Genomic DNA, 57,671 nt, shown 5'->3' with positions numbered 1-57,671 from the left:
CTAACAGTGAGATGGGTAAGCAGGGGAGGCAGGGGAAGAGAAAGAAAAAAGTGTAGAAGCAGTCTGTTTCGGTAGTAAAAAATACTAAAAATGCCTCTTTACTCCCCCTGCTCCCCCTGCTCCCCCTGCTCCCCCTGCCTCAAGAGCCTATTTCACGAGGATCTCACTTTTTCGCGTTGCTCCCTATAGGACTCATATTTGATTTTTGAACAAAACTCAGTATACCTTTATTCCTTCTTCCCAGTCCCCAATCCCCAGTCCCTTACCTCCAGAAATCAAATCGGATTGCTATAGTACCTTTTAGAAGGAGACAGAACAAGGGTGCGATCGCTCTCTGCTATCGATTATTTAGTAGCTCCCCAACTTTAAATCTGCTGTATCTCTTGTTTTTGAAAGCGTTGAGCTTCAGAACTCGGAACTTGAGCTTTAGAACTCGAAATGTCAAATTCTTCACTCAAACTCCGAGTTTTGAAGCTCTAACTTTCAACCTCTTAAGCAGATTTTCTGCACTATTGATGCTTATGGCTGTACTATTGCAAGATTTACAGACGAAATTGCACCTTTCTCAAGTTTTAGTTTCTACCTTTAAAAGAGTTTAGCCATTCTTGAACTTGCTCGCGGGCAATATCGCGTCCACCAAGACCAAAGGCTAAGGCAATAGCAACTGCGATCGCACCTAATAAAAGTCCAAAGGCTAAATTTACAATATCACTGGCAACTCCAATCTGTTGCAGTGCCATTGCAGAGACTAAAGCAATAATCGCAATTCGCGCTACTTGTCCCAAAATCTCTGCCTGACGTTCGCCGGAACTGGTAATGATATTAAAAGCCAGATTTGCCAAGAATAAGCCAATGGCAAAGATTACCAATCCCGCCAAAATCCGCCCAAATATAATTACAATCCCAGACACTAATGCTGTCAGGGCTGCGATATTCAAGATATTCACCGCCGCCACCGTTGCAAACAGCATGATACCCACTAAGGCAACAATACCTGCAATTTCAGATGGAGTCCGGCTTGGGGTGTGGGCAATTGTTGGTTCGGTTGAAATTTGGATGCGTCTAGCTGGTGTTGTTAGACCCAAAATAGTGAAAATGTTATTAAAGCCTAAATTGGTGAGGATACTTATAACCAAATCTGCGACAAACCGCCCCACGAAATAGGCAACAATTAAAATTGCCACGGCTGTAAAGATGGCAGGGAGAGCGTTAAGAATCTGTTGCAGCATAGCGATCGCCGGGACAGAGATCGCATCAATTCGCAAAGCATTAAGCGCTGCGATCGCCACAGGAATCAAAATCAAAACATAGACAATTGTGCCGAGAATATTTGATAGAGGTTGCACCCCCGCAGCCGCAGATAATCCCAAACGACTACCTAAATGATCGATCCCAGTTGTCGCCAACAAGTTCGTCACAATCCGCCGCACCACATTAGCTATAAACCAGCCAACTAAAGCAATTAGCGCGGCAGCTAAAATGTTTGGCAGAACTAGCAGAACTTGTGTAATCAGAGCTTGTACTGGTTGTAGAGCCTGTCTTAGTCCAAGAGTATCTAAAACTGGGGCGAGAAACAGTAAAAATATAAACCAATACAGAGCATTACCAATGGTGTCACTCAGAGACAACTGATTCAGGCTAGGTGTCCTGTCTTCTGGTTCTGGATTCAAACGCTCATCCAGATTAAATGCCTGTAACGATCGCACAGTGATAATCTTCACAATGGTCGCCAAAAACCAGGCGGTTGCTAAAAGGATTCCCGCACCAACCAAATTTGGCAAAAAGCCAATAAGTTGATTGAGAAAATTATTTAGGGGTCGAGAGGCTACCTCCAGATCCAACGTCTGTAAAACAGCTACCGCCGTCAATAGAATAATGCTCCAAAAGACTAAGCTGGAGATTAATTTCTCCACTTGAGGAACATCCTGACGACCTGTTACCCCTGCGGCAATGCGATTATCTATATTTGTGCGATTGAGGATTCCTCGCGTCACCGCAGCTGCGATCGCTGCAATTAGCCAACCTACTAACAAAATTGCTACTGCCCCCAGTAGACGGGGCGTAAACAGAATTATCTGTTGAACAATACCTTGTACATTAGCGATTCCTTGATTCACTACTGGTTGTATCGGTTGCAGACTGGGCGATTGTGCCAAAAATTGCTGCACTCTCATGGGCAAACCAACTCCTATCACCTGGGTTATTCCTTGCCAAGTTGTGTTCATTTCGGAAATTAAGCTTAAGTATTCGCCGCAAACACTGAGTAAGTGTTTTGCCTATCAATTTACCAGTAAAAACATACATCTATCGCATTGATATCAAGAGTAATTTTTGACTTTGTTACTAAAAATTTGATTTAATCTACTGACAATGGCAAATTTTGCGTTACTCTAATTGCAGCAACAGCATCGAAGATGTGGAATGCCCCAAGTTTTAGAACAATCAATTCAAATTAATGCTACAGCTACGGTGGTGGAGCGCTGTATTAGCGATTTAGCTCTTATGCAACGCTGGCTCAACCCCGTCCTGCGTTGCGAACCTGTGGGTGAAGCTTGGAGTACCGATGTCGGTAGTAAAAGTCGTTTTATTATTCAAATTCCTCTGCTGAAACCCACCTTGAATAGCGTAGTTGTAGAACGACAACCGGGTTTGGTAGTCTGGGAATTCCAGGGATTTTTTCAAGGGCGCGATCGCTGGGAATGTCAACCCACAGAAAAGGGAACGCTTCTACTAAACCGTTTTGAGTTCGATATTCCTAACCCTTTAGTAGGTTGGGGTTTCAACACCTTTGCTGCTTCTTGGACAAAAGAAGATATGCAAGCTCAACTCCGCCGCCTGAAACGAGTCGCAGAAAATTCGTAATTCGTAATTCGTAATTGGGCACAAAAGGCAGAGGGGCAGAGGGGCAGAGGGGCAGAGGGGAAAGAACTTGGTATTTGAACTCTCCCCTGCTCCCCTGCTCCCCTGCTCCCCTACTCCCCTGCTTCCCTGCTCAAGCACAGGCTTAATCGAGACATGGTGAGAAATCCGGGCCTAGTCCTTACCCAACTCGGTAAGTAGCCGCCGAATCATTGATGCATCCTGGGCATCAGGAACTGCTGCTAAATAATTTTGTAAGTCGTTTACTGCTTGGGGGTAGTGACCGAGTTGATAGGAGATTAAGCCGCGATCGCGCAATTCTAAAGTTAAATTAGGAAACAGTAACAAAATTCGTTCAATCGCTGCCAGCGTTTTTTCTAACTCTTGTTGTTTGAAGTAGATAAGTTTTATATTTGTCAGCATTCGGGCCAAAAATTGCCGATTACTGACTACAGCTAAAAATTCTGGTTGTAGCGTTACAGGTTGCTGATAAAGTTGAGACAGCAGTTCTTCGCAATCTTGGGCAAATATTATTTCACCGCCATTGAAGGCATCGACAAAAATCTCTATATCTGGAACATCTGGACGAATTAGAAAATGTCCTGGCATCCCTACACCCACCATCGGAAAATCAATCCGTCTGGCAACCTCCACGTAAACCAACGCCAAGGTTATGGGAATTCCCAATCGGCGGTCAATGACATCATTAAAAAAGCTATTGCGCGGATCGTAATAGTCAACTTTATTACCAGAAAAGCCTAAATCATCGTAGAGATACTGATTAATGCTTTGAACTATCCGCAGAGGATATCGTGAATCAGGCAGGCGTTCTTGAAGCTCCCATGCCATTGTATCAAGGGCATTAAGATATTCCTCTGGGTCTAACTTAGGATATTCTTCTTGGGCGATATACAAAGCTGCCTTTGCTAGGTCAATGTTTTCGTCAGCCTGCTGAATCTCCTGATAAAAATATTGTCGCGGTGACGAGAAATTCATAAGCTGTTGCTCGGTGAAAGTGTGATGAAACTACAGCCAAACCCAATCCTGGATTAGGTTTGGCTGAAAAAAATTTTATACCTAAATACTTTATAATTCTAATAAACTACTGAATTGCACTGGTGTAGGCGATCGCAATTCTGAGAAAGCCTGAAACACTAATTCTGCCTTCAATAATTTAAACCGTGAGATCGAAATAAGGGATTCTACCGTGTATAGTTTTGCGTAATTCCTAAGTCCTGTGTCTAAAATCATCATGACACGCCAGTTTTAATTTTGAGTCTTTCCTAGTCCCCATGCTAAAACTTACCTTAATTTTGATCCCCAAGCCCCAGTCTTAAAGATCAATTTAAGGCGAAGGTGGGGGCGTTCAGTGCTAATCTGAAAGGTGACATTGCTTAATTTTATGTCTTCTCCGACCTTATCTGAAATATAGCTTCACTCATTAGGCGCAGCATGGTCACAACCGCAGAAAAAACAAACATTGGCTACATTACCCAAATCATTGGCCCAGTTGTAGACGTTAAATTTCCCGGCGGGAAATTGCCACAAATCTACAACGCTTTGAAAATCAAAGGCACCAATGAAGCTGGACAGGAAATCAACATCACCATTGAAGTACAGCAACTGCTGGGCGACAATCAGGTGCGGACTGTTGCGATGAGTTCCACAGAAGGCTTAGTGCGCGGTTTTGAAGTTACCGATACAGGCGCTCCTATCAGCGTGCCAGTTGGTAAAGCCACCTTGGGTCGAATTTTCAACGTCCTTGGCGAACCTGTGGACAACAGAGGCCCAGTAAATGCTGAAGCAACTCTACCCATCCACCGCTCGGCTCCCAAATTCACTGACCTGGAAACCAAACCTTCGGTGTTTGAAACTGGGATTAAAGTTGTTGACCTTCTGACTCCCTATCGACGCGGCGGTAAGATTGGTCTATTCGGCGGCGCTGGTGTTGGTAAAACCGTGATCATGATGGAATTGATCAACAACATCGCTACCCAGCATGGTGGAGTATCCGTATTTGCTGGCGTGGGTGAACGCACCCGTGAAGGCAATGACCTCTACAACGAAATGATGGAATCTGGGGTTATCAACAAAGACAACCTCAACGAATCAAAAATTGCTCTAGTTTACGGTCAAATGAACGAACCACCCGGAGCGAGAATGCGGGTTGGTCTTTCGGGATTGACAGTAGCAGAATACTTCCGGGATGTGAACAAGCAGGATGTGCTGCTGTTTATTGATAATATCTTCCGGTTTGTACAAGCAGGTTCTGAAGTATCCGCGCTATTAGGTCGGATGCCTTCTGCGGTAGGATATCAGCCCACATTGGGAACCGACGTAGGTGAACTGCAAGAGCGGATTACCTCGACAACAGAGGGTTCCATTACCTCCATTCAGGCAGTATACGTACCTGCGGATGACTTAACCGACCCCGCACCTGCTACCACCTTCGCCCACTTGGACGGAACCACAGTACTGTCTCGCGGTTTGGCAGCTAAGGGAATTTATCCCGCAGTTGATCCCCTGGGTTCAACTTCCACCATGCTCCAACCAAATATTGTCGGTGAGGAACACTACAATACTGCTCGGGCGGTGCAATCAACTCTGCAACGTTACAAAGAACTCCAAGACATTATCGCCATTCTCGGTTTGGATGAATTGTCTGAAGAAGACCGTCTAATCGTGGCACGGGCGCGGAAAGTTGAGCGCTTCTTATCTCAGCCATTCTTTGTAGCAGAAGTATTTACCGGTTCTCCTGGTAAGTATGTGAAGTTAGAAGATACCATCAAAGGCTTCCAAAAGATTCTGTCTGGTGAGTTAGATGCTTTGCCAGAACAGGCTTTCTACTTGGTTGGCGATATCAACGAAGCGATCGCTAAAGCTGAAAAAATCAAAGGTTAGTCATTAGTCATTAGTCATTGGTCATTAGTCATTAGTCATTGGTCATTAGTTCAACTGCTAATGACTAATGGCAATTACGAAAGACATAAATGACAAAGGACAACAGACAAAGGACAAAGGACAAAAGACAAATGACATTAACCGTTCGGGTAATTTCTCCAGATAAAACAGTCTGGGATGCTCCAGCTGAAGAAGTAATTTTGCCTAGCACCACTGGTCAACTAGGTATCCTCACTGGACACGCACCACTTTTGACAGCCTTGGATACTGGTGTAATGCGAGTCCGTGCTGCGAAAAATCAGAATTGGGAAGCGATCGCTCTTTTGGGTGGCTTTGCCGAAGTCGAAGAAAATGAAGTGACAATTCTGGTTAACGGCGCTGAACGTGGCGACAAAATTAACCTAGAAGAAGCTCGTGCTGCTTACAACCAAGCAGAAGCGGGACTCACTCAAGTCTCAGTAGACGATCGCCAAGCCCAAATTAAGGCAAATCAAGCCTTCAAACGCGCCCGCGCTCGGTTTCAAGCGGCTGGCGGTTCGGTCTAATTTAACTTTTTATTTCAAATTTGTAGGTTGGGCAATGTCCAACCTACAAATTATTTATTAAATTTTTAAAAAATTACGTCAAGTTTAAGAAATCGAGGCAAGCTTTGTTGAAGTGTTAACTTAGCTAATTAGTTGCCCAAATGGGCACAAGTTATGAAAAGCTTTTCATCTTTGCTTGGTACTCGTAAAGAAAATAAGGTAGCTCGTTTTGCAGCATCTATCGTAGCAACGTTAGCGATCGCTGCACCAACGTCTTTGACGATCGCTAGCAGTATTCATTCTGCCAATGCTACTCCTGTAAAAACAACTACTGCAAAAGAAATAACTTCGGTATCAGTCCAGCTAAATCAGACTACACCAAATATTGCTCAGTTACAAATTAGTAGCACTAAATATCAAGCTGCTGGAATTAATCCTTTTGGACTGGTTCCCATCGTCCTTGTCGGTGGTTTAGTCATATTCGTCCCCCTATTCTTTGGCGGACTAGTGGTTATTGGCGAACGTGAAGTTGGCATTGTGGTCAGAAAATTTACCCTTTCCGGGCGCGGAATCCCAGCCGGAGGATTGATTGCTCTTAATGGTGAAGCAGGTTTACAGGCAGATACTTTGCCTCCTGGTTGGCACTGGGGCTATTGGCCTTGGCAGTATTCTGTAAAAAAAGAAGCGGTAATTGTCGTTCCCCAAGGGGAAATCGCTTTGATTGTGGCGGCAGATGGGGCATCCAACCCACCAGAGCGGATTTTGGGTAAAATTGTGACTTGTGACAACTTTCAAGATGCTCGAAAATTCCTTATCCAAGGTGGGGAAAAAGGGCGGCAGATGGGTTTTCTCACCGCAGGTACGTACCGGATTAACACCGCCCTGTTTAAAGTCATCATGGCATCAAATGCCGGCGCTCATGGCATGACTCCAGAACAGTTGCGAGTATACAGTCTTGCATCTGACAAAGTTGGCATTGTCACTACCTTAGATGGTGTACCAATTTCTGCTGGTGAACTCGCAGGCCCCGTAATTGACGGACACGACAACTTCCAAAATGGTTATAAATTTATTGATGGAGGTGGACGGCGAGGTTTACAAGAACAGATTTTGCTTTCTGGTTCTTGGAACTTGAATCCTTGGTTTGTTCAGGTTGAACAAGTACCTATGACGGAAATTCCCATTGGGTATGTGGGTGTGGTGATTTCTTTCGTAGGTAAGGCACATCAAGATGTTAGTGGTGCAGCTTTCACCCACGGTAACTTGGTGAATCAGGGACATAAGGGTGTGTGGGTTGAACCGCTATATCCTGGTAAGCATCCGATTAATTCCCGGATTATGAAGATTGAACTTGTGCCAACGACCAACATCGTTTTAAACTGGTCGGGTCGAACTGAACGCCACAGCTATGATGCTAAACTGGCTTCTTTAACAGTGCGATCGCGTGATGGATTTGCCTTTGATTTAGAAGTAGCGCAAATTATCCATGTGGGTGCATTAGATGCCCCGAAGGTAATTTCTCGCGTTGGTGTAATGCAAAATCTCGTAGACCATGTATTAGAACCAACTATCGGTAATTATTTCCGCAACTCAGCCCAAGACTATACTGTACTAGACTTTTTGACGGCTCGGAGTGAGCGACAAGCTGAAGCTGCTGAGTATATTAAAACAGCATTGCGGGCTTATGACGTGCAAGCGATCGACACCCTGATTGGTGATATTCTGCCACCAGCGTCGTTAATGCAGACACAGACAGACCGGAAAATTGCCGAAGAAGAACGCAAGACTTATGAAGTCCAGCAGATGGCGCAAACTCAACGCCAGCAGCTTGTCCGGGAAACGGCACTGGCTAATATCCAGCAAGAAATGGTGAAATCGGAGCAAAGTGTGCATATTGCTGACCTAAAAGCCCAAGCCCAAATTAAACAGGCGAACGGTGAAGCTGAGGGGACAAAACTCCGGGCAATTGCTGAGGCTGAAGGTATTCGGGCCACAGGTAACGCTAAAGCTGAAACCTACCGCGCTGGTGTGGAAGCTTTGGGCCCACAAGGTTATACAGCAATGCAACTAATGCAGATTATAGGCGATCGCAATGTCCGCTTGATTCCAGATGTCTTAGTTGGTAGTAACGGCAGCAATAATGGCTTAGTGGATGGGTTACTATCGATGATTTTATGGAATCAAACTGGTAAAGGTGAATTGATACCAACACCTTTGCATCCACAACCAGTAGTTACCAAAGGAGAACCAACCACAGAAAATGGTTATCCACCTATAGTTGTGAATTTTCCTGTAGATAAGTAACATCCAGTTGGACATCACATCTGTCCATAAGTGTCAACTTAGAGCCAGGGCGAATAGAATAGAGCCTCCGGCACGCTGACGCGAACGCGGCTATACAAACGAAGTCCACCTCCGCGCACTAAGGAGAAATGGAGGGTTTGAAACCCACGGAGGTGGCTTTTGCCTGTATAGACGCGGTTTCTAACCGCCGATTTAACTGAAAGGAAAGTTTTGTTTTTACAAGAGCGCTATCGTTTAATCAAGCAGATTCGTAAAGGGGGAATCTGTAAAACCTTCCTCGCTGTAGATGAAGGTCAGTTTCCTCCAATTCCTTGCGTTATTCAAGAATTATCGCTGCAATCCGAAACGTCTAAAACTTTTCAGCAAAAAGCGCAAAAGCTAGAGGAATTAGGAAAACATCCGCAAATTCCGGCTTTATTAGCTTATTTTGAGCAGAATGAGCATTTTTATTTAGTGCAAGAGTTTATTGCAGGCACTAATTTAGCTCAGGTGGTTGAAGAGGAGGGCGCTTTTAATGAAACTCAGATTTGGCAACTGTTAGAAGATGTGTTGCCAGTTTTGCAGTTTATTAGCGATCGCAATATCATTCACCGCGATATCAAACCCCAGAATATCATCCGTAGATCCCCAATTACCAAAAAAGGGGATTTCGTCATAGTCGATTTTACCACTGCGAAAATCGTCACAGAAATCGATCGGTTAACATTTGAAACCAGTATCGGCAGTCCAGAATATGCCGCACCAGAACAAGCTAGAGGAAAAGCAGTTTTTGCTAGTGATTTATATAGCTTGGGTGTAACTTGTATTTACTTACTTACCCAGATTCCACCCTTTGATTTATTTGATATTGCTAACGATTGTTGGGTCTGGCAACAATATCTTACGACCAAAGTTAGCGATTGGCGACAAGACTCAAAGAGTCTACGCTTGACCCAAATCCTCGACAAGCTGCTGCAAAATGCTATTAACCGCCGCTTTCAATCAGCTAATGAAGTTATGCAAGCAATGGGTATGGAATGTAAAACTCAAATTAAATTACCAAATCCTCCTTGGCGATGCTTGCATACCTTAACTGGGCATTCTGGGACATTAAGTGGTGTGAATGCCCTTGCCATCAGTCCTGACTATTACACTTTAGCCAGTGGAAGTGATGACAAAAACATCAAATTGTGGGATTTAAATACCCAAAAAGTTCTAGCTACCTTATCAGGACATTCTCAAGCTGTAAAATCAGTTGCTTTCAGTCCTGATGGGAAAATTCTGGCAACTGCTAGCGATGATAAAACTATCAAATTATGGCAGATTGAGACATTAAAGGAAATCTGCACCTTAGTGGGACACTCACACGCTGTAAAATCAATTGCTTTCAGTCCAGATGGGCAGATTCTCGCTAGTGGTAGCTGGGATAAGACAATCAAACTCTGGGATGTAAATACTGGCAGAGAAATTTACACCATCGCTGGACACCAATTACAGGTAAATTCAGTAGCGTTTAGTCCTCAAGGCCAGATTTTAGCCAGCGCTAGCTATGACAGAACGATTCGCCTGTGGCAATTGAGAGCATTTGGAGAGTTTGAGGAAAAATTTGAAAACCGCCCATGCTATAGCTTGTTAAGCACCCTTTCGGGTCATGCATGGGCGGTTTTGACAGTCGCTTTCAGTCCCGATGGGAAAATTTTGGCGACGGGTAGTGATGATAACACTATTAAATTGTGGGAGGTAAACACTGGTCAGCTAATTTGCACACTTGTTGGCCATTCTTGGTCTGTGGTGGCTGTGGCTTTTACTGCCGATGGCGAAACACTCCTAAGTGCAAGTTGCGACAAAACAGTTAAACTTTGGAGGGTAAGCACAGCAGAAGAGATTGTTACTCTCTCTGGTCATGTAGACTCAGTATCTGCTGTTGCTGTGAGCAAAGTTAGACAATTAATTGCAAGTGGCAGCAGAGACAAGACTATCAAACTGTGGCAGCTTGTAGAACAGCGCGTAGGCGTAGCCCATCGTAGACATAGTTAATATTGTAAGATCAGGCGCTACCTGTGAAGGCAACTTCTGGAAATTTCAACTGAGCTTCTGCCATTGGACGGTTTCTGCCTTCCTCTTGCCAGTAGTTAATCACTTCTGTTGCTTTGTTAAGCAACTCGACACGATCTAAATCGGTAATCCAATGTTTGGATTCTAATTCCTTTTTTAATTCTTCCCAGGCATCATTTCTGGGCCAAAAAAAGTACTTAGTCAAAGGACTGGTGCCTTTGCCTACAACTTGATCCACTGCAAGAGCAACGTTTTCGTCTAACCACAGAATTTTCAAAATAAACTTGGTCAATCACACCTCCGGGAATTTCCGGGCATTACTGAACTAGGATAGCGATCGCTTATTTTAACGCAATACCCTATCAAATGACCAAACTGTGATTGGATTGGGTTAGCATAAGGTGTAGTTGGCCCTAGCTACAGAGGCTTATGACCGTCAAAGACTGGAGATTATTAATTTTGAATTTTGAATTCGGAGCGAAGCGACGTGACTGCCCAACTGCCCCAATCTCAAATAACATCTAATTCAGATTTGTATGAGCAAGACTTTTACCTGTGGATTCAAACCACAGTAGAACTGCTCAAACAAGGTCGGCTCACAGAACTGGACTTAGACAACCTGATTGAAGAAATTGAAACGATGGGCAGAAGTGAAAAACGTGCATTAGAGAGCAATCTGGAAGTATTGCTGATGCATCTGCTCAAATACCAAATTCAAACTGAAAGGCGCTCAAAAAGTTGGCAGTACACTATTTTGGAACACCGCAGGCGAGTCCAAAAGGCACTCAAGGAAAGTCCGAGTTTAAAGCCTCACTTCGATCGGGTTTTCGACGAAAGCTATGAAACCTCTAGACGACTGGCTGTAATTGAAACTGGATTAGCCATTGCTATCTTCCCCGAACAATCTCCCTTCACGCCAGAGCAAACCCTCGACCCCGATTTTCTACCTGAGTCATGAGCGTATTATGATGATGTAAAACTCTTTTGCTTCCTACTCCATGACTCAACAAACTTCTGCAAAAGCGATCGTTGTTTTCGATATTGATGGCGTTGTACGCGATGTTAGCGGTTCCTATCGCCGAGCGATCGCAGATACGGTAGAATATTTTACTACCCAAGCATATCGCCCAACCCCACTAGATATTGACCAACTGAAGTCTGAAGGCGTTTGGAATAACGACTGGGAAGCATCGCAGGAATTAATTTACCGTTACTTTGAAACCCAAAAACAGAGCCGCGAACAACTGCAACTAGATTACAGTGCGATCGTTGCTTTTTTTCAATCCCGTTACCGCGGCCCAGATCCAAGTAATTTTACTGGGTATATCTGTAATGAACCATTATTATTACAACCTAGCTATTTAGAGCAACTTACCCAAGCTGGGATTGCTTGGGGATTTTTTAGCGGCGCAACTCGTGCTTCCGCGAACTATGTCTTAGAAAAACGCCTTGGCTTACAATCTCCTGTATTGATTGCGATGGAAGATGCACCAGGTAAACCTGACCCCACTGGACTTTTTGCTACAGTTCGTGAGTTAGAAAATGGAATTGAGCAAAAATCAGCGATTGTGTATGTCGGAGATACAGTCGCAGATATGTATACCGTCGAGAAGGCACGAGATATAGATTCTTCTCGCCCTTGGCTTGGAGTAGGAGTTTTACCGCCCCATGTGCAGGAAACAGCAGCCCGTAGTGATGCATACAGTGAGACACTGCTAGCAGCAGGAGCAGCAGTAGTTTTGCGTAATGTGCAAGAATTGACCCCAAGACAGATTCAAGAATTGGTAAGTTCATCTGCCCAATCTGTGTTCTAAGATCAATCAAGCTAGGGGTGCATGAATGACTAGCTGATAACAATCTTGCTTTAATCATTGGGAGATTAATAAAAATGTCTGCACTTCAACTTCCTAACGGCCCTCAAACTCACCCTTGGGTACAGACGTATCAATGGCTTACTAACCCCGTGGAATATATGGAAGCCTGTGCTAAACGCTATGGTGATATTTTCACTCTGCGGATTGGCCCAGTTTTTACGCCTCAAGTATTCATTAGCAATCCCCAGGCGATTCAGCAGATTTTTACCACCGATCCCAAACAGTTAGATTCTGGTGCAGCAGCAGGTTCAGGAACGCCTTTATTAGGGCCAAATTCTCTACTATCCTTAGAAGGAAAACCTCACCAGCGCCAGCGTAAACTGCTGACACCTCCTCTACATGGGGAAAGAATGCAGGCTTATGGTGATTTAATCTGTGAAATCGCCAAGCAAGTAACTAATGAGTGGCCAGTCGGGGAAAGCTTTACAGTCTTGCCATCCATGCAAGAAATCTCCTTTCAGGTGATTTTGAAGGCTGTATTTGGTTTAAAGGACGGACTTCGTTATGAAAAACTCAAAGAAATCCTAATTGCTATCCTGAATCCAAAAAAGCCTATCTTGCGGGCAATATTCCTCCTGTTCCCATTATTACGGCAGGATTTAGGGCCTCGCAGTCCTTGGGGAAGTTATCTACGTTTGCGGCAGGAAATGGACGATCTCATCTATGCTGAAATTCAAGAGAGGCGATCGCTTGGCGACCAGTCTCGAAGTGATATTCTGTCTTTAATGATGGCGGCTCGTGATGAAGCAGGTGAGCCGATGACAGATTTGGAATTACGTGATGAGTTGATGACTTTGTTGGTTGCAGGCCATGAAACTACAGCCAGTTCTTTGGCATGGGCGCTGTACTGGATTCATCATCAGCCTGAAGTCCGGGAAAAACTGATGCAAGAACTTGATAGCCTGGGTGAGAACAAAGACCCAAACGCCATTTTCCGATTACCTTATTTGAATGCAGTTTGTTCGGAAACAATGCGCCTGTATCCAGTGGCAATGTTGGGATTAAATCGATTGGTTAAATCACCTTTAGAAATTGCAGGCTACAAATTTGACTCTGGGACTATATTAGTTCCTTGTATTTATTTGAGCCATCATCGAGAAGATTTATATCCTAATTCCAAGCAGTTTAGGCCAGATCGTTTTCTAGAAAGACAATTTACTCCAACAGAATTTTTGCCCTTTGGTGGTGGTAATCGTCGCTGCATTGGCATGGCATTTGCCCTATTTGAGATGAAACTGGTATTGGCAACTGTACTATCTGATTGGCAAATGAAATTAGCTGATACACAGCCAGTACTGCCAGTTAGGAAAAGCGTCCTGTTAGCACCAAGCAGTGGTGTACCAATGGTAGTAATTGGAAAGCGTCAGCAAAATCAGCGAGTTCTTGAGACTAACTTAGTGTAAAAAGTCTCAGAATCAGGTGGGAGCGATCGCTTCGCTTTCCCTTTAATGTACCTGCTAATTACTGGAGTTTCAAAAATTTATCTAAAGCTGATACCATGCTGGGAGGCCAACGGCGGATATTTTTTACCCAATCAATATCCTTATAGCGGCTATCCAGCCCATAAGCTGCCACCCAATTACTCTCGGCTTCACCTTGTTCTCCATTTACCCAATATGCAGCTGTGAGGGCGGCACGCATATCAGCAAATTTGGAGTATTTACGGGCGATATTTCGCATTTCCCGGATTGCTTGCTCTTTTTGACCAGTTTCATAGAGGGCGAGGGCATAGTTAGCACGGGCAAAGGCAAAATTTGGGGCTATCTCATTAGATTTTTTGTAGTCCGCGATCGCATCTTCCCATTTTCCTAAACCTGTTTTGGCATTTCCCCGATTGTTATATGCCATCGCATCTTTAGGATCTAGTTCTAAGACATGATTATAATCTGCGATCGCATCATCCCATTTTCCCAACCCTTCCAACGCCGCCCCCCGATTCAAATATGGATCGGTGACATTCGGTGCTAGTTCTATAGCTTTGTTATAATCTGCCAGCGCTTCTTGTAACTTATTCTGACTTACCCGCGAATTTCCCCGGTTACTCCACCCCCCTGCATTAGTGGGAAATTGCTCAATAATCTTTGTCCAGTAAGTTTCAGCCGTCGCAAAATCACCTTGATTCGTCGCCATAAACGCCTGGTTTGCCCACTGATCACCTTGTTTTAATTGTTCTTCTGTAATCTTGTTGGACGTTTGAGATTGTGCCATAACTGGTGTAACCCAGCCAAACACGAGTAATAGACTGAGAAAAATACCAATCAACTTAATCATTTTGGTTTACCTGTGTCTTGAAGGTGGGGAATGAGGAATCGGGACTGGGGAACAGAGGGGAGCAACGCGAAAAAGTGAGATCCTCGTGAAAAGAGCTCTTGAGGCAGGGGAGGCAGGGGGAGCAGGGGGAGTGAAGAGAAAACTTTAGTATTTTTTACGACCTTTATAGCTATAAATACACTTATTTCTTTCTCTTCCCCTGCCTCCCCTGCTCCCCCTGCTCCCCCTGCTCCCCCTACTCACAAAATCGCATTGCTCCCGGAACAGACGGGAAAGAGGTAATTCTTAATTCTCCCCCTTGGCCCCAAGCGCCCCTCTGCCTTTTGTGCCAAATGCCCAATTTTCCATAATTACAATAATGACAACTGTTCATTAGGCGGCGTGAATCCCAAATGCTTATACGCTGCTTTTGTCGCCATCCTCCCACGATGAGTCCGAGTTAAATACCCAATCTGCATGAGGTAAGGTTCATACACTTCTTCAATTGTTTGAGTATCTTCACCTGTCGCTGCTGCCATTGTTTCCAACCCCACTGGCCCGCCGTTAAATTGTTCAATTATCACACTCAGCATCTGGCGGTCTGTCCAATCCAAACCGCATGGATCTACTTGGAATAGTTGCAGAGCTTCAGATGCAATGATTTCATTAATTTCACCAGATACTTTTACTTCCGCATAATCACGGACTCTTTTTAGTAGTCTATTAGCAATCCGTGGTGTTCCGCGCGAACGACGGGCAATTTCTGTTGCACCATCTTCTGTAACAGGGGTTTTGAGTAATTGAGCGGTTCGCAGTACAATTTTAGTCAGTTCGTCAACTTCGTAAAATCGGAGTTTTTGAATTAAACCGAAGCGATCGCGCAGTGGTGAAGTTAAAGCACCAACACGGGTTGTAGCTCCCACTAAGGTAAACTTTGACAGTGGCAAACTTCTAATCCTAGCGCTAGAACCCTTACCAATCGTAATATCTAAGCGATAATCTTCCATCGCCGGATAGAGAATTTCCTCCGTCATCCTTGAGAGGCGATGAATTTCATCCACAAATAAAATATCCCCTGGTTTCATGTTCACCAGTAGCCCGACAATATCCCGTGGACGTTCTAGGGCTGGTGCACTAGTAATTTTGTAATTTACCCCCATTTCCGATGCTAAAATCATTGCCATTGTGGTTTTACCCAATCCCGGCGGCCCGTACAACAGCAAATGATCCAAAACCTCACCACGAGACTTAGCTGCTTTAATGGCAATATCTAGCACATCCTTTAAATCTTTTTGCCCAATGTAATCGGCAAATCGGTGCGGCCGAATCCCTTCTTCCTGCTGTTCTTGTTCATCAACAGCAGCTTCAGGCTTCAAAATATTTTCTGTGGATGGTGCTTTCGCCGACTCCCGACGCTGCTTTGGTTCTCCGTTGGGTTCTGGAGGCTGTTTTTTCGAGGAGATTATCGCCATAATTTCAGCTATCTACTTTTAAGGGACTGGGGACTGGGGACTGGGGACTGGGGACTGGGGACTGGGGAGTAGAGAAGGGAATAGGTTACAGGTTATAGGGTACAGATTATTCATCTACGACCTGTCACCTGTCACCTCTGGCCTAATTCCAATGCCTCATTCCCCATGCCCGTGAAAATTTTCGTTTGGAAATACCCGCGCCAATTTAAAATTTAAATTCCGGTCAATTACCCAGAAGTACAAAAGTTATTATGTTATCTAAAAGAATCTTACCGTGCTTAGATGTGAAGGCGGGACGGGTTGTAAAAGGAGTTAACTTTGTTAATCTCCAAGATGCGGGCGATCCGGTAGAACTGGCCAAGGTTTACAACGAAGCCGGTGCTGATGAGTTAGTATTTCTGGATATTACAGCTACTCATGAAGACCGAGCTACTATTTTAGATGTCGTCTACCGAACTGCTGAACAGGTCTTTATTCCATTGACTGTGGGTGGTGGGATTCAATCCTTAGAAAATGTTAAAGCTTTGTTACGAGCAGGCGCAGATAAGGTTAGTATTAATTCTGCGGCGGTGCGCGATCCAGATTTGATTAATCGGGCCAGCGATCGCTTTGGTAATCAGTGCATAGTTGTTGCTATTGATGCCAGACGCAGAAATAACCCGGAAAATCCAGGTTGGGATGTGTATGTGCGGGGTGGAAGGGAAAATACAGGCTTAGATGCCCTATTGTGGGCACAGGAAGTTGAAAAACGCGGGGCTGGAGAACTTCTATTGACAAGTATGGATGCCGATGGAACCCAAGCTGGGTATGACATCGAAATCACACGGGCAATAGCCGAGGCTGTAGAAATTCCAGTTATTGCCTCTGGTGGCGCAGGTAATTGCGAACATATCTACACTGCCCTAACTGAAGGCAAAGCTGAAGCCGCACTACTAGCATCCCTATTACATTACGGTCAGCTAAGTGTAGCAGAAATCAAAAATTATTTGCGCGATCGCAACGTGCCAGTCCGAACATTATCTTGATCCACGAATTACTAGTTAATGACATCCATCTGAGGTTAGACACACTTCCTAAAAAGGGTGTTAATATTATTTTACAAGTATTAACAAATATTAAAAAATATGTTGCTTCCTATTTTACTTTTTGATGTGGCCCTAGTAGCATGGTCGCTGCACTTAATGGAAAAAGCCTACGAGAGTAAAGAATTTTCTCTAATGTTGGCTGGTACATTAGTTGCTCTGGCTGCTGCTGCTATGTTAGTAGTTTACTTTTTGATGGGGCACTGTATGACCTATTTATTGCAAGTGTCCTTGTGAGGGTTAAGTGGTAGAGGAGATATTTAAAATTTAGTTTCTACAAAAAGCTTGACAAAATACTAATAACTAAGCCATTATGTATAATGGATTTTAAGGGGTTATAGCGCAGTTGGTAGCGCACCTCAATGGCATTGAGGGGGTCAGCGGTTCGAATCCGCTTAGCTCCATCCTTAAACTTTAAGTCTCGTTATAGCTGTTTGTGACTGGAAGCATAATTTTTCTGCGACGAAAAGCTTATGCTTCCAATTTTTTAGACTTAACAAAAATGCGGACTAAATTTTTATCAAAATAGAATTCAGGAGTCAGAATGGGCTAAACCTTAGCTATCCGCTAACAGGATGAATTCTGTACGAGTGGCGGATAGCGACGCGAGAAGCGAGTCATCCAGCGTCTGAATAAACGGGTTTAAAACCCCTACCAAATTGAAAATTTTGTGGTGCAACAATTCAGTAGCGGGTCTGAATCCCCAACTGATCGCGAGTCTGCTCTGAATTCTTCTTGAATGTCACCTCGGTTTTGCAAATAAATTTATCTTTGGCTAATACTTCCTCTCTTTTGGCTCAAACATAGTAATCGCCACCGGTCGATATTGAATATCAATTCCTGCTGGTGAATAGTAAGCCATTGTGTGTTTGAGGAAATTAGCATCATCTCGCTGGGAATAATCTTCGCGGAAGTGTGCGCCACGACTTTCCTGACGATTTAGGGCTGATGCTAGAATTGTCTGTCCCACGATCATCAAACTTCGCAATTCTAAGGCTTCGACAAGTTCTGTATTCCAGCAAGTTCCCTTATCATCTAAATAAATTTCAGGGTATTGCTGTTGTATTTCTGCTAATTTGTGTAAGCCTTCACTCATTAATGCCTCAGTGCGGAAAACACCGCAGTACTCAGTCATACAATCTTGGAAAGCCTGACGGACTTGGTTAATCCGATATTGTCCTGATTGTTCTAGCAAAGCTTGGATTTCATGCTGAGCTTGCGTTACATAGCGTTGCTCATCTACAGAGGGTAACTTGCGTTTTTGGACAAATTTGGCGATCGCAGCCCCAGTTCTCTTGCCATAAACGACACATTCCAGTAGAGAATTACTCCCAAGGCGATTGGCACCATGTACGGAAACACAAGATGTTTCGCCAGCTGCAAAGAAAGCATCTACAAAACCATCACCACTGCTGCGGACTTGCCCATCAGTATTAACTGGGATACCACCCATACAATAGTGAATTGTCGGACGCACTGGCATCGGTTGAGTTACCGCATCAACACCCACCAAACGATGTGCTTCTTCCCAACAAAATGGGACGCGACTCATAATTTTTTCTTTGCCCAAATGCCGCAAATCCAAATAGACAAAAGGGCCACCAGCACTACCGTCGAGATGAATACCACGACCAGCGCGAATTTCATAAGCGATCGCTCGTGAGGTAATATCACGAGGAGCTAATTCCATGCGACTGGGCGCATAGTTTGCCATAAAGCGATCGCCTTCACTATTAATCAGATACGCCCCTTCGCCCCGAACCGCTTCCGAAATCAGCACCCCTACGGGATATAAACCAGTGGGGTGAAATTGGACAAATTCCATATCTTCAAGGGGTAAACCTGCGATCGCAGTCATTGCCAAACCATCACCCGAAGAAGCGTAATCATTAGAGGTGGTATTATAAACGCGACCATAGCCCCCAGTGGCAAACATCACTGCTTTGGCCCGCACTACCTCTATATGTCCATCCAAAAGATGGAACATCACCACACCCTTGGCCTCATTTTCTTCCAAAATGAGACGCATCACATACCATTCTTCATAAACTTGCACCCCATAACGCCGCAAATTGTTAACCAATTCGTGCAAAATCGCGTGACCGGTCTTATCGGCAGCGTAGCAAGTGCGGTTGTGGGAATGTCCGCCAAAAGCTCTTTGGGCAATCCGACCATCGGGTAAACGAGAGAACAAAACCCCTAGATGTTCCAAATCAATTACCACATCTGGCGCTTCTTGGGTGAGAATTGCCACAGCATCTTGGTCTGCCAAATAATCAGAACCCTTGACAGTATCAAAAGCATGTGCCTCCCAACTATCTTGTGAATCAACATTTTTCAGCGATGCAGCCATACCACCTTGAGCCGCTACTGAGTGGGAACGAATTGGATGGGTTTTGGCAACCACTGCAATATTTAAACTGGGGTCAGTGCGGGCAATTTCCACAGCAGCACGACATCCCGCCAATCCACCCCCAACAATAATTACATCGTGTTCTAGCATAATTAGCCCCCTGATTGCAAACCACTGCTGTTCTATTGTAGAGAGGTGATTAATCAGGTAGTGCGTTGCGATCGCGTCTCTACAAAAAAATTCCCTGCCTATAGACAGGGATATTATTACAAATTTTTAAATTAGGAGTGAAAAGTCAAAAATGGAAAGTTAGGTCTTCACTCCTAACTTTTGTACAAAAGCAATTAATCGCGTTTCCTAATTCTTTAGCTAGCTGCTTGTACAGGTTGTTGTTGAGACACATTACCTGGTATAGGTTCCATTTTGGTTCCCGGTCCTACAGGACTGACTTCAATATGATTTAACAAGGTAGTGACAAACGCAAACAACAAGAAAGGTAGCGATAGCAGAACGACCAAACCCGCAGTTGCTAAAGCGTACACAGGACGCTTGGCACCCATCAGCGCCAAGGCAGATGCCAAACTTAGGGTAATTGTAATTAACCAAACAATTATTTGACCGTAGATGTCACCAAAAGTCAGGGTACAGACAAACCGATACTTTTGAATATTATTTCCGCTCATTACATTTGCCTCAAGTCTCTCCTATATAGGTTCTACGTTAGAACCATGTTTGCTTTGTAGACAATTTCTAAATATTTTTGCAAGCTTCGTAATATAACTTCGCAATCATCTTTTTTTGTTACAAAGCGCAATTCCTAGTGCAGCACAGCGTAAATAAACTAACCAATACCCCACAGGAACCTCCTCTTTTATAGTAGTCGCCGCCTAGAATTTCCTATTTTCTTTATACTACGGTGGAATGGCACTAAGAAAAGGGAAAATCGTTGAGGCAGCAGAGGTGCAGGGGAGAAAGGAAAAATTTTAAGCAATTTTAAGTATACGAACAGAAGAGATAGAAATTCCCCTCTGCCCCCCTGCCCCTCTGCAATCCTTACGCCGCCTAGCCTTCAGCTTAACTTAGTGCCATTCGTACTACGGTGTACATACAACTTCTAAAAACCGTAATTTTGTAGCGTGTGTTATGCCGTAGACCAACGCACCATCCGAAATTTTCGGTGCGTTAAAACTATAGATAAATCCAGCAAAGTCAGGATGTGAAATCCGATTTTTTGGTGTTAAATTTTGAATGTTGCCCGAATTTGTTGACTTAAATCAACAAAAACCTTTATTTTTCGTGGCAATTTTGTTTTAGGAGTGAATGTGAATACTATTTTTCTTCGTAAAGGTGTTTTTTGGTTGCCAGGTATAGCTGCTCTTACAGTCCTGAGTAGCGGCTTATCTGCAAGTGCTCAGACGGTAGATAAGGTGAGCAGTCAGGCATTAACCGACCCTTCCGCAAGCGTAGCGTCTCCCAATGAGTTTAGTACAGAACTAGACACTGTAAGCCAAAAGCTTTCTACAGAAACAACTGAAACATTTACAGCAACAAATTTAGCTGAGGTACAGCAGCCCTCAAACGCTGCAAATGCCAGTGCAACGTCTACGCCTGTTCCAGGCACAGTAGCAACCTCATCTGCGACCCTGACCTCTGAATTTGTACAACCGACTTCTCAAACTACTTCTGAACCATCTGCTACCAAAGTGGCGCAATCGGATATTGATTTAGGTAGAACAAACCGTGGTGGTAGTAGCTATGTTGGAGTTGCTGCTAACATAGGTCTAAATGGTGGTGACACGTCTTTGGGTGATGGTAACTTCGCAGTAGTCAGTAAAATCGGGCTGACAAATTCTATATCGGTGCGCCCTTCAGCCATATTTGGGGACAACACCACAATTTTACTGCCGATCACCTACGATTTTACCTTCAAGTCAGCAGATGCTTTTAGCGAACCGTTAGCGATCGCACCTTACGTTGGAGTCGGTGCAGCTTACAAAACTGGCGATGATTCGCAATTTGCCTTTTTGGCATCTGCTGGTATTGATGTGCCTCTAACTCCTCAATTCACAGCAACAGCCTCTGTCAATGCAGGATTTTTCGATCAAACTGATATCGGCTTGTTGTTAGGAGTTGGTTACAACTTCACCGGGTTATAAGAGTTAGGAGTTAAGAGTTAGTAATATTTTATTCATAACTCTTAACTCCTAATTCCTAACTTTCTACTTAGGGGTAACTTTGTCAATTACCTTAATTTTGCCGTCGTCTCCTACTGTCCAAACGTCGTATACACCAACAACATCGCCGTTAGCATCAACATCTACGTTGCCACTGGCTCCTTGATAGTTAATCTTCTTACCATCTTTAAGTAACTTCAGCCCCTCGCAGACATCGGTAACTTCTGTACCAGGCCCATCTGCGACTTCACGGATTTTGCCGGCTATACCAACACCTGTATTCTTTTTAGCAGCTTGTGCTGCCAATGTCAATAACGCAGCCGCATCCCAAGCTTGAGGAGCGTATTCTCCTGGTTCACCACCCTTTTTATCCTTCCACAGCTTGTTGAAAGCTTCTAGTGCTTTGCCATCGGAACCGGGTACTGTACCGATCGCTCCGGTTAAAATATATTTACCATCACTGCCTTTGCCAACTTGTTCTGGAAAAGTCGGTGATTTCACTCCATCTGTAAGCAGAATCTGTACTCCTTTAGATACACCTTGCTGATAAGCAGCTTTCAAGAATAGACTGCCAGTTTCAGCGTAAAGTACAGCTAGGACTGCATCTGGCTTACCAGCAAAGGCAGCAGATGCTTCTGTATCAAATGTCTGCGCTTTCGGGTCATAGCGGACAGGCTTATCTTTATTAACGATAGTTCCACCCAATTTTTCAAAAGTTTGCACAAATGCTTTTTCAAAGCCAACGCCATAGTCGTTATTAATCACGACTGTAGAAACTCGCTTGAAACCTTTTTTTCTGGCAAGTTGGGCTAAAGCTAGTGCTTGATAGGTATCAGGGGGAGCGGTACGCGCCCAAAAGCCTTTAAAGTCGCCTTTTTGGGCCTTATCAGTAAATACAGGGCTGGTACTACCAGGAGAAACCAGCATGACTTTATTCGGTGTGGCAATGGAGACTGCTGCACTAGAAACGCTACTGGCAAAGGAGCCAACTACACCTGCTACTTTATCTAAAGTTGCTAGTTTGGTCATACCGGCAGCACCAGCTTTCGGGTCGGTTTGGTCGTCTACTTGCACCAAGCTAACTGGTTCGCCATTAACCCCACCGCAAGCGTTGACCGTATCGACGAGTAAGGGGACAGAACCTAGCATCTGCTGTCCTACAGAAGCCAAGTCGCCTGTTGTGGGTAGCAGGGAACCAATTTTTAGCCCTTTAGCAGTGTTTGTTGTAGTTGAGTTCGCTGCTGGGGTAGCGGTACTTCCGTTGGTAGCTGTCCCATTGGGGGTACTGGTATCACCACAAGCCCCAACTAAAAATCCAGTTGCGATGGTAGCTATACCGAAGGTTAAGGCGGCACTAATTTTTCTCATAAATAACTTTCACTCCTCAAATATTTAGGAGCCTAAAATTAAGATTCAAACTAAATTCTTAAGTTAGTTGCATCTTACCAGGACTCCAAAGGATAAATCATATCATCCATCTTTGGGAGTAAAAGTGTTTACGCCTATATTATTTTTTACTTTTGGACACAGCAAATATTCAGTGTGTTAAAAGCTGGAAAACGGAGAGGGAGGGATTCGAACCCTCGGTACGGAGTTGCCTGCCGTACAACAGATTAGCAATCTGCCGCTTTCGACCACTCAGCCACCTCTCCATGACTCACGAATATCAATGTTACCAGACTCGTTGGGAAGAGTCAATAGTTATTTTTGGCAATTGGACATCAGTCATTGGTCGTTAGTTATTTACAAAATACAAATGACTAAGGACAAATGACTAATGACAAATTCAAAGAACTTGCGATCGCATCCAAGCTAAGGGTAAGGTGCGTAATTTTTTCCACTGGGGAACGAAAGCCCGTTGACTGAACACATCGTAATTGTTGCGTTCAATCACGTCCAAAATCTGACCGTACAGCATTGATGCTGCCCACACGGGCCAACGGGCATCTGATGATAAATAAGTAATTCCCTGATCTGAAGTAGTATAGAATTGACGAGCCCGGTCAATCTGAAAGCGCATCAATGCCCGCCAACGGTCATCTACCACACCTTTGAAGAAGTCTTGCTCAGTGTAGTTGAATTTTTCCAAGTCCTCTAGGGGAATGTAGATTCGTCCCCGTTTGGCATCTTCTCCCACATCCCGCAAGATGTTGGTGAGTTGATTGGCAATTCCCAGGGCGATCGCTTCTTCTGTGGGAACATAAGGTTGTTTGTTCTGCTGCCACGGAGCGGTGTACGTGGTGCTATCCACACCCATGACTTGTGTTGACATTAAGCCAACAGTGCCAGCAACGCGGTAACAGTAGAGGTATAAGTCCTCAAAGGTTTCATAACGACTGCGATATAAGTCCATGCGCTGACCGGCAATCATATCCCGAAAGGGCTGAATGTCCATCGGAAAGCGCTGGAGGGTATCAGCTAAAGCGACATCGTAATTTTCTAATGGGTGTCCCGCAAAAATCGATTCCAGCTGCTGTTCCCATAGGTCTAGGGTTTCCGGCGTGGTAATAGCAGATGCGGGCCCATCCACCAATTCATCTGTACGGCGACACCAAGCGTAAATTGACCAAATAGATTGACGTTTTACCGGACTCATGAGCAAAGTACCCAGGTAAAAAGTCTTGGCATACTTTGCTGTGAGATGTCGGCAAAGTTTGTATGACTCGTCTACAGAGACCAGCGTTTTCATGCGCGGGGGGGAATCAGGCAGTTGCAGCATTCGTTGCGGGCGGTCGGGTGAGCGTTTGCAGGTTTGAGGAATTTGCTACCGGGAGAGCCTCAGAAATTGCCTGCGCTGTCAGCTTACCAGAAAGTACGGCACCTTCCATACTGCCTAAGTAGCGTTGCATGGTATAACTTCCGGCTAAATAGAAGTTGGCAATGGGCGTAACTTGTGCGGGACGGTACTGTTGGCGGCCAGGGGTCGCTTTGTAAACTGAACGCGGCGTTTTCACCACATGAGATTTCAGCAATGTTGCTGGATTGTCTCCTCCAAAATGGTCTGGGAAAAGTTTTTCCAACTCAGCAAGCGTTGCAGACACAATCTCCTCATCGGATTTGGCAATCCAATCTTTTGCTGGAGCTAGAACTAATTCCAGCATTGAGCGATTGGGGTTGGCGTATTCACGGCAGGTATTGCTCATATCAGCATAAACGCTTAGGAGGGGCGATCGCGAAAAAAGTAGGTGATCGATGTCTGTAAGTTTCCGATCAAACCACAGATGCAGGTTAATCACTGGTACTCCTTCCAAACCTTCTAGCTTTTCAAAAAACTCCATCAGCTTCCAAGGTTTAGGTAACATGACTTTCAAAGGGTCAACTGAAATGGCAGATACGTAAGCATCAGCCGTCACAACTTCATCTTCTGCGCCATTTAATCCTCTAATCAAGTATCCCTTCACCGTGCCATCGGCGTTGAGTAAAATTTCTTTCAAGGGGACATTTAACCGCACTTCTCCACCGCGTTCTGTGATGTAATCTACGATTGGGCTGCATAGACGTTCTGTGGGAGAACCATCCAAAAATGCAATCTTTGAGCCATATCGTTCTTGCAGAAAGCGATTTAGTGCAGTTAAGAGAATCGTTGCTGAAACTTCATCAGGATTGATAAAGGTGAGGGCTTTACATGCGGCGATAAAAACGTCACTAGTTACCCGCTCGTCAACACCTTGCCTTTTCAACCAATCTAAGAAGCTGTATTTATCCATCTCTTCAACATACTTTTGACCCCGAACCACTGCGGGAAGTAAGCCAACTGCAAACCGAATCTTTTGCTCCCAAGTCAACATGTCTTTGTTGCGAAGAATCGATGCAATGACGTTGAAAGGAGATGGAATATCTGGAACATCAAAACGTGAGAGTGTCCCAGGTTTGTCTGGTTGATTGAAGATGAGTGTATGCTCTTTCCACTGGAGTCTGTCTTCAATGCCCAACTCCTTAAGCAATTGGAGCATATTCGGATATGCCCCAAAGAAGGCGTGTAAACCGGTTTCGTACCAGTCGCCGTCAGAGTCTTTCCACGCCGCAACCAGCCCACCCAGTACGTCCCGGCTTTCCAAGACAATGGGAGTATGACCTGCGTCCGTGAGATATTTCGCGCAGGAAAGTCCTGCTAGACCAGCACCCGCGATCGCTACTCGCATTTAACCTTAATGCCCTTCAATATTTCTTAATGGTTTTATCGTTCTCATTATACGTTGCAATCCGTTACATTTGGCAGTTATTGTGCGATCGCTTCCCCAAAAAATTTTTGCCGAAGGGAATTTTCCCTACATACACCTGCCTAACAAAATTACCAATACCATTATTAGCAATAGGTTTTAGCGAATATTTTCTCTAAATTTACGTGTAGGAAATTTCGGTAAATAAAAGTAATTCTTTTGACTGAAAATATCTAATATCAAAAGTAGTTGATTTCTTTTGAAATCTGTGTATCTAATCTGAGAAAATATCTATCGTACTGGTTATAGACTGCTATTAAAAAACTCAGTTAGGTAAAAAATTATGAGTGGATCGCAGGAGTTAAAACGCTTTGGACATCACCTGATTCTGGGGATTTCTGGCACGACATTAAGCGATGACGATAAACGCGCCCTCAATGAATTAAAGCCGATTGGGGTGATATTTTTTGCTAAGAACTTTTTGGATGGCACTCCATATCAAGTTTGGCTAGAAAACTTCAAGGATTTAAACAGCCAGATACGAGAATATACTGAACGTGATTCGATGTTTATAACTCTGGATCATGAAGGAGGCCGTGTTATTCGCACACCATTGCCAATTACGCGATTTCCTCATGCGTTGTTGCTGCGATCGCACGCCCACGAAATAGCAAAAGCCACAGCAGTAGAATTAAAATCACTGGGAATAAATATATCCTGGGCACCTGTCGCAGATGTTTTTTCCCATCCCCACAACCCCGTCATTGGGTCTCGCGCCTTTGGTAACACTCCCGAAATCGCCGCAAAATATTCCCGTGACTACTACTTTGGACTTCAAGAGTCAGGAATTTTAGGATGCGCCAAACACTTCCCCGGACATGGAGATACTAGTAAAGACTCTCACATTGAGCTACCAATACTGGATTTAACTTTAGAAGACCTGCGACTTAGAGAACTCATACCCTTCAAAGCTCTAATCGAAGTACAGATACCTTTAATAATGACTGCCCATATTTTATTTCCTAAGATAGATGCTGATGTACCAGCAACGCTTTCCCAAACTATCCTGAAAACCATACTTAGGGAAGAACTTGGCTTTGAGGGAGTAGTTGTATCTGACGACTTGGATATGAAAGCGATCTCAGATATGTTTATGAAACCCGGAACTGTGGCGCGGTCATTCAATGCAGGTTGTGACCTATTTATTGTCTCGCGCAATATTAATTCATCATCTCTTGAAAGAACCTATCAGATTGCTGAAGATTTCGTTGATTCCCTCAGTAAGGGCAGCTTAGACGAATCAGTAGTGGAAGCAGCCAGAGAAAGAATCGATAAATTACTGGCAGTAACACCGCAATATCCCGTAGAAATTTTGGATAAAGATATACTATTGCAACATGCTCAATTAGCGATCGCTAGTTCGTATTCATAAGCTAACGTGCCTTCAAATGACACATTAGCAATTGCCAAAAAACTTGCTAGGATTGCATTTATTAATTTTGAATTGCTCAGTGGGTGGTATAGGGGTCGAACCTATTTCTGCGAGTTAAAAGCTCGCTGCACAGCCGGTATGCCAACCACCCTAGTTGATTTAAATAAGAAATGAGCAAGTGCGATCGTGTGTTTTTTACATCGCAAGCCTTACACCAACACTAGATATAAATCCACCTGGGAGGTACTGCCCCTCCTATTTCTGTGTTATCAGCACAGTGCCTCGCTTTTCGGCTTCAGGTGGAAAAGAGGAAGATGGAGGAATCGAACCCCTACAGTTGCCTGTACCCCAAGGTTCAAGCTTGGTTGCGGACTCTGATTCCAGCACGTATGCCAGTTCCGTCACAGGGGCATATCGGGATGGCAGGATTTGAACCTGCGACTCCATGCTCCCAAAGCATGGCTTCTGGCCACTGAATTACATCCCGTGGTACTCCTGATGGGAATCGAACCCACAACTAAACAGATTTTAAGTCTGCCACCTCTTCCAATTGGGCTACAGGAGCAAGTTTTGGTACTCTTGGTGGGAATTGAACCCACAACATACCGTTTTTGAAACGGCAGCCTCTTCCAGTTGGGCTACAAGAGCAAAATTTGGCAGCCCCACCAGGACTCGAACCTGGAATCTTCGCCTTCAAAGGGCGCTATGTTGCCAATTACACCACAGGGCTTTATTGCCAGGGCAGGGTTTGAACCTGCAACCTCATCGTTCAGAGCGATGCGACTTACCAATTCGTCCACCCAGCAATGAATGGCTGCCTCAGTAGGACTCGAACCTACAACCGCGCGGTTAACAGCCGCTTGCTCTACCATTGAGCTATGAGGCAACAAAGCCCCCCAGGTCGGAATCGAACCAACGACCTCCTGTTCTTCAGACAGGCGCTACTACCAACTGAGCTACCGGGAGATAAGAACGAGAGCGGAGGGAATTGAACCCTCAATTCTTCAGTTTCGTAGACTGAGATGTTATCCAGTTACACCACACTCTCAAAACGGAGAGGACAGGATTTGAACCTGCGACGGGTTATACTACCCGTTTCCTCTTAGCAGGAGGACGCTTTTAGCCACTCAGCCACCTCTCCATAGTGGGTCGAGCAGGATTTGAACCTGCGTGCAAAAAAGAACAGTTTTACAGACTGTCGCCTTCAGCCAGACTCGGCCACCGACCCATAAATCATTCCCTCGACGAGAATTGAACTCGCATCTGTGCTTTGAAAGAACACTGACTTAACCATTCGTCCACGAGGGCATAATACCAATTCAAAATTCAAAATTCAAAATTCAAAATTAAGAAAGTCAGTCATAATAAGGGTTTGGCTGTGTGTATCTGTGCATTCTTTTTTCAAATTGGTATAATTTGCAGAATTTTAGATTTTGGATTAGATTTTTTAATCTAAAATTTAAAATCCAAAATTGTCTGACACAGGGACTAGGATTTGAACCTAGAACATCGGATTTGGAGTCACGAGGTGTTGCCGTTACACCATCCCTGCATTTGGTGGCAGTGGCGGGACTTGAACCCGCGTATACCAGGTTATGAGCCAGGGGCTTTACCATTAAGCTACACTGCGATCGCACCAGAGGTCAGGGCGGGATTTGAACCCGCGCTAATTAGTTTTGCAGACCAACGCCTTCAACCACTTGGCTACCTGACCATTTGGGAGTCCCGACGAGATTCGCACTCGCAATCTTCAGTTTGAGAAACTGACGGCTTAAACTATTCGCCTACAGGACTGCAACCAGGGTGACGGGACTTGAACCCGCAACATTTCCGCAGACAACGGAACGCTCTAGCCAGTTGAGCTACACCCCGATTTTTTTGAATCTGTGCCTAAAATTTTAGGTTTTTAGGCACAGAATTTTGGTGAATTTGCCCATTTCTTATTCAGTTTTCAAGGTTCAGAAAGTTTACTTTTTACTGTTAGAAACTGTTAGGAAAACAACCGAAACTCTAGGTAGCAAGCCTGTTGTGTATTACGGATGTATTCTGTGGTTTTGCTAAGTGCAAACTTAAAACTTTTTTGGTTGATTGCCTCTACTTCAGATGGTTTACAAGTAGAAGCGGCTTTCTTAATGGGAGACTCTGGTTGATTCCAGCGTCTCTGTTTGAGTTGTATGTAGAACATGACTTTGACCCTTGCGAAGCTTTGTCTTTTGCTTCACTACAAATATACTACAAAATACTACAAGAGGTGTCAAGGGGTTTGAGAAAGTTTTTTTGAAATTGTCTAAAAAAGCTTCTGCACTTAGACTTGAACTTGCTCACACCTCTTAAAAGTCAAACTACAGCTTATGATTGGGTGAGTTTTTTAAAAGCCTGACGTGACAGACAACTACCTCAAGCGACAAAAGATAATTAGTATTGTCGCGATCGCCTCTACGATTACAGCTTGTAGTATTGCCCCTAGTACTTCCCCACAATTGGGGCTAAACCAGCCAATCAGCAAAAGCCATGCTGCACAAGTTCAAAATCCAGCAAAGGGACAAGTTAATGAACTACCGCCATCAACTAAAGTAGAAAACCTTACATTTACAGTTCCAGCGAAATTTCAAGGAAAAACAGTTTATAAGGTTCAACTGAGCAGCAACGAAAAGGTTATTGCTCTAGGCATTGATGATGGGCCTTGGCCAAAAACAACCCTAGAAATGCTGGATATTCTCAAGCAAAATGATGTTAAAGTGACATTCTTTTGGGTAGGACAAGCCTTACAAGCAAATCCCGACCTAGCTAAACGAGTGGTTGCTGAAGGACACGCTATCGGCAACCATACTTGGCATCATTGGTATCGGCGAATGGATGAAGCCACAGCTAAGAGTGAAATCGATCGCACATCTGACCTGATATACAAAACTACAGGGGTGAAAACTTCTCTGTTTCGTCCTCCTGGAGGCTTTTTAAATAACGGACTAGCCGCTTATGCTAAAAGCCAAAAAGATGCTGTCATTATGTGGTCGCTAACTTCAGCCGATACCGATCCTCACGCCAAACCGCAAGCATTTGTAAATAATGTCTTGAAAGGCGCAAAACCTGGTTCTATTGTTTTGATGCACGACGGTGGTGGCGATCGCCACAGAACTGTAGAAGCTTTGCCACAAATCATTAGTGGACTCAAACAGCAAGGCTACCGATTTGTGACAATTCCCGAATTGCTGCAAATGGCGCAATAAAGGGTGAGAATTTCTCACCCGACTATTTCGTTTATTCGGTCATGACAGAAGCACAAGCTTGAGCTTCTTGCCAAAGTTTGTGCAAAAAGAACTCAGCGCGATCGCTCATCGTGGTGAAAAACACCCCTACAGCATCCTTAGAACTATCTGATAGCCAAGAACCTTGCAGAGTGACTTCTAGATATTGGGTATCGCAGGCACAGAGGGCAATGATTTCTCTGTCACCTCTTTTTACCTCAACCTCAAGCACTTCTACTCCTGGTAAATCAACAGGAAGTAAAAAGGAAGCGGTACTGGGTTCAATGCACAAACTTTGCCCAACTCGCAGGGCCAAAATCACTCGCTGCGCTACCCATTCTTCTAGCGACAGAGTGACACGTTCCAAATCAAAACTGCTTTCAGTGTAAGTTAATTTCAGCATTCCTTATGCTCTCCTGCTATTCCAGGCTTCCTTGCATATCTATCCAAAACTGTTCGGCAAAAGAAATCGCGGGGTGAATTGGCGCTTTTGGTTTGGTACGTAATTGCATACCAGATTCAAACAGGGTGCGATCGCCTTTACAGGAGTTACATCTCTCACAAGCTGTGACTACGTTATCCCAAGTGTGAGAACCGCCTTTAGAGCGCGGCATCACATGATCTAGCGTTAGATGTTTGCCGCTACCGCAATATTGGCAACTGTAACGATCTCGCCGCAACACTTCCTTTCGATTCACTGGCGGAACTTTCCACATCCGCTCATTAGAAGCGATCGTTAAGCGAATATGTTTTGGTACATCAATTACCAAGTTGGGTGAGTGAACTTGCCATCCGCCTTCTGTGGTCAAACCTAACGGTTGAGCTTTGTTGGTTACTAACAGCACAATTGCCCGCTTGATATTAATCCGACATAGTGGCAAGTAATTTTGAGAAAACACCACCACAGATTGCTCTAACACTTGCATTGCGTTCGCGCCGCGCAGAGAAGATATCGTCACAGCTTCACTCCTTATAAAAAAACCCCCGCTTCCTGTTTTGGTGAAGCGGGGGTTAGAATTGACCGGAAAACTTTCTGGTCTCATATTGGTACAGTATTCCTTTGCCTGTACCCCCCGCTTTCTTCATCTAGTTGTGGTTTCGCAATCAACCCACTTATGCTGAGATGTCTAGAATCATAATTACCCTCTGTGATTTGCCCAGGATCTCGGCTACCATCGCCCATAAATAAATACTCCACTTCCATAGCAGCTGATTCCCAACTGATTCGGCAATTGGTAGCGCACAAAATTGAAGTAGAGATCGGGCAAATGGGTTTCACAGAAAATTTCACCTATTGAAGATTCCTTTAAACATACTACACTTGTATTACTATCCTGTCTATACTTTAAGGAGAAATCAGTGATGCATACGATCGCCCGCACCCCAACCACCGATATGGAAGTTACCAGCATCCGCTTAGAGCGCGAACTCAAAGATAAGCTCAAAGAAATAGCTGGGAATCAGGGATATCAAGCTCTGATTCGAGATATCCTGTGGAATTATGTCCAGCAAAAATCAGGTGAATGGAAGCCTCGATTTTCGCGAGCGGACATTCGAGCCAGCATAGCTGCCACAGCTCAACAGGAAGAACGCTGTGTACTCACAGGTCAACTAATTCAACCCCAAGAACCGATGTTGTTAGGACTAACGAGGAATGGCGATATGGTTCCTCTGAGTGTCGAGAGTTTGGCTGGATAGTCTTAATATTCAGCTAATGCAGCCTAGTTATTTTATTTAGGACTTACGCACAAGAGTTCCCCCAACCCCCTTAAAAAGTTGGCTCTTTCAGATCCCTGCTTTTTAAGGGAAGTCAATTGCTTCACTTGAATATCTCTGAGTGGAGCAATTGTCGTTTGTTAGGGAGAGTGGGCGACGCAAACGAGGTTTCAAGTTTTCAGTGCGTAAGTCTTATTACTGAATAATTGGGCTGCATTCAGAATTAAGCTTTATTTTCTCCAATGAGTAGAACTTTTTGTTAAAATTTGTAGCTTATATAGCAAGGGACTGGGGACTGGGGACTGGGGACTGGGTGAAAAGTCTTCTTGTGTCTAAGTTTCATCATCTGTTGATATCCTAATCACCAAGGCTTGTGCTATAAAAGGAAATTTGGTTTTACTACGAATTTTAGATTTTTTAGTTCATGCCCCAAACCTCGTCCTGTAATTAAGGCAGTATTCTCTTTCAATCCAAAATCAAAAATTGGTTTGATGCTCCGGCTTAGTTATATTTGATTGAGAGCAACACAGATCAAAGGATGGCTGGCTAAAGGATTAAAATAAAAACAAAATTTTACAAAGACCTTAAAATATATTCAGTGTTATTACGGGTATAACTGGGGAATTACCCTGAGATTCCAGAGAAATTACGGTTTATGTATACTTACAGACAGGATATTCTGAGTCGAAGTTAGTTAATTATCTAAATTTAAAGAAGATAAAGCAGCCAAAAATAATCAGGCTAAGTCATTTTAGAGTATCCTAAGTATCTCATTACCCATGTAGCAATTTGCTTTATATAGCAGCAACTTGGGCATCTGCCAAAGAAAAGGGCTATAACAGGTGAGAGAAAGTATTCATATAAAATTTGTCAATTATCAAGGTGTAGCAACACAACTAACGGTGAAGAATATGCCAAGGGGTTGGGTGCAAAAACAATGGGTTTATTATCCAAGGGCGTGCCAAGAATGAAAAAGCCTTTATGGTCGCCGAAACAGTACGTAGATGACATAGATCGACTACAAACTTACCAAGTCAAGCTGATGCAGCATCAGGAAGAAACTGCCCGCCAGTTGGTACAAAAGATTAATCAAGTCATTGCCAATACCTCCGCTACGGCATTGATGTTGCAAGATATTGCCCAATTGCTAGGATCTGCTTTTCAGGTAGATTGTTGCTGTTTGGTTTCAGCAACGGGTGATACATCCGATGAAGTGACTACTATTAATTGGTGTGCTGATGAGTATCTAGGGTTGCCACATCCAGAAGAGATGTTTTCGATGGAACAGTTGCTTATGCACTCGCCAGTGCTGCAATGTGCTGCTGAACCATTGACTATTGAAGACATTTCGATCGTTCAGAATAGTCTGGTAATTGGCTGTCAGTATTTACCGCTACCCATAAAAGCGGTTTTGGCAATTCCCACCAGGTTTGGTGAAAATAATAATGGGGTGATTAATCTGATTAAATTCCAACCCTATGATTGGAGTGAATCAGAAAAACAACTACTCAAAGAGGTAGAGTCTGCTTGTGCGATCGCTTTTTCTCAAGTGGCACAAGCTAAACTAATTACTCATCAACAACAGTATCTGCAAAAAGGCGATCAGTATCAGAGCTTGATTAAGCAATTAACATTACTGAATCGTAGCAACTTGGAGCTTAATCAAATGCTCCAGTTAGTCATCGCCTCTACTGCCGAATCTCTACAGGCAGATCGGGGTTTACTGATACTACTAAAATATACAGACCCACTGTTTAGGACTCAAGCTAAAAAACAAATTCCCCAAGCGAAGGCTAGAGTGAACAGTGAATGGGCTAAGGCAACACAAATTTCCCGCACTACTAAAACAGATATCTTAGAAGATCAGTCTTTCTTGGTTTCGGAGTGTGGTTTATGCCAGCGTGCCTTTATGGATACTGGGAAACCAGTCATTTTCGATAACTATACAGAGCAAAATGATACCTCCTCAGCAGTTCCATTATTTGCAATAGAACAATTGCCTGCGGTCTTATTAGTGCCATTAGAAAGTCAAGGTAAAATTTTAGGATTCTTGGTGCTACAGCAAGCCACCACTCGCAGTTGGCAAGCAGCAGAATTAAATCTTGTGGAAATGGTTTGCGCTCAAATAAGTAACGCCATAATTCAGTCACAGACATTGCGCCAAGTGCAAACCTTGGTAGATGAACGGACGGCGAAACTTCAGAGTAGTCTGGAACTCCAGGCAAAGTTGCATGAAAGAACCCGGCAATATGTTGAGCAACTGCGGAAACTCAATGAACTCAAAGATGAATTTTTGAGCAACATGAGCGATCGCTTGCGTTATCCTTTGACAAACATGCTAATGTCCATTCGGAACTTACGTTTGCCAGGAATCGCACCAGAGCGTCAAATTAGATACATGGATATCCTAGAGCAGGAATGCACAAAGGAAATCAACTTGATTAATGACTTGTTGACACTCCAGAAATTAGAGTCGCCTCACGAAGCTCCACAATTAGAATCTATAGATTTAAATACTAGAATCCAGGCCATAGCAGCATCTTTTGAGAAAAAACTCACAGAGAAGGGATTAAAGATTTCTGTAGATTTACCAGAGAAATCGCTAAAACTGCAAACTGAACTAGAGAGTTTTGATCGTATCCTGCAAGAATTGTTAACTAATGCCTGTAAATATTCACAAAATAATACCACCGTCAATTTGGAGGCTGTTCACCAACTCGATCAACAAATCGATCGAGTTATCATAAAAGTGACGAATACAGGACATGCCATCTCCGAAGAAGAGGCAACTTATATCTTTGACAAATTCCGTCGCGGAAAAGGGCGTTGGACTCCTGGGACTGGCTTGGGACTTGCTCTAGTCAAGTCTTTAGTGCAGCATTTGAATGGAGCGATCGCAGTTGAGAGTCTCCCAATATCAGATTCTGAACAAAGCGAAATTTGCTTTACCCTGACTCTGCCCCAATTTTCTGACGAAAGCAAACTATAATTCTGAACGTGATTAAAGAACAGAACGCAACAGAGAACCCTGATTTCAAGTCTGCTAACGATGACACCAACCTCGAAGGGGATTTAACTGCTGATGCTGATATAGTCGCTTTGGCAGCTAAGGTTGAAGTTCAAATTCAGAAAATAGCAGAGCGACAGCGACAAATCAGCGCCAAAGTTCAAATCCCCCAACCAGTGGAACAAATCTGGAAGGTTCTGACAGATTATGAAGCCTTGCCTGATTTTCTACCCAACCTCGCTAAAAGTCGTCTAATAGAGCATCCCAAGGGTGGAATTAGACTGGAGCAAGTAGGCTCCCAACGCTTACTTAATTTCAACTTTTCGGCGCGGGTGGTTCTGGATTTGGAAGAATGCTTTCCCAAAGAAATTAATTTTCGTATGGTAGAAGGAGATTTTAAAGGCTTTTCTGGTAGCTGGTGTTTAGAGCCTTATTCCCTTGGTGAGTATGTAGGAACAAATCTTTGCTACACAATTCAAGTTTGGCCGAAACTCACTATGCCAGTAGGAATCATTGAAAACCGCCTGAGTAAAGACTTACGATTAAATCTTGTGGCTATTCACCAACGTGTAGAAGAGTTAGCTAGCAAAGAACCGTATGTATAATTAAACGGTCATTCAGTATTATCTCTGAATGACCGTTTTCATTTATCAACTCGTAGAAAGATAATTCTACTTTTTTAGTACCCCCAGGGGAATTCGAATCCCCGTTACCTCCGTGAAAGGGAGGTGTCCTAGGCCTCTAGACGATGGGGGCATTGGACTTATGACCTTTTATAAGTTAACTAATTTTCCGGCTGTTGTCAACAGCTTTTGCGAAAAAAAGTTTGTGGCAGCTAAACTGGGTGGAGGTAAAAGCTTGAAGAGGATACAAAGAGATGAAAACACAAAAAGAATTTCGTAGATACTCCTGTGGGAAACCACAGGGGAGGTCAGCCTCTGGCGCTGGAAATTTAGAGAGAAGTTCAGATAGAAAAAACGGTACATTCTGTCAGGGACAAAGGGTATGATGTTGTACCCTGTAGAGTTAAATCTCTACGATTTTTTACCAAAGATTTTGAAATAAATCGCTCAAAATCTACAACATGGAAGCATCTTTTGAAATTACCTTACAGATGGCGATCGCAGTTTTTGCAGGCATTAGCGCTCAAGTGCTGGCTGCATACTTTCGCATACCCAGCATCGTCTTGTTATTGCTGTTAGGCATATTGTTCGGTTCTGATGGCATAGGGCTGTTGCATCCCCATGCGCTAGGCACTGGATTGGAAGTTATTGTCGCCCTAGCAACTGCAATAATTTTGTTTGAAGGCGGACTTAATTTGGATCTGCGAGAGTTAGGCAGAGTTTCAGTCAGCTTACAATTGCTCGTCACTCAAGGAACGCTGATTACACTGCTTGGTGGGAGTATGGCTGCCCATTGGCTGGGTGAATTTCCTTGGAATATAGCTTTTCTCTATGCTTCCATCATTGTGGTGACAGGCCCAACCGTCGTTGGCCCTTTGCTGAAACAAATCAATGTAGATCGGCAAGTAGCAACACTTTTGGAAGGCGAAGGGGTTTTAATTGACCCTGTAGGAGCGATTCTTGCCTTCGTTGTCCTCGATACCATTTTAAACGGCGATGCTGACCCGATCAATGCGATCGTCGGTTTACTTATACGCCTGGTTGTTGGTGCGGCAATTGGTGGTGCTGGCGGTTATCTGATGAGCTTGATTTTCAAACGCGCCAGTTTTCTCTCATTCGAGCTAAAAAACTTAGTGGTGTTGGCGATACTTTGGGGTTTGTTTGCCTTATCGCAAATGATCCGCAGTGAATCGGGAGTCATGACGACAGTTGTTGCAGGAGCAGTCTTTGCTAACTCCTCAGTCCCAGAAGAACGTTTGTTACGGAGCTTCAAGGGTCAGCTAACAATTCTCAGCGTCTCGGTGCTATTTATCTTATTAGCTGCCGATTTATCTATTGCCAGTGTGTTTGCTTTGGGTTGGGGTAGTTTATTCACTGTTTTGGTATTAATGTTTGTTGTTCGCCCAATTAATATCCTCTTGTGTACCTGGAACAGCGATCTAAATTGGCGACAGAAACTATTTTTAAGCTGGGTTGCTCCTAGAGGAATTGTTGCCGCTTCTGTAGCTTCTTTTTTTGCGATTTCGCTAACCCAACGTGGTATTAACGGCGGTGATTCCATCAAAGCTCTAGTCTTCCTGACAATTATCATGACTGTTGTCTGCCAAGGTTTAACAGCTGGCTGGGTTGCCAAATGGCTGCAAATCACTTCCAAGGATGTAACTGGGGCAGTGATTGTAGGTTGTAATCCGTTGAGTCTTTTGATTGCCCGGTTCTTTCAAGAACGGGGAGAAAATGTGGTCATGATTGATACTGACCCCGAATGTCTTGTTCAAGCTGAGGCGCAAAATCTGCGGGTGATTGCCAGCAGTGGACTAGATGCTGCTGTTTTGGAAGAGGCGGGACTTGCTTCGATGGGGACTTTTTTGGCGATGACAAGTAATGGCGAGGTGAATTTTGTTTTGGCTCAAAGAGCAGCTGAGGAATTTAAGCCACCGCGGGTTTTAGCTGTTTTCCCCCGCGATCCGCAAGCGAGTATTTCGGTTAGTAGTAAAGTTAATCAAGCTTTTATCCCAGACTTAGCGATTAAGACTTGGAATGAATATTTGAATGATGGGCGAGTCAAGCTGGGCACAACTACGCTAAATGAGTTGGAATTTTCCACTCAATACGATCGCATCCAAGAAAAAATTCGGGCTGGGGTGTTGATACCGCTACTGGTAGAACGAGAAGAACGCTTACAGGTAATGCCAGTTAACCAAGATTGGGAAATTGGCGATCGCATTATTTACCTATTGCATGACCCCAGACCTAGCCTTTTAAAACGCTTATCTGGTGCTACCCAATCCACTCCCCTGTCTCTAGAAAAGTTACCAGAGGTTGAAGACCTATCCCTAGTCCAATTGTCTCAACTTTCCGCTACTGAAGCTTCTGGGGGATGAGGCAGGGGGAAGAAGAATTCAGAAGTCAGAATGGGCTAAACCTTAGCTATCCGCTAACAGCACTCAGCTTTGGGTAGGAACAAATTCGCCTTCTGATGGTTGTGGCAAATTATCAATTTCTGGTCTTGGTCCTTCTTGATACATTTCCCATTCCTGCCACAGTAAAGCAGCTAAATGAACTATGGCAAGAGTTAGGGTCGCCACCAAGATCAGATAACTGTGTATTGTATAAAGGTGTTCGACAGTAACTGTATTAATTGCTCCACCCCCAGTTAGGATGTCGCGCAGCTGTCCACCAATAAAAGGAATGGCTTCGATGGTTCCTAATTCAATGTTAAAACGCCAGTATCCTTCCTGAGTCCAATCTAAGATCATCGCTGTCCAGTCCAGCCCGATCGCACTTAATGTCAACAAAATCCCACTAACCCAAGCAGTTAGCCAACTCTTGCGGAATCGGCGACCTAAAAACATCACTACAATTTGAATCAAAGCGATCGCAATTACTGCGTTACCAGCAACTTCATGCGCTCTCCAAAACAACCAGCCGTATGGCACTTGTGTATTAATCATCTTTAAGGAGTTATAAGCACCCCCTGCTGTCGGTTCATAGTAAAAAGACAGCAAAACTCCTGTAGAGACATAAATTAAGCACAAAGCAAGTATCACGACTGATAATATCGTCGCTATTCGTCGCATAATCTTATCGAACTGGGTGCTTTGCATGGCTCACCCCTCCTGTTCTTAACTAAGTATTTATTCTTTTCCCATTTTAACTAAGAAATATTAATAGATGTTGCAGTTCTTAAAGAAAAATAAATTTTTATAATATTTTCGAGCGGGTAAGTACAACCATTAGCCTTGCAACTGTTTTGATTAAATCTTTCGTAAGTTCTCTGGTGTATTTAGAAAGTAAAAAAGAAGTTTTGTTGTCTGCCAATCTTTGATTTGTTCTATGTATTATTATGCATCAAGTTAAATATTTTGAATCTCACATAATGTTAGAAGACTTATGTGTACACCGGAGCCTTTTTAAAGGTGCGCTCTAGGTTTGAGGTTTTCAGTCCGTAAGTCCTGTGGTCTAAAGACGACTTTAACTCTTAGCGCTAGTAATTCATTGCTAAACAATTGTTGAAAATAACGCAATCTATTAGATTAAATCAAATATTTCACCCAAGCTTTTAAGGGTTCTGGTGAGCCATACCAAATTCCAGGACTTCTAGGAGAATGTCTCACACCTTCAATTACCAGATTTTCTGCGCCTTCCAAATGAGCAGCTTCAATTGGTGTGATTCCATCTCCCCAAGTATTGCCTTTACCACAGGTTAATTGGTAACTACTGTAAGCTAACCAGCTACCACGCCGCCTTTGTCCAAAGATAGTTTTGCCAGCCACACAAATGTAACGAACGTTTTTGTAAAAAGCTCCTGGGTAGTTATTAGTGACAAAATCTAGATTGGAGCGTGTCCAGCGTTCTTGGCTAATATGGGGTGTGCCCAAGGTGATGAGAGTAGCAACTAAAGGATGCGCTTTCCAGAGGGAAGGTTTAGCGTTACTGCTTACCCAATATGGCTTTTCTCCCATGTAGATGCGGGATATCCAACCTCCGGCAGAGTGACCAATTAAGTTAACTTGAGTAGCATTATATTGCTGCAATGTATGCTTGATTGTCAGGTCGAGTTTTTGTAAAATTGGTGTTACTGGTCTTCCGCCAATAGTGGGTAGCCAGTCGCGCCGTCGCAGTGGGACTGTAACTGTAGGAAAATCTAACTGTTGTAAGGATTGTTCTAGTTGGCGGTAAGCGATCGCGCTTTCTAGATATCCCGGTACAATAACTGTCGGTAACGGCATTTCATTTAAATGTTGGATGGTTAGCTGCAATGATTCAGGGTTTGAAACTTTTTGACGAAGAAGTAGTCAGAATTTAAAAGCTAGAATTGCGATCGCACAACTGAACTCCCGATCAGAAAAGCCTAAATGGCTTTGGTGGGGTTTAAAACTGAAATGTCAATAAAATTGTACAATTTGCAACAATTTTGAGGCTGCTAGTATGGTAGTATTTTCACATAGGGACTAGTTTAGACAAGCAAATGTGCCATCTGTTACACAAGCCTAGTTGAATAGAAAAGCGGAGAAAAACAAGGCAACTTCAGCAGATGTTTTGATGTACTCAGACTTGTACCTTGACTTCAACTTTAATAAAGATCCCAGATATTAATTTTAATTGTGTGCGTCACAAAATAAAAAACCAAAAGTAGTAATTTTTCAAATATCTCTTTAGCAATCTCAAATTTAAAGATCCGATCCAGTCTCATTAAACAACTACAAACCTGAATAAATGGCAATTTTGGCGTTTTGATTGCCATGAAAGGAAAATATTATTTCCTTAGAGGGACGCGTATATTGCGATATTTTGCAATATAGTTCGGAAAGAGAAAATCGCTAGTCAACTGCAACTGAGCCGAGTGAACGATAACAGCTATGTCTTACGTCTCCGTGTTTAAAAATATACCAGAAGTTTTAAGCCAGCCAATTGGGATAGCGGCTATAGCTTCTCTTGGCATCCACGGTGCGATCGCCATGATTGTGCCATTGATGCCTATGGATTCTAGCAAACCCAAAGATACAGCATCATCCAAAACCGTTGGACTTTTGGAATTGAGCCAAGCTGATCAAAGCCGTTTGCCACAAAGCACCCCCCAAATTGGTTTACAACAACTTCCTCCAATAGCGCCACTTTCTGCATCTAACTTTAACCCCCAAACCACATTGCCTCCATTGGCAGCACCGCCATCTAGCAGTCAGCTAGTACTGCCTCCGCTACCCCAATCATCGAATAACTATCGAGTCTCCTCCGTGCCTACAAGGCAGACTTTGCGGATGATTCCTAGTGATAATTTGCGATTTGATAGCTCTAAATTTGACAATTCTAAATTCAATACCACCCCCAAATTTTCTCCATCAGTTCCTCGTGTAAATGTCAGTGATAACAAATACCAGGTATCTAAGTCGTTGGATGTAAATAGATTGCCATTGCCAGTATTGCAGTCGCAGCAAATACCTAATGATATTCTGCAAAATGCTCAATCTCCGAACCTCTCTGACACTAACCCCATTACAACAGCACAGGTAAATACCACTCCACAAACGATCCAGTCGGGTAATAATGGGTCTAGAATTGCTCAAAACTCGCTAATAAGTTCTCTAAAACAAGCTCCAAGACCTGGGGATAGCTTAACCCTAATGAGGGGAAGCACATCACAACAACCCAATTTATCTCGAAAAGGAACTGATTTAGCAATTGCACAGCTAGATTCCTACGCAAACCTGAGAAAAGAAGTTCAGCAAGAATACCCCAACGTTGAACAAAAACCAGTCATTCGCCAAACATTACCTACAGATAAGCCGAATCTTGAAGGCGCTGTTTTGGGGGTATTAGTAGTGGATCGTGATGGTAAGGTCTTAGATATCAAGTTTCAAGACAAGCTAATTTCCCCTGAATTGCAATTAAAAGCAAGGGAATACTTCAATAAGCAATCCCCCAAGGGAGATAAACAGATTAGTTCCTACCCATTTAACCTAAGTTTCCAAAACAACACTGGGACTAGTCAACTATCTGCACCAGGAATCAATAATAAGCTTACCCCCTCACCAGCAGCCACTTCTAAACCATTTCCCGATCTGCTAATTAGAAGTAATCAGCCTACGCCTTCTTCAAAAGGTACTCTTCAACCATTAACTGCACCAGGAGTAAATGGCAATCAGCCTCAGTTCTCACCGACAGCTACTCCCAAACCATTATCTGAACTCCCAATCAGAAATAACCAGATCGCACCTTCATCAGCAGCTACAACTTCGGAACCCTTAATACTGCCAAAAGTCAATCAGATTGAGTCTACTCTCTCTGCCGAATCGGATCAAAAATTAGTAGAACAGTTGCGCCAAGTGAAGGAAAAGAGAGAAAAATCTAATCCAGAAAAATAATTACTTACTGGTGATTTTGGATTAAAAAAAGTTAACTTAACTTTACAAAGGCGGTTAGAAACCGCATCTACAAAAACAAAACCTACTCGGTAGGTTTCCAATCTTCAATTTTTCCTAAGTCCGCCTCCGCGGACTTAAGTTTTTAGCTGCGAATTCCATGCCTCTTGGCTCTAATATTTGCATCTATGAGTATTTCTGTGCCTCTGAGAGGTTGTTTGAAAAGTCTAATTTATTTACCGAGCGACTGGAAGTCACGGCTACACGAGACTTTACCCATTGAACTGGGTTAAAAGCCTTGCTTTTTCGTTAGTCCACCTCCGTGGACTAAGTTTAGTGTAGTAGCGAATTCTATTCGCCCAATACTTTTCAAACATCCTCTAAGAGTGATCTATATTCCATTTGGCTTGAGAACCGCGATGGCTAACTTTACCAGCCTTGTTCTGCATTCTGAAAAACGTAAGCAGCTACCTCCAGAATCTCTTCAGCACTTAACTTTTCTTTAAAGGCAGGCATGGCATTTTTACCATTTTGCACTTGGTGGATAATCGCCTCGATAGAGTCGCGATTATAATTTTCTAGGTACTTTGACAATGCTTCCTTTTTCAAGGTTTTCTGGCTAATAAGGATATTGCCGCCACCTATATGGCAAGAGGCGCAGTTAGCCTCGAAAATTTTAGCACCGTTGGATGTTTCGGCAGCTAGTGCTGGACTAATGAATGTCAATTTGAATAGAGCGATCGCTAACATTAAAATTAATAAAAGTATTCTCAAGAGAATTTCCTCGCAACAAGCCTCCAGGAAGAGTATAAACGCGATTAATCCCTGATTAAGTCAAATTTGATCAAAATTGGCGGTAACGAGTTCATCCCTCAATCGCTACAGGTTGTTTAGCGTCTTAGGGGTGGGGTAGGACTCGTTACCGCCATTTATGCATTATGTGCGTCACTCTAGGAGTGTAGCGTGTTGCTATGAGGTAATTTCACAGAGAAAGGATCTTGTTTCAATGAGAACGTTTCTAGCTTTGGACAGTGATTGTACCAACCATACCAGCACCACGGTGAGGTTCGCAGTAGAAGGTGTAGTCACCAGCAGGTGCGTCTGCGGGGAAAGTGGTTGTTTCCTTTTTACCAGCACTCATTAGCAACTGCTTATGAGACAGAGATTTTGCTAAAGCGGCATCTTTACCGGGGTTTTTGGCTGCATCAAACACAACGTTGTGGGGAGGAACTTTATTGTTCACCCATTCAATTGTGTCACCTGGTTTAATTGTCAACTTTTTCGGTTCAAATGCTAGCAGTCCTTTATCGCTACCCAATTTCACTTGGTAGGTTTCAGCAGAAGCGCTGGGAGTAAAAACTGCAAAGCTGCTAACAACTAAAAGGATTGTTAACACAGCTAAACTAAAGCGTCGCAAGCTTGCCGAAATAAATTTCATGGCTCTCTCCTAACAAACAATTTTTTTTTCCTTTCTCATTTTAAATAAAATCAACACCAAATATGACAATCTGTCATAGATACAATTTTTTTTTAAGATATGGAGAGCAATTTATTGCAAAAAGCTGTGGAATCAGTAATGTGAGGGACTGGGGACTGGGGACTGGGGACTGAATTCTTCCCAATCTCCAATCCCCAATCCTAATTCCGGGATTTAGTAATAGATTTTTCCGCCTCCCCACTTAGTGCCAACGATTTTGGGTTGGATGAGAATATGACCGGCGATCGCCTCCAAGTCATCATCTGTCAGATTTCGCATTGCTGTGAAAATATCTGCACTTTTGATACTGGGGTGAATTTCGGAAATCTCTTCTTCCCCGTCGTAAGTAGTGGGATTTTTCAGGTAATCCACCAAGCCTTCAATGTTATTACGGTTGGGTGTTGCCAGTGCCAGATCGTCTGGAGTCAGTCCCACGTTTTGGTTTGTCTTGGTAACTCCCCCAGCATGACATTGGGCGCAAGCGTAATTAAATAAGCGTTTGCCTTCTTTGACTTGTTTAAGGCTAAGTACGGTAACTTCACCTTCAGTATTTAATGGCACTGATCGGGTAGCTTTGTCTAGTTCCACTGCTGTCGCGCTACCGACAAGCAACTGAAAAGAGAGTAAAACAGTGACCACAACAACGCCAATTAGTCTTCTAAACATGTTTCCCCTTAAAAATTTTTACTCTCAACACAGCTAATAAAGCGATTCTCAATCTCCAAGCTGCTAATTACTAATGACTCATTGTTTTTTGTCATTAGCTATCAATGATTAGCTCAAGCCCAAGATCCACCCTTCAGGTGTCCTCGTCATCACCCAATAAGTCGCTAGTACCTTTTGGGTGTGTTTCAAACGATATTTGGGAAATAATTGCCTTTGCATCTTCTAACGCCAAACGGGTCTTTTGGTGTTTGTAGGCGATTCCCAGTTGGTTGCACAGAGAAAACACTTTTTCTACAGGTATGCTGTAGTCAGCTGCTATCTCTGCGATTGATAGGTCTGCAAAACCCATAATGCTTGTTAACTGATAGATAGAGATTGAGTCGCTGTAATACCAATATCACGTTAGGAGTGCAATTTGTTGCCCAAAATACTGTTTGGGGAATGGGGAATGGGGAATGGGGCATTGGGAATGGGGTTTAACCTTTTCCTGCGGTAAAAATGACGCTTTGAATAAAGTAACGATTAAAAAAGGGGTAAAAACCATAGAAGCTGCCATAATGTAGTTCCAATTGCTGATGTATTGACCTTTGAACGTGTTCAGCGCCAAAGGGAGGGTAAACATTTCTGGGTCAAATAGGATAACTATAGGCAGTAAAAAATTATTCCTACTTCCCATGAACACAAAAATAGTCTGTGCTGCTAGCACCGATTTTGCCAAAGGTAAGACAATAATATCGGAAAATTCCAAAGGTATTTAAGCCATCAAGTTGAGCGGCTTCTTCTAGTTCTTTAAGAAAATTAACAAAAAATTACCGCATCTTGAAGATGAAAGTGGCATTGACCATGCTAAGAACAATCATGCCTTGGTAAGAATTTAGCCAGGCGATCGCTTTCAAAATCAAAAATGTCGGATACTGCCAATAAGGTAGCGTTATTTGGCCCGCCAGTACCGCCAGAAAAGATGTAAGACTGGTCAAAAAGTTGAAAAGTCCCAATCACCCCCACTGTTACCACAAAGAAGGTTACAGGCTTAAGCAGTCCCCAAAACTAGTATGGTGGGCATCATGAACATATACCCAGCCAAGTCTTCTGTGATGTTCCACCTGGGGTTACTCCGTCGCCTGTTGATTTCAAACATTACTGAACTTCCGTTTAATCCTGCACTAACCCGGCTGTAGGGATGGGTTGTGTATGATGATTTATCGTACTGCTGTAAAAAGACATTTAACTTGATTAAATAAGTTTGAAAGCGTAGACCTAAAATGGTGATTTACGAGATATCGGTTGTATGAGTTAGCTACTTATGTAATTTAGGGAACTATATATTTAGCTTCCTTGGGGATGCTAGTTAAACCTATTCAAGCAAGAGGACACAAAATGTCATATACAGCGTACTTACGTTCGATTAAAAGTAAACTTCAGAGAACTGGTAAAACTCAAAAAAGCCTACGGGTTAAAACTATCATCGAACAGTTTGGCTATCAGCGTAGAAGTCAATCATTCATAGATGATTTTAATGCTGCTCTTGATGAATTGGGACTTTGTGCAAATCCTCCTTTGGATTTGTATATTCCCTTAGATACAAAGATAGCTATTTCTATTAAAGGTATAGCTCCAACTAATCAAGTAGCTGAATCTGAATCAATTTCAGTCAAACGACAAGAGACGATTTCAGTCAAACATGATTTTTTCTACTACTTGTTTGATTTTGGCTCCGAACAAGAATATGAACGATTCCAAGCATGTTTGGATTCCCACCAGCCAGTAGGGATTTTTTTGATTCCACAAGTAGAAGATTTCTTCTCTGATATTGTTGTCAAAATCTTTAATTATGAATTAATTAGAAAGCATCAGTATAGTGATTATAATACTATACCTAAAGCTGCCACTAGGAAAATTCCTACAAGTATTGTCTCAGAAGATAAAGATTGTCAAGACGATCAAGAAAATCCTATCTCTGATGCTAGTATTTTTCAGTTTTATCGCTCAACTATGACCAGTATTATACTTGGCAACACTGGTTTAGAGTTGCTTGATTCGGAAAAATTTGACCAGCAGTTTGAACAGATATCTCTATATGCCAATAAATATAATTCTGAACAGTTTTTTATTTTATTTCATTGCCCATCGGTATTAGAAATCCAAGCTCATCAGCAAGAAGATGCTTTAGGATACTTGGTAGATAGAGTTGCTAGTAAAATTCCTTTTACTTTTACTCTCAGGTGTAAATATCCAAATGAAGCCTCTATTGAACAGAAAGAGGAAGTATATGCTCATTTCCGTCTACTCTTGGAACTTCCACATTATGAAATTCAGGAAGATGATGTATCTTTAAGAGACTATTTTTTAGATTTACAAAAAGCTCAGATCCAGGCAGAATCACAGTTATTGCTGAAGATAAAACCAGAGCATTTTTACAGTTTAAAGTGGCAACAGGAAAGTAAAGAATATATCTATCTTAAGTATTTTGCTATTAAAACCTTAGAAAGTCTAGGATATAAATTGTCTAATATTGGCTGTGAAGTTGAGTTGACTTCCAGGGATGAGGAAACAACAGATGAAGATACATCAGAAGAGGATGAAGAGTACCAAAGCGAAATCATAGAAGTCTATGTAAAAAATCAGGTAGTGGTTGAGATAGAAACTCTAAAATATCAAGAGTTTCAGGATAATAATCTCTTTTTAGATCCCCTAAAAAGAGTTTTGAGAAAATCAAAAGTATGGCCAAATAAACTAGAAAGTCTTTGGCTGGTAATTCCCGGTTTTGAGATTGCACGCAACTATTACCAACTAAAAAAAGCTAAGGAAATATTAGAATATAAGTTGTCTGGATATTATGGCGATCGCTTCCAGGTTGTAATCATGGCTCCTGATTATGAAAAACACCAATTAGTCCCAGTATCATTTGATTCAATCGACTATCCATCTTTTGCGTATAGGGCTAAAAAACCTAGTTTAATACAAGCATATCCAGTTACTAACCGCGTCAAAGAATTTAAGCTTGACTTTAGCCAAGTAAAAGGTTTGAACGAAGAAAAAGAAAAACTGACTAGACTCCTGAAGCTTCAATCTAAGGGACACAAGGGTTCAATTGGGGGAATTCTTTTCTATGGATTACCGGGATGCGGTAAAACCCTACTAGCAAATGCCTTTGCTAATGAGTCTGGGAGATATTTCTTTAAATTCTCTCCTGCTGATATTGTCAGTGTTTGGATAGGTCAAAGTCAAAAAAATATTCGAGATATCTTTGCTCAAGCTAAGAAAAAAGCTCCTTCAGTTTTATTCATTGATGAGCTAGACAGTATCGGGTTTAATCGGAATGAAGACAACGCACATACAGACCAAAAAGCAACTATTAACCAATTACTTATAGAACTAAATAATCTTCAAAATAGTGATGTAATTGTCATTGCTGCTACTAATTATTTGAGTTGTATTGATAGTGCTTTAAAACGTTCTGGTAGATTTGATTGGAAGATTCCTGTTTTCCCTCCGGCTCAAATAGAAAGAATAGATTTATTCAAACACTATCTGTTAAAAATTGATATAAATCAGCTAGTTAACTTTGAAATCCTGGCAGAAAAAAGTGTGAGATTTACTTCATCAGATATTGAGTTGGTTTGTCGGGAAGTTAGAAATGCTATTCTTCTCGAAGAAATAAGTTCGGCTTTAACAACTTCAGATGTCATTACTTATATCAATAATCTGCAAGATGGCGGTTTAAGTCTTAACGAAGAATAAGTCAAGGAATTTATGGAAGAGTGTAAGAGAATGAGTGTAAAGAATCCTAAGTTAGAAACTCTGAAATTAGAATGGGCTTTGTATTAGCAATAGCTCAATAAAAATGGCGATCGCTACTTTTGGCAGTGTTGGAAAATAACTTTTGGAATATGCGATAGGTGAAATTATTTATACACCCAGTGGTGATGTACCACTCCATAGGGAGCAATGCTCTAACAGTGAGATGGGTAAGCAGGGGAGGCAGGGGAGGCAGGGGAGGCAGGGGAAGAGAAAGAAGTAAGTGTAGAAGCAGTCTGTTTCGGTAGTAAAAAATACTAAAAATGCCTCTTTAATCCCCCTGCTCCCCCTGCCTCCCCTGCCTATTTCACGAGGATCTCACTTTTTCGCGTTGCTCCCCACTCCATAGTACTTTTCAGCTTAATTAACCTCAAATAAAGCACGAGCTAATCCTGATTGGCGAATAATAGAGCGCAAAGTACCAATCCGTAATTCTTCGTAATTAGGGATAGGAACAGTAATTCACTAGGCAGGAAGCCAGGTGTGTAACCAACTATCTCGGCGCTTGGTAAAGTCGTAAAGCAAATCTGGCCGTTTCTCACGTAAGCAAGAGAGGGCTTCATGTTGGGGCATCGCAGTGCTGGCCAGACCTTTGAGAATTGCCATTTGGCGTTGCCAAGTCGCTGGATCTTCGACAGGTTCCATAAAGCGGGCGGGTACTTGTTGCCCAGCTAATAGTGTGTCATAGGAGTGATCGTCAGAGAAAAAGTCTGGAGGATGTAGTGGATAAAACAGGGAATTTCGGTAAGAGAGGGGGGCACGCTCAGTAAATAAGGCTAATCGCTCTATTGCGCCAGAGATATCTGTATCTCTATTGGCTGCTTGCCAAAAGGGAGTAGATAGACGGTGATTGAACTTGTAATGAATTCCAAGAAACCAACGCAGGGCATCCCAACGATCGCTCATCTTGCGGTTGAGTACGGATTTAACCCCCTCATCTCGCTTTGATGCTGGAAAGTTGGTAAGTAAAAGTTCTAATTCTAAAACAATCGTGTGGATGGCTGTCGATTCTAACGGTTCAACAAAAGCATAGGAATTACCGATCGCTACAACGTTGCCTTTCCAAAAATCCTCATGTCGCCCAGAACGAAACTTCACAAGCCAAGGGTCGCCCATCCCCGGATTTTTGGCACGCATTTCCTCTAAAGCTTCGTCGTCACTACAAAATGCTGAAGAAAATACGTAACCTCGATGATCGGCATCTTCAAAGGGAATATTCCAACACCAGCCATTATTCATGGTTTCGGCTAAGGTGTAAGGTTTAACTGTACCATTATGGGGGACAGTAGCAGCGATCGCTCGATCGGTGCTGAGGGTATCTTGGTAACTCACAAATTTTGAGCCAAGTTTCTGTAGCAACAACGAGCGGAAGCCTGAACAATCAATATATAAATCGTAAGTTAGTTGCCGCCCATCCTCGGTAATTAAATGGGTAATGGTTTCACCATCGGCAGATATCTGGGCATCAGAAATTTGCACATCGATATGTTCTATCCCGGCAGCGATCGCTTCTTCTTGGAGGTAACGAACGAACCGCCGATTATCGAGGTGATACGCCCAGCGAATCTGGTGAAGTAGAGACAAGGGAGTACCATCGCCGCGATCGAAAATGGGAGCGCGATCGGCACTCATCAGCATTGCCCCCAATGATTGATTGTTCAGTGTTGAATCATAGAGGAGAGATTCTAGCAAGCGTCCACGCTGAAATGGAAACGTAAATTCATAATCATCAGGCAGTCCCCACTGAAACTTAATCCCTAACTTCCATGTAGGACGAACTCTCTCATAGAAATCAACGATATCTAGCCCTAAAAAGCGGGGACTATGGAGAAACTTAACGAGTTCTGGAGTAGTCGCCTCGCCCACACCAATCACCGGGATGGCACTCGATTCTAGTAAAGTCACCTTGATGTCTGGTCTGAAAGCACGAAAGGCTAAAGCTGTGAGATAACCAGCTGTGCCGCCCCCCAAAATGCCCACAGTTTGGTAAGCATCAGGGGCTGGGGGGATTGCAGCCTTGGGTGAATTTGGCCAGATCCGCCCAATTTCTTCAGCAGCAGCAGCGATCGCACTTCGTTCGATAACTCCCAACGGCTCATCTAGCTGTGGGACACACTCGTGACACTCACCGCTAGGGAGAAGCCGCTTAATGGTGCGATCGCCCTCCTCTGTAATTTTTAAAACGCTGGTTGCCCGAACTGGTGTTAAGGTCGGTCCTAGAAGGGAAATAGCTTCTTCAAGACAAGCCTGGGCTACAGAGGATAAAATTTGGCTATCCGCCTTGGCAACGATTGGGGTTGAAAGTTGCGGCCAAATATCTTCAAATATCGGTGGTAAGCCTTCTAAAGTGATGATTCGACAGCCAAAACAAGCGGTTGCACCTCGAATAACTGTTGGGCCGATGAGTGCTGTTTCCTGGGAAGCCGTGACAAATAAACATGGAGTGCCACTGGCTAGCGCCGACTTATTGACATCTAACAATGCTTGAAATGGTATACCTTCCAAAGCACAAACAACAAAGTCAAATTCTTTAAAGAGTTGAGATAAGCCAGAAATACTAACAGAGTCTAGACTATCTTGGTATACTGTCGGCGCTAGGGATGACAGATATTTTGAAGTGCCGTTGACGAGTATCCGTTCTTGGTGAAGGGCGCGAAACTCAGGCGTTTGACAGGATGCAAAATTCTTCAGGTAAAAAGCGCGACGATTATCAAAACCTGCGGCAGCAAAGGTTTTAGCGAGAGTATTAAGTAATTGGTGATTGCCTAGTAAAGCGATCGCCTTTTGACCTAACTGCTTAGAGACTATGGGCAACTCCCAGCGATGATTTTGGGGTGCGGCTTCAGTTACTACCTCTTCAATAATATCCAGCTTACTTAAAGCCAAGACAATCTCGTTTAAGTAATTGCGATCGCCAGAATCTGCAAGTTCAGCATAAATTTTTTCAAGCGGACGAACTCCATCAATCAGCGCCAACAGTTTGCGGATAATGCTGGGCTGAATGCCTTCAAGGACGAACGCTTCGCCGCCCACCCAACTACAAACCTCACCCGCTTCACTGAGGATTAAATGGGCATTGGGATTAATTCGAGGCACCTGGGGAATGTTATTTATGAAGTCAGCCATTGAAATTTTCTTTCTTTAACAACCTGAATCGCCTCCTGAATTGGTAAGGCGTTAGCACAATTCTTGATGAAATAGTTTTTGACTTGTCGCCAATTATCTAAATCCAAGGTGTCATTGTTGCTTTGATACTTTGTGGCAACCTGTTGACCCATAAGTAGATAGGTACTTATGTAGGGGAGCAACGCGAAAAAGTGAGATCCTCGTGAAAAGAGCAGGGGAGGCAGGGGGAGCAGGGGGAGCAGGGGGAGCAAGGGGAGCAGGGGGAGTGAAGAGAAAATTTTAGTATTTTTTACGACTTTTATAGCTATAAATACACTTATTTCTTTCTCTTCCCCTGCCTCCCCTGCCTCCCCTGCATCCCCTGCTCCCCCTGCTCACAAAATCGCATTGCTCCCCTTATGTAGAAACCAAGGTATCCAGGCGGTGGTCGCTTCACCCACTACGGGAATGTTTGTGGAATGCACTACAACCACATTAAACCAGGGCATCTTCACCTTCAACGCTAAGGCAGAGAGAAAACCAGCACTACCGCCGCCCAAAACTACGACATTATGTATTGTTTTTTCCACATGAATGAAACTGTTTGTCAGTAATGTTCTGTATTCTAGTATGCAAGCTTCATGGAATTTGGGAATTATTTGCTACCAATCTTAGCAATCGATCCTTCGCTTCTTAAATTCCTTAAAGATTTTCCCCTTCTACTGTTCAAATCGGCTAGGATTTTCTGACAGTACCAACAACGGAAACAATTCTCATGCGTGTCACTATCTGTGGTCATGCTGCTTTATACATCGAAACTATCGATCAACGCATCCTGCTCGATCCATGCTTCTCGGATACACTTGTCGGGGGTACACTTACTTACCATCCTGGTCGGATATTTGAGTTAGACAAACTACCAAACTTGACAGCTTTGGTGGTGACTCATGGACATTTCGATCACTTTCATTTAGAAACCCTCCAAAAACTGCCGCGCGAACTGCCTGTAATTACTGCGGATGAACCGGCACTAGTCGAACAGCTGCAAAAGATCGGATTCTCAAAAATCATAATCTGTCAGCCTTGGCAGGCGATCGCTCTCGGAGAAACTCACTTACTCCCGACTCCTTCAGACCACGAAGAACCAGAGTTTGGGCTGTTAGTTCGAGATGCAACTGGCACATTCTGGCACATGGCAGATGCAGAAGTAACGGCGGAAATTGGAGAAAAAATCACCCAAGAATACGGCGCTATTGATTTAATTTCAACCAAGTATCAGCCAGTTGTACGTGCCAGTATGGGCTATTTGCACGGCATGGGAGCAACATTCGATCGCCAAGGGGTAGTTAGTTGGCTGGAAGCGGCGTGTGCTTGCAACCCGGCTTTGGTGTTCCCTTACGCTTCAGGTTTGTGCTTTAGTGGTCGGCACGCCTGGTTTAACCGCTATGCGTTTCCCTTAAGTTCAGAGGAAACGGTTCGCTTGTTGCAACGTCGGCTTGGTTCCCCAGAACGAGCGAAAACCGTGCGTCCCGGTGATGTGATTGAACTTCAAGCTGGGCAACCTCCACAACGACACGAACAGTCAGCTGATTTCGTTAGAGAAAAGCCATCTCCTGGGTTGCGTTGGGAACCAATCGATATCAGCACCCTCACAGGATTGTCTACACCAGAAGAACGGCGTAACTTGCAACAAAAGCTAGATGTATTCCTGGCAGGGACGTTGGTTTCGTGGCTCAAACATCAGGTCAAACAGACTCACAGCAGTTGGACTAATTTCCCTGCCGAGCAGGTTGTTTGGCAGTTGGTGGTTCATGCTGGAGATGGAGAACGGCTAAACTATGCCATTGATTTTCGTTCAGAGGATTTTTCTGTCTTCTCGGGCGAGCATCCAGAAGCAAACTTTTTTACCCACGTCGCCGGACAAGCTCTTGACGATGTGATGACGGGCAAAATGCCGGGGCTAATTTTTTGGCTGGCGGGTGAGGCTCGTAGTTATGAAAAGGTTATTTCTGTACGCAATGGTCGTTTGGAGTGTCCAAAGTGGCCAAAGACACCCGAAGATTTCCCCTCAGACCCACTGACTTACTATCTCCGTCATTTTGGGACTAGCGAAACTTCTCTTGTTCAGGCTGATGCCCAGTCTGAGAAAGCACCATCACCAGAAAGTGCCAATGATATTCAGATTCTCACCCGCTTAGGGGAGAACGAAGAAGTGATGAACAAAAAAGTTCTACTGGCTTATTTGGCAGTTCAAGAAGCAGAGCGCTTGGGGCTGAAGATTTCTGAGATGGAAATTCAAACAATGTCCGATTCCTTTCGAGAGCAGTTTGATTTACTCGATAGCCAAGATACAGAGCAATGGTTAAAGGAAGCAGGGTTGAGTCTTGAGGGATACTCAGCCGTGATGCGAGATTTCACCGCAGTACTGAAGCTGGAGCAACATTACACTAGGGTAATTGAGCCACTGCTGACCAATCATCGCCGTGTGGCTACAGCTAGATATGCCCGTCCACGAGGGGATACCAACGATTGATGAATCATCCCAAAAAGCAATTTGAGCTTGCCCCCGTTGGTATCTTGCGGGCTGCTGCTTGGCCAATCGAGAGTATTCAGAGTTTTGGGAATCAGGAACTTGCTAGCCTAGCGTTGGCAGCGAGCCGCACAAAGGATGCTCATACCTGGAAGGAATATACAACAGCCTATCAGCAAGTGCATGAAGACGAGCGCGATCGCCTTTGGCAGATGACCGCAGCAGATTCATGGTTTATGAAAGCGCTGCTGTTGTCTAATCCGTCACTCGTCACGGAGGTACAGCGTGGGCTGCCACAAAGACAGGGAAAACGCACTAAAAAAATCCGCCATCTGGAGACAGCGCTGTATCGTTATCTAGCACGGGCTGCGGGACGGACAACACCTTATGGCTTATGGGCTGGTGTCAGTTTAGTCGAGTTTGCTAAGACAGCGCGGCACGATCCGGCTGCGGCTGAGTATTCATTTACACCCGACCTGCGTCCTTTTCAAACGATATTGCGATCGCTAGCTCAACGTTCAATTTATCGTGAAAATGCAACTTGGCGATTAAATCCTACCTTGAGACGACAAGCAGATGGTTCCTGGCTCTTTTGGGGTCGCACTCCACAGGGGTTAGTCGAGCAGCGTGAGATTGAATTTCAAGAAGTTGTGGACATTTTATTAGCAGAACTGACGAAACTGGATCTGGGAACATTAGACGAACTAGCCAAAACAGTAGTAGCCTCACCTAGCTGGAACCATGCAGCAGGAATACAGGATATTTTAAATATCTTCATTGATGGGGGTGTGCTTTTAGGCGGACTCGACCTACCCCATCGTTTTGAAAATCCTTGGGAAGCGTTAACAGTGGTGGCAGACAAGCTAATTGAGTCAGATCGGTGTCTCTGGAATAGCACTATCCAAAAACTGCATTGTCTTTGTGATCCTCTCGCGGCAAAACTTGAGGTGATGTCTGTGGATGCACTTGCAGATTCTCTGCAACAAGCAAAAACGTTTATTCAAGAACTCGCTCAAGCCCTTGATGTTTCCCTCGTCCAGCTATCCGAGCCAGTATTGCATTGCGATTTGGGGCTACCCTTTCGGATTACCATCGATGAGGCGCAGCAAAACGTTTTGTTGCAAACACTTGCAGATTATGAGCGCTGCTGGATTAATGATGCAAGTCCAGCCTCGGCAATGCGGATGGCGTTTCGCGAGCGACTCAAACAAGAATTTGCGACGGGTGTTGCACTAGGGGATCTCAAATCCACCCTGGTTTCTGAAATGAGAGCGGCTCATAGCCATCCTGAAGTTGTCACCCGGTTAGAGGCATGGGAGCGATCGCTATCGCAAAATACAGAAATAGTCGTTCTCGAAACCAACAGCAATACGCCAAAGTCGGTGTCTACGGCTCCTTTCGGTTGCTTGTTCGCGGGTCTATTTGAGTCTTTCCAACTGGTAGTTCACGGCATTAGTGACGATCCGGTGCGAATCTTTGCTCGGTTTAAAGACTTATTGAATGAAAATAATTTATTGCATTCTTGGTTTCAAGAAAAGCTTGACTGTTTGGCAAGCCAACATCAAATTCAAATCGCAGAATTAAAAAGTCCCTTTGAGTCAAATCCAAATGTACTGGCTCGTCCCCATTTCAACCTTCTTCCCATTGAGTTATGGGGGGCGAGTCAAGATACTCCATCCCTCGCCGATGCAGAAATCTTTCTAGACCCAAAAACACAACTACCTTTTTTAAAATTGCGTTCGGCTTCGCCGCGCTGTAAGCGTTCGCTCCCCAACCCAGTAGCAGTTTTCTGGTTTTCCTTGGCTGCGGTTAATGCCCGTGACCCCATCTCTGAACAATTACTTTGGACTACCTTTCAAGATAATCCGACGGCGATCTTTCGTGCTGCCACCTTGCCGATGCAGATTGAACTGACTGCACCTCGTTTCACTCCTCGCGTTCAGCTGCCAAAAGCAGCGATATTACGTCCTCGGAGGACAGTTTTGAGTGGGCAACTATTAGCAGAACTTGCCACATTATCTGCAACAGAGTTGTTCGCAAGGTGGCAGCAATTAGCTTCTGAGTATGGCTGGCCGATGCTGCTCAATCTGCAAATAGAGGGCAAGCATTCACTTATTCTGCATCGAGATAGCCCTTTATCTCTTGAGTCGTTTTTCAAAAAAGACCTGCAAAAACAAACCCGATGGCTAATTGTAGAAGAGTTGGTCAATCAATCTTGGCTAGTTGACCCAAAAGGACAGCATTACATGGCAGAACTGGCCTTACCCTTTGCCCGTACTGAACATGGGTGGTCGTCGCGTAGAGGAAATAGCTTTATATGATACGTCGAAAATTAAGCAGCACCATTGGATTTCAACTCATCTATCAAGACGAAACCCAGTTTGGCAGTGCCATAACCGGACAATGCGACACTATCATCCGTCGCTACTGCACTGATATCACAGCACACCGCCATCAATACGGGCTTGCAGATGTGGTAGCTCATTCGCGGGAATTGCTGGCAGCGACAATGGTTCCCGGTGGTCTTGCAGATTTGTATCAGCGTCCTGGTGTGCTTTTGGAAGATTGGCTTTATCCCGATACCAAAGCCGTTAAACCTGTTGCGCTTCAGTTGGAACGTAATATTGGCGAAAGTATCGTCATTCTCGAATTATCACCTCATCTCCTGTCCGATTTGGCTTTGTATTTAGGAGAATGGCAACAAGGAAGTACAACTCCGACTGCAACCATTGCCCGCGAGTTATGGAACGTGTTGAGTGATTATGGCGCACTGGTTGAATTCAATGAACTATCCGTCAAGCCACAACTTGGCCATGCTACCTTTGTTGGTCATTCAACCCTGCGGCTCAGTGATGGCAACTCTAGTATTCTCTTCGATCCATTTTTGTTGCCCAAGTCTGAGGTTTATCCGCCAAACTACCAACCCCTCAGCTTAGAGGAAATGGGACAACCCGATGCTGTATTCATCACCCATTCTCACCCCGATCATTTTGATTTGGGAACCTTGCTGCGACTTGGTGCAAACACGCCAATCTTCCTTCCCGAAGTCAAGCGAGAATCTGTATTGGTGATCGATATGGCATTGCGGCTGCGTCAGCTTGGGTTCAAGAATATTCACACACTTGGCTGGTTCGACGAAACCCAAATTGACAGGATGCGAGTTATTGCCTTACCCTTCTACGGAGAACAGCCAACTGTTGCTGAAGCGTTACATCCAGATATTCGCAATGAAGGTAACACCTACCTTGTTGAATACTGCGATCGCCGTGTAGCACTGACAGCAGACTCAGGGACTGACTGCTTGGGAGATGTCAAAAAACTGGCAGCCGCAGCCTTAGAACGTTATGGTTCCCTTGATACTTTATTTGGAGGATATCGAGGTTTTGGACTGTATCCAATTCAATATCTCTTTTCATCAGTCGCTCGCTATCTTCCTTTTGTACCAGAGAAAAGCTGGCAAGTCCGCCAAAAGATGATGTGCGATGCTGATGATTTAATTGATGTAGCGGAAATTTGGAATGCCAAACGAATTGTACCGTACTCTGATGGTGGCGCTCCTTGGTATTGGCAGCGCGGTCTTGGCCCTTGCCTTGATGGATCGCAAGCACACATCATGGCAGTCGATCCAACCCCAGAGCATGTTTGTCAGGTAGCAACTGTGCGCTCTGGAACCCGCAAAGATGGAGCGATCGCTTCTCCTGTATCGATTTGCTTGCTTCGCCCTGG

The 57,671-nt window shown here is 43.7% G+C and carries 44 protein-coding genes, 20 tRNA genes and 2 pseudogenes (1 of these 66 only partly in view); 23 read left to right on the top strand and 43 right to left on the bottom strand.

What is annotated here, in order from left to right; genetic code table 11:
* Window positions 1-572: 572 nt before the first annotated feature.
* Window positions 573-2,225, bottom strand: coding sequence for a mechanosensitive ion channel (locus V7K42_RS21840; protein WP_334919402.1), 1,653 nt, complete (start codon window positions 2,223-2,225; stop codon window positions 573-575).
* 196 nt (window positions 2,226-2,421) lie between these two features.
* Here V7K42_RS21840 and V7K42_RS21835 point away from each other — a divergent pair, with 196 nt between their 5' ends.
* Complete coding sequence (locus V7K42_RS21835) at window positions 2,422-2,862, top strand: SRPBCC family protein (protein ID WP_334919401.1); 441 nt, start codon at window positions 2,422-2,424, stop codon at window positions 2,860-2,862.
* 171 nt (window positions 2,863-3,033) lie between these two features.
* On the opposite strand, the gene V7K42_RS21830 is transcribed toward V7K42_RS21835, so the two are convergent.
* Window positions 3,034-3,855 carry a SirB1 family protein gene (locus V7K42_RS21830; RefSeq protein WP_334919400.1) on the bottom strand — a complete coding sequence of 274 codons (822 nt, stop codon included), beginning with the start codon at window positions 3,853-3,855 and terminating at the stop codon, window positions 3,034-3,036.
* A 456-nt stretch (window positions 3,856-4,311) separates the two neighbouring features.
* Here V7K42_RS21830 and atpD point away from each other — a divergent pair, with 456 nt between their 5' ends.
* From atpD to V7K42_RS21810, 4 genes are all read left to right on the top strand, one after another.
* Window positions 4,312-5,760: a F0F1 ATP synthase subunit beta gene (gene atpD / locus V7K42_RS21825; protein ID WP_094327671.1), complete on the top strand. Its 1,449-nt coding sequence runs from the start codon at window positions 4,312-4,314 to the stop codon at window positions 5,758-5,760.
* A 131-nt stretch (window positions 5,761-5,891) separates the two neighbouring features.
* Window positions 5,892-6,305 carry an ATP synthase F1 subunit epsilon gene (gene atpC / locus V7K42_RS21820; RefSeq protein ID WP_334919399.1) on the top strand — a complete coding sequence of 138 codons (414 nt, stop codon included), beginning with the start codon at window positions 5,892-5,894 and terminating at the stop codon, window positions 6,303-6,305.
* A gap of 153 nt (window positions 6,306-6,458) precedes the next feature.
* Window positions 6,459-8,588: an SPFH domain-containing protein gene (locus V7K42_RS21815; RefSeq protein WP_334919398.1), complete on the top strand. Its 2,130-nt coding sequence runs from the start codon at window positions 6,459-6,461 to the stop codon at window positions 8,586-8,588.
* A 210-nt stretch (window positions 8,589-8,798) separates the two neighbouring features.
* Window positions 8,799-10,604, top strand: a complete 1,806-nt coding sequence (locus tag V7K42_RS21810) for a serine/threonine-protein kinase (protein WP_334919397.1) — start codon at window positions 8,799-8,801, stop codon at window positions 10,602-10,604.
* Between the two features lie 10 nt (window positions 10,605-10,614).
* Here V7K42_RS21810 and V7K42_RS21805 read toward each other — a convergent pair whose 3' ends face one another.
* Window positions 10,615-10,914 carry a 30S ribosomal protein PSRP-3 gene (locus tag V7K42_RS21805; protein ID WP_094333099.1) on the bottom strand — a complete coding sequence of 100 codons (300 nt, stop codon included), beginning with the start codon at window positions 10,912-10,914 and terminating at the stop codon, window positions 10,615-10,617.
* A 195-nt stretch (window positions 10,915-11,109) separates the two neighbouring features.
* On the opposite strand from V7K42_RS21805, the gene V7K42_RS21800 reads away from it, so the two are divergent.
* The 3 genes from V7K42_RS21800 to V7K42_RS21790 all read left to right on the top strand — a co-directional run bounded on the left by V7K42_RS21800 (window position 11,110) and on the right by V7K42_RS21790 (window position 13,899).
* Window positions 11,110-11,580 (top strand): DUF29 domain-containing protein, encoded by a 471-nt coding sequence (locus V7K42_RS21800; RefSeq protein WP_334919396.1) that lies wholly within the window; start codon window positions 11,110-11,112, stop codon window positions 11,578-11,580.
* Window positions 11,581-11,620: 40 nt separating this feature from the next.
* Window positions 11,621-12,436, top strand: a complete 816-nt coding sequence (locus tag V7K42_RS21795) for a TIGR01548 family HAD-type hydrolase (RefSeq protein ID WP_334919395.1) — start codon at window positions 11,621-11,623, stop codon at window positions 12,434-12,436.
* 74 nt (window positions 12,437-12,510) lie between these two features.
* Entirely contained in the window at window positions 12,511-13,899 is a 1,389-nt protein-coding gene (locus V7K42_RS21790; protein ID WP_334919394.1) for a cytochrome P450, read from the top strand.
* Between the two features lie 58 nt (window positions 13,900-13,957).
* On the opposite strand, the gene V7K42_RS21785 is transcribed toward V7K42_RS21790, so the two are convergent.
* Window positions 13,958-14,767 (bottom strand): tetratricopeptide repeat protein, encoded by an 810-nt coding sequence (locus V7K42_RS21785; protein ID WP_334919393.1) that lies wholly within the window; start codon window positions 14,765-14,767, stop codon window positions 13,958-13,960.
* Window positions 14,768-15,117: 350 nt separating this feature from the next.
* The gene (gene ruvB / locus V7K42_RS21780; protein WP_334919392.1) at window positions 15,118-16,218 is read right to left on the bottom strand and encodes a Holliday junction branch migration DNA helicase RuvB; all 1,101 of its coding nucleotides are present in this window, start codon (window positions 16,216-16,218) and stop codon (window positions 15,118-15,120) included.
* A 251-nt stretch (window positions 16,219-16,469) separates the two neighbouring features.
* On the opposite strand from ruvB, the gene hisF reads away from it, so the two are divergent.
* The 3 genes from hisF to V7K42_RS21765 all read left to right on the top strand — a co-directional run bounded on the left by hisF (window position 16,470) and on the right by V7K42_RS21765 (window position 17,704).
* Window positions 16,470-17,243 (top strand): imidazole glycerol phosphate synthase subunit HisF, encoded by a 774-nt coding sequence (hisF, locus tag V7K42_RS21775; protein ID WP_334919391.1) that lies wholly within the window; start codon window positions 16,470-16,472, stop codon window positions 17,241-17,243.
* Between the two features lie 99 nt (window positions 17,244-17,342).
* Complete coding sequence (locus V7K42_RS21770) at window positions 17,343-17,537, top strand: hypothetical protein (protein WP_012410736.1); 195 nt, start codon at window positions 17,343-17,345, stop codon at window positions 17,535-17,537.
* A 94-nt stretch (window positions 17,538-17,631) separates the two neighbouring features.
* Window positions 17,632-17,704, top strand: a tRNA-Ala gene (locus V7K42_RS21765).
* A 371-nt stretch (window positions 17,705-18,075) separates the two neighbouring features.
* Here the strand turns inward: V7K42_RS21765 and V7K42_RS21760 are convergent.
* Window positions 18,076-19,803 (bottom strand): succinate dehydrogenase/fumarate reductase flavoprotein subunit, encoded by a 1,728-nt coding sequence (locus V7K42_RS21760; RefSeq protein WP_334919390.1) that lies wholly within the window; start codon window positions 19,801-19,803, stop codon window positions 18,076-18,078.
* A gap of 215 nt (window positions 19,804-20,018) precedes the next feature.
* Window positions 20,019-20,336, bottom strand: coding sequence for a hypothetical protein (locus V7K42_RS21755; RefSeq protein ID WP_012409297.1), 318 nt, complete (start codon window positions 20,334-20,336; stop codon window positions 20,019-20,021).
* 639 nt (window positions 20,337-20,975) lie between these two features.
* On the opposite strand from V7K42_RS21755, the gene V7K42_RS21750 reads away from it, so the two are divergent.
* Window positions 20,976-21,809, top strand: coding sequence for a hypothetical protein (locus V7K42_RS21750; RefSeq protein WP_334919389.1), 834 nt, complete (start codon window positions 20,976-20,978; stop codon window positions 21,807-21,809).
* 63 nt (window positions 21,810-21,872) lie between these two features.
* Here the strand turns inward: V7K42_RS21750 and V7K42_RS21745 are convergent, their stop codons facing one another.
* The 4 genes from V7K42_RS21745 to pds form a co-directional block, all read right to left on the bottom strand.
* Entirely contained in the window at window positions 21,873-23,195 is a 1,323-nt protein-coding gene (locus tag V7K42_RS21745; RefSeq protein WP_334919388.1) for an ABC transporter substrate-binding protein, read from the bottom strand.
* Between the two features lie 192 nt (window positions 23,196-23,387).
* Window positions 23,388-23,479, bottom strand: a tRNA-Ser gene (locus V7K42_RS21740).
* Window positions 23,480-23,613: 134 nt separating this feature from the next.
* On the bottom strand, window positions 23,614-24,546 hold the full coding sequence (gene crtB / locus V7K42_RS21735) for a 15-cis-phytoene synthase CrtB (protein ID WP_334919387.1): 933 nt from the start codon (window positions 24,544-24,546) through the stop codon (window positions 23,614-23,616).
* Window positions 24,530-25,969, bottom strand: a complete 1,440-nt coding sequence (gene pds / locus V7K42_RS21730) for a 15-cis-phytoene desaturase (protein WP_334919386.1) — start codon at window positions 25,967-25,969, stop codon at window positions 24,530-24,532. Before pds ends, crtB begins: the two co-directional genes overlap by 17 nt.
* A 361-nt stretch (window positions 25,970-26,330) precedes the next feature.
* On the opposite strand from pds, the gene nagZ reads away from it, so the two are divergent.
* A complete protein-coding gene (nagZ, locus tag V7K42_RS21725) occupies window positions 26,331-27,419 on the top strand; it encodes a beta-N-acetylhexosaminidase (protein ID WP_334919385.1) in 1,089 nt (362 codons plus the stop codon).
* Window positions 27,420-27,499: 80 nt separating this feature from the next.
* On the opposite strand, the gene V7K42_RS21720 is transcribed toward nagZ, so the two are convergent.
* From V7K42_RS21720 to V7K42_RS21635, 18 genes are all read right to left on the bottom strand, one after another.
* Window positions 27,500-27,570: transfer RNA gene (locus tag V7K42_RS21720), tRNA-Lys, on the bottom strand.
* A gap of 263 nt (window positions 27,571-27,833) precedes the next feature.
* Window positions 27,834-27,906: transfer RNA gene (locus tag V7K42_RS21715), tRNA-Pro, on the bottom strand.
* Window positions 27,907-27,984 (bottom strand) — tRNA-Leu (locus V7K42_RS21710).
* A gap of 6 nt (window positions 27,985-27,990) precedes the next feature.
* Window positions 27,991-28,067 (bottom strand) — tRNA-Leu (locus tag V7K42_RS21705).
* Between the two features lie 6 nt (window positions 28,068-28,073).
* Window positions 28,074-28,149, bottom strand: a tRNA-Gln gene (locus V7K42_RS21700).
* A gap of 3 nt (window positions 28,150-28,152) precedes the next feature.
* Window positions 28,153-28,225 (bottom strand) — tRNA-Gln (locus V7K42_RS21695).
* Between the two features lie 5 nt (window positions 28,226-28,230).
* Window positions 28,231-28,305: transfer RNA gene (locus tag V7K42_RS21690), tRNA-Asn, on the bottom strand.
* Between the two features lie 6 nt (window positions 28,306-28,311).
* Window positions 28,312-28,385: transfer RNA gene (locus tag V7K42_RS21685), tRNA-Phe, on the bottom strand.
* A gap of 7 nt (window positions 28,386-28,392) precedes the next feature.
* Window positions 28,393-28,467 (bottom strand) — tRNA-Arg (locus tag V7K42_RS21680).
* Between the two features lie 4 nt (window positions 28,468-28,471).
* A tRNA-Ser gene (locus V7K42_RS21675) sits at window positions 28,472-28,560 on the bottom strand.
* Window positions 28,561-28,564: 4 nt separating this feature from the next.
* Window positions 28,565-28,647 (bottom strand) — tRNA-Tyr (locus V7K42_RS21670).
* An 8-nt stretch (window positions 28,648-28,655) separates the two neighbouring features.
* Window positions 28,656-28,726: transfer RNA gene (locus tag V7K42_RS21665), tRNA-Glu, on the bottom strand.
* A 173-nt stretch (window positions 28,727-28,899) separates the two neighbouring features.
* Window positions 28,900-28,971, bottom strand: a tRNA-Trp gene (locus V7K42_RS21660).
* 3 nt (window positions 28,972-28,974) lie between these two features.
* Window positions 28,975-29,049, bottom strand: a tRNA-Ile gene (locus tag V7K42_RS21655).
* A gap of 10 nt (window positions 29,050-29,059) precedes the next feature.
* Window positions 29,060-29,133, bottom strand: a tRNA-Cys gene (locus V7K42_RS21650).
* 3 nt (window positions 29,134-29,136) lie between these two features.
* Window positions 29,137-29,213 (bottom strand) — tRNA-Glu (locus tag V7K42_RS21645).
* A 4-nt stretch (window positions 29,214-29,217) separates the two neighbouring features.
* Window positions 29,218-29,291, bottom strand: a tRNA-Asp gene (locus V7K42_RS21640).
* A 118-nt stretch (window positions 29,292-29,409) separates the two neighbouring features.
* Window positions 29,410-29,604 (bottom strand): hypothetical protein, encoded by a 195-nt coding sequence (locus tag V7K42_RS21635; RefSeq protein WP_334919384.1) that lies wholly within the window; start codon window positions 29,602-29,604, stop codon window positions 29,410-29,412.
* A 196-nt stretch (window positions 29,605-29,800) separates the two neighbouring features.
* Here V7K42_RS21635 and V7K42_RS21630 point away from each other — a divergent pair, with 196 nt between their 5' ends.
* On the top strand, window positions 29,801-30,646 hold the full coding sequence (locus V7K42_RS21630; protein ID WP_334919383.1) for a polysaccharide deacetylase family protein: 846 nt from the start codon (window positions 29,801-29,803) through the stop codon (window positions 30,644-30,646).
* Window positions 30,647-30,677: 31 nt separating this feature from the next.
* Here the strand turns inward: V7K42_RS21630 and V7K42_RS21625 are convergent, their stop codons facing one another.
* Window positions 30,678-31,067 carry an alr0857 family protein gene (locus V7K42_RS21625; protein ID WP_334919382.1) on the bottom strand — a complete coding sequence of 130 codons (390 nt, stop codon included), beginning with the start codon at window positions 31,065-31,067 and terminating at the stop codon, window positions 30,678-30,680.
* A 16-nt stretch (window positions 31,068-31,083) separates the two neighbouring features.
* A complete protein-coding gene (locus V7K42_RS21620) occupies window positions 31,084-31,590 on the bottom strand; it encodes an HNH endonuclease (protein ID WP_334919412.1) in 507 nt (168 codons plus the stop codon).
* A 436-nt stretch (window positions 31,591-32,026) separates the two neighbouring features.
* Here V7K42_RS21620 and V7K42_RS21610 point away from each other — a divergent pair, with 436 nt between their 5' ends.
* The 3 genes from V7K42_RS21610 (at window position 32,027) to V7K42_RS21600 (ending at window position 35,992) form a co-directional block, all read left to right on the top strand.
* Window positions 32,027-32,362 carry a hypothetical protein gene (locus V7K42_RS21610; protein ID WP_012409307.1) on the top strand — a complete coding sequence of 112 codons (336 nt, stop codon included), beginning with the start codon at window positions 32,027-32,029 and terminating at the stop codon, window positions 32,360-32,362.
* 985 nt (window positions 32,363-33,347) lie between these two features.
* Window positions 33,348-35,369 carry a sensor histidine kinase gene (locus V7K42_RS21605; protein ID WP_334919380.1) on the top strand — a complete coding sequence of 674 codons (2,022 nt, stop codon included), beginning with the start codon at window positions 33,348-33,350 and terminating at the stop codon, window positions 35,367-35,369.
* 8 nt (window positions 35,370-35,377) lie between these two features.
* Entirely contained in the window at window positions 35,378-35,992 is a 615-nt protein-coding gene (locus tag V7K42_RS21600) for an SRPBCC family protein (RefSeq protein WP_334919379.1), read from the top strand.
* Window positions 35,993-36,070: 78 nt separating this feature from the next.
* On the opposite strand, the gene V7K42_RS21595 is transcribed toward V7K42_RS21600, so the two are convergent.
* Window positions 36,071-36,143, bottom strand: a tRNA-Glu gene (locus V7K42_RS21595).
* A 328-nt stretch (window positions 36,144-36,471) separates the two neighbouring features.
* Between V7K42_RS21595 and V7K42_RS21590 the strand changes: the two genes are divergently transcribed.
* The gene (locus tag V7K42_RS21590; RefSeq protein WP_334919378.1) at window positions 36,472-38,391 is read left to right on the top strand and encodes a cation:proton antiporter; all 1,920 of its coding nucleotides are present in this window, start codon (window positions 36,472-36,474) and stop codon (window positions 38,389-38,391) included.
* Window positions 38,392-38,454: 63 nt separating this feature from the next.
* Here V7K42_RS21590 and V7K42_RS21585 read toward each other — a convergent pair whose 3' ends face one another.
* Window positions 38,455-39,114: a cytochrome b N-terminal domain-containing protein gene (locus V7K42_RS21585; protein WP_334919377.1), complete on the bottom strand. Its 660-nt coding sequence runs from the start codon at window positions 39,112-39,114 to the stop codon at window positions 38,455-38,457.
* A 429-nt stretch (window positions 39,115-39,543) separates the two neighbouring features.
* The gene (locus tag V7K42_RS21580) at window positions 39,544-40,239 is read right to left on the bottom strand and encodes an esterase/lipase family protein (protein ID WP_334919411.1); all 696 of its coding nucleotides are present in this window, start codon (window positions 40,237-40,239) and stop codon (window positions 39,544-39,546) included.
* Window positions 40,240-40,869: 630 nt separating this feature from the next.
* Here V7K42_RS21580 and V7K42_RS21575 point away from each other — a divergent pair.
* Window positions 40,870-42,372 carry a hypothetical protein gene (locus V7K42_RS21575; protein WP_334919376.1) on the top strand — a complete coding sequence of 501 codons (1,503 nt, stop codon included), beginning with the start codon at window positions 40,870-40,872 and terminating at the stop codon, window positions 42,370-42,372.
* A gap of 426 nt (window positions 42,373-42,798) precedes the next feature.
* Here V7K42_RS21575 and petJ read toward each other — a convergent pair whose 3' ends face one another.
* The 6 genes and pseudogenes from petJ to V7K42_RS21545 form a co-directional block, all read right to left on the bottom strand.
* Entirely contained in the window at window positions 42,799-43,143 is a 345-nt protein-coding gene (petJ, locus tag V7K42_RS21570; RefSeq protein ID WP_094329800.1) for a cytochrome c6 PetJ, read from the bottom strand.
* 244 nt (window positions 43,144-43,387) lie between these two features.
* Window positions 43,388-43,807: a plastocyanin gene (gene petE / locus V7K42_RS21565; protein WP_334919375.1), complete on the bottom strand. Its 420-nt coding sequence runs from the start codon at window positions 43,805-43,807 to the stop codon at window positions 43,388-43,390.
* Window positions 43,808-44,020: 213 nt separating this feature from the next.
* Entirely contained in the window at window positions 44,021-44,512 is a 492-nt protein-coding gene (gene psbV / locus V7K42_RS21560; protein ID WP_334919374.1) for a photosystem II cytochrome c-550, read from the bottom strand.
* A 133-nt stretch (window positions 44,513-44,645) separates the two neighbouring features.
* The gene (locus tag V7K42_RS21555) at window positions 44,646-44,861 is read right to left on the bottom strand and encodes a hypothetical protein (RefSeq protein WP_094329803.1); all 216 of its coding nucleotides are present in this window, start codon (window positions 44,859-44,861) and stop codon (window positions 44,646-44,648) included.
* A gap of 127 nt (window positions 44,862-44,988) precedes the next feature.
* A pseudogene (locus V7K42_RS21550) lies at window positions 44,989-45,468 on the bottom strand (carbohydrate ABC transporter permease); the annotation flags it as partial.
* Window positions 45,413-45,550, bottom strand: a pseudogene (locus tag V7K42_RS21545) (sugar ABC transporter permease); the annotation flags it as partial. The pseudogenes V7K42_RS21545 and V7K42_RS21550, both read right to left, overlap by 56 nt.
* A gap of 339 nt (window positions 45,551-45,889) precedes the next feature.
* Here V7K42_RS21545 and V7K42_RS21540 point away from each other — a divergent pair.
* The gene (locus V7K42_RS21540; protein ID WP_334919373.1) at window positions 45,890-48,253 is read left to right on the top strand and encodes an ATP-binding protein; all 2,364 of its coding nucleotides are present in this window, start codon (window positions 45,890-45,892) and stop codon (window positions 48,251-48,253) included.
* A gap of 522 nt (window positions 48,254-48,775) precedes the next feature.
* On the opposite strand, the gene V7K42_RS21535 is transcribed toward V7K42_RS21540, so the two are convergent.
* From V7K42_RS21535 to V7K42_RS21525, 3 genes are all read right to left on the bottom strand, one after another.
* Window positions 48,776-51,436: a tryptophan 7-halogenase gene (locus tag V7K42_RS21535; protein ID WP_334919372.1), complete on the bottom strand. Its 2,661-nt coding sequence runs from the start codon at window positions 51,434-51,436 to the stop codon at window positions 48,776-48,778.
* On the bottom strand, window positions 51,421-51,588 hold the full coding sequence (locus tag V7K42_RS21530) for a hypothetical protein (protein WP_334919371.1): 168 nt from the start codon (window positions 51,586-51,588) through the stop codon (window positions 51,421-51,423). The genes V7K42_RS21535 and V7K42_RS21530 overlap by 16 nt, the downstream gene beginning before the upstream one ends.
* Window positions 51,589-51,810: 222 nt before the next feature.
* A complete protein-coding gene (locus tag V7K42_RS21525) occupies window positions 51,811-52,005 on the bottom strand; it encodes a tryptophan 7-halogenase (protein ID WP_334919370.1) in 195 nt (64 codons plus the stop codon).
* Window positions 52,006-52,190: 185 nt separating this feature from the next.
* Between V7K42_RS21525 and V7K42_RS21520 the strand changes: the two genes are divergently transcribed.
* The 3 genes in view from V7K42_RS21520 to V7K42_RS21510 are tightly spaced (each overlapping or abutting the next) and all read left to right on the top strand, a layout consistent with a single transcriptional unit that may run on beyond the window.
* Window positions 52,191-53,948: an MBL fold metallo-hydrolase gene (locus V7K42_RS21520; RefSeq protein WP_334919369.1), complete on the top strand. Its 1,758-nt coding sequence runs from the start codon at window positions 52,191-52,193 to the stop codon at window positions 53,946-53,948.
* Window positions 53,948-56,266 carry a lantibiotic dehydratase gene (locus V7K42_RS21515; protein WP_334919368.1) on the top strand — a complete coding sequence of 773 codons (2,319 nt, stop codon included), beginning with the start codon at window positions 53,948-53,950 and terminating at the stop codon, window positions 56,264-56,266. Before V7K42_RS21520 ends, V7K42_RS21515 begins: the two co-directional genes overlap by 1 nt.
* Window positions 56,263-57,671, top strand: the 5' portion of a protein-coding gene (locus V7K42_RS21510) for an MBL fold metallo-hydrolase (RefSeq protein WP_334919367.1). Its footprint extends 94 nt past the window's final position; only the first 1,409 of its 1,503 coding nucleotides appear in the window; the start codon lies at window positions 56,263-56,265; its stop codon lies off the right edge, out of view. The genes V7K42_RS21515 and V7K42_RS21510 overlap by 4 nt, the downstream gene beginning before the upstream one ends.

This window comes from Nostoc sp. (assembly GCF_036917455.1).
Classification (GTDB): Bacteria; Cyanobacteriota; Cyanobacteriia; order Cyanobacteriales; family Nostocaceae; genus Nostoc.
The sequence above is the reverse complement of the archived record's forward strand: the minus strand, read 5'-3'. Positions and strand labels throughout refer to the sequence as shown.

Excerpts from the sequence above, each read along its gene's own strand:
- V7K42_RS21840 (WP_334919402.1), bottom strand. The coding sequence starts at position 2,225 with ATGAACACAACTTGGCAAGGAATAACCCAGGTGATAGGAGTTGGTTTG.
- V7K42_RS21835 (WP_334919401.1), top strand. The coding sequence starts at position 2,422 with ATGCCCCAAGTTTTAGAACAATCAATTCAAATTAATGCTACAGCTACG.
- V7K42_RS21830 (WP_334919400.1), bottom strand. The coding sequence starts at position 3,855 with ATGAATTTCTCGTCACCGCGACAATATTTTTATCAGGAGATTCAGCAG.
- atpD (WP_094327671.1), top strand. The coding sequence starts at position 4,312 with ATGGTCACAACCGCAGAAAAAACAAACATTGGCTACATTACCCAAATC.
- atpC (WP_334919399.1), top strand. The coding sequence starts at position 5,892 with ATGACATTAACCGTTCGGGTAATTTCTCCAGATAAAACAGTCTGGGAT.
- V7K42_RS21815 (WP_334919398.1), top strand. The coding sequence starts at position 6,459 with ATGAAAAGCTTTTCATCTTTGCTTGGTACTCGTAAAGAAAATAAGGTA.
- V7K42_RS21795 (WP_334919395.1), top strand. The coding sequence starts at position 11,621 with ATGACTCAACAAACTTCTGCAAAAGCGATCGTTGTTTTCGATATTGAT.
- V7K42_RS21790 (WP_334919394.1), top strand. The coding sequence starts at position 12,511 with ATGTCTGCACTTCAACTTCCTAACGGCCCTCAAACTCACCCTTGGGTA.
- V7K42_RS21785 (WP_334919393.1), bottom strand. The coding sequence starts at position 14,767 with ATGATTAAGTTGATTGGTATTTTTCTCAGTCTATTACTCGTGTTTGGC.
- ruvB (WP_334919392.1), bottom strand. The coding sequence starts at position 16,218 with ATGGCGATAATCTCCTCGAAAAAACAGCCTCCAGAACCCAACGGAGAA.
- hisF (WP_334919391.1), top strand. The coding sequence starts at position 16,470 with ATGTTATCTAAAAGAATCTTACCGTGCTTAGATGTGAAGGCGGGACGG.
- V7K42_RS21770 (WP_012410736.1), top strand. The coding sequence starts at position 17,343 with ATGTTGCTTCCTATTTTACTTTTTGATGTGGCCCTAGTAGCATGGTCG.
- V7K42_RS21760 (WP_334919390.1), bottom strand. The coding sequence starts at position 19,803 with ATGCTAGAACACGATGTAATTATTGTTGGGGGTGGATTGGCGGGATGT.
- V7K42_RS21755 (WP_012409297.1), bottom strand. The coding sequence starts at position 20,336 with ATGAGCGGAAATAATATTCAAAAGTATCGGTTTGTCTGTACCCTGACT.
- V7K42_RS21745 (WP_334919388.1), bottom strand. The coding sequence starts at position 23,195 with ATGAGAAAAATTAGTGCCGCCTTAACCTTCGGTATAGCTACCATCGCA.
- crtB (WP_334919387.1), bottom strand. The coding sequence starts at position 24,546 with ATGCTGCAACTGCCTGATTCCCCCCCGCGCATGAAAACGCTGGTCTCT.
- pds (WP_334919386.1), bottom strand. The coding sequence starts at position 25,969 with ATGCGAGTAGCGATCGCGGGTGCTGGTCTAGCAGGACTTTCCTGCGCG.
- nagZ (WP_334919385.1), top strand. The coding sequence starts at position 26,331 with ATGAGTGGATCGCAGGAGTTAAAACGCTTTGGACATCACCTGATTCTG.
- V7K42_RS21635 (WP_334919384.1), bottom strand. The coding sequence starts at position 29,604 with ATGTTCTACATACAACTCAAACAGAGACGCTGGAATCAACCAGAGTCT.
- V7K42_RS21625 (WP_334919382.1), bottom strand. The coding sequence starts at position 31,067 with ATGCTGAAATTAACTTACACTGAAAGCAGTTTTGATTTGGAACGTGTC.
- V7K42_RS21620 (WP_334919412.1), bottom strand. The coding sequence starts at position 31,590 with ATGCAAGTGTTAGAGCAATCTGTGGTGGTGTTTTCTCAAAATTACTTG.
- V7K42_RS21610 (WP_012409307.1), top strand. The coding sequence starts at position 32,027 with ATGCATACGATCGCCCGCACCCCAACCACCGATATGGAAGTTACCAGC.
- V7K42_RS21605 (WP_334919380.1), top strand. The coding sequence starts at position 33,348 with ATGAAAAAGCCTTTATGGTCGCCGAAACAGTACGTAGATGACATAGAT.
- V7K42_RS21590 (WP_334919378.1), top strand. The coding sequence starts at position 36,472 with ATGGAAGCATCTTTTGAAATTACCTTACAGATGGCGATCGCAGTTTTT.
- V7K42_RS21585 (WP_334919377.1), bottom strand. The coding sequence starts at position 39,114 with ATGCAAAGCACCCAGTTCGATAAGATTATGCGACGAATAGCGACGATA.
- V7K42_RS21580 (WP_334919411.1), bottom strand. The coding sequence starts at position 40,239 with ATGCCGTTACCGACAGTTATTGTACCGGGATATCTAGAAAGCGCGATC.
- V7K42_RS21575 (WP_334919376.1), top strand. The coding sequence starts at position 40,870 with ATGTCTTACGTCTCCGTGTTTAAAAATATACCAGAAGTTTTAAGCCAG.
- petE (WP_334919375.1), bottom strand. The coding sequence starts at position 43,807 with ATGAAATTTATTTCGGCAAGCTTGCGACGCTTTAGTTTAGCTGTGTTA.
- psbV (WP_334919374.1), bottom strand. The coding sequence starts at position 44,512 with ATGTTTAGAAGACTAATTGGCGTTGTTGTGGTCACTGTTTTACTCTCT.
- V7K42_RS21555 (WP_094329803.1), bottom strand. The coding sequence starts at position 44,861 with ATGGGTTTTGCAGACCTATCAATCGCAGAGATAGCAGCTGACTACAGC.
- V7K42_RS21540 (WP_334919373.1), top strand. The coding sequence starts at position 45,890 with ATGTCATATACAGCGTACTTACGTTCGATTAAAAGTAAACTTCAGAGA.
- V7K42_RS21535 (WP_334919372.1), bottom strand. The coding sequence starts at position 51,436 with ATGGCTGACTTCATAAATAACATTCCCCAGGTGCCTCGAATTAATCCC.
- V7K42_RS21530 (WP_334919371.1), bottom strand. The coding sequence starts at position 51,588 with ATGGGTCAACAGGTTGCCACAAAGTATCAAAGCAACAATGACACCTTG.
- V7K42_RS21520 (WP_334919369.1), top strand. The coding sequence starts at position 52,191 with ATGCGTGTCACTATCTGTGGTCATGCTGCTTTATACATCGAAACTATC.
- V7K42_RS21515 (WP_334919368.1), top strand. The coding sequence starts at position 53,948 with ATGAATCATCCCAAAAAGCAATTTGAGCTTGCCCCCGTTGGTATCTTG.